We start from the raw sequence: 54,838 nt of genomic DNA on the forward strand, positions 1-54,838 counted from the left end.
ACCACCGACGCCACACCGGCCTCGGCGGCCATCCACCAGCGAGCCGCGTCACCAACCTGTCCGAACAACACACCTAGACGCCGGCGCGCGGCCGGGCGAGCCGGGCGCGCAGGCGGTGGTGGACGCGGGCGCGCCACAGGGTCGCCCCGGCGCTCGCCACCCCGAGCGCGGCGATGACGCCGAGCGCCGCCAGGAACGCCGGGGAGTCGGGGGCCCGGGCCAGGCTGCCCGCCACGACGTACACGGCGGTGTTGGGCAGCACGCCGACGGCGGTGGCGGTGACGAACGTCAGCACGTGCATGCGCGAGATCGCCGAGGTGTAGTTGGCCACCGCGAACGGGACACCCGGCACCAGGCGCATCAGCAGCACGCTGCGGAAGCCGTGCTCGCTCAACTGCCGGTCCATCGCCTTCAGCGCCTTCAGCCGCAGCAGGGTGCGCAGCGCGTCCCGGCCCAGCAGCCGGCCCAGCAGGAACGCGGCGGCCGCCCCGAGGGTGGTCCCGGCGACGGCGAGCGCCAGGCCGCCGGTTATCCCGAACAGCGCCCCGGCGGCGGCGTTCAGCAGCGGCTTGGGCACGAACGCCAGCGTGCAGGCGGCGAAGCCCACCACGAAAAGCAGCATCGCCGCGGCCCCGGACACCGGCCACAGGCCGACCTCGAGCATCCGCCGCGGCCCCCAGGCCAGCACCGTCAGGGCCGCCGCGGCGAGCAGGGCGGCGAGCAGGGCGCAGCGCGCCCACGGGGACAGCAGGGCGCGCACCACTCGTGCGGCCCGGCCGTGCGGCCGGGCGGGCAGCGGTTGTTCGAGCACCCGCGCAGCGTAACCGCTGCCACCGGTGTCCCGCCCGTCGTGTTCACGACGAACTGGGCGTCGGCGCAGGCCAGTAGCATGTGCTCCCTGATGGACGTGACGGACGCCGCTTCCCGCGGCCACGGTGAGCGCGGGCCCCGCACGGACGCGGGCCCGCGCGGACGGCGGGTCCCCGCGACCGGCGGCGCCCGATGACCGGCCGCCCCCCGGGCGACGGCGGCGGGGAGCCGGTGCCCGCCGTGCGGGCGGTGGGCTTCGGCCTGGCCAGGCTGATGCCCGACGTGGACCGGCGGCGCGCCTGGCTGCTCACCGTGGACGACGCCCCGCAGTCCTACGTGGACCTCGACGACCCGGAGCACCTGGAGTTCGAGTACACCCGCAGGATCGGGCACGTGGTGGACACCGCGGCGCCGCCCGGCGCCCCGCTGGACGTGCTCCATCTGGGTGGCGGCGGGCTCACCCTGCCCCGCTATGTGGCGGCCACCCGGCCCGGGTCGCGGCAGTGCGTGGTGGAGGCGGACACGGCGCTGGCGGAGCTCGTCGCCGAACGGTTGCCGCTGCCGCCGGACGCCGGGGTGGAGGTGCGCACGGGGGACGCCCGCCGGGCCCTGGCGGACTTCCCCGACGCCGCGTTCGACCTGCTGGTCGTGGACGTCTTCGGCGGCTCCCGCGTCCCCGCGCACCTGACCTCACGGCAGTTCGCCGCCGAGGCCGCGCGCACCCTGCGCCCGCACGGCCGGTACGTGGCCAACCTCGCCGACGGGCCGCCGCTGGCCTTCGCGCGCGGCCAGACGGTGACCCTGCTCGCGGTGTGGCCCCGGGTGTGCCTGATCGCCGAGGCGCAGGTGCTGCGCGGGCGCAGGTACGGCAATGTGGTGCTGGCCGCGGGGCGCTCCGAGCCGCCCGTCGCCGCCCTGGCCCGCCGCCTGGCCGCCGACCCGTTCCCGGCCCGCCTGGAGCACGGCGACCGCGTCGGGGTGTTCGCCGCCGGGGCGCGCCCGGTGGACGACGCGGACGCCACCGCGTCACCGCCGCCGCCGGAGGGCGCCTTCCGCCTCGGCTGAGGCGGCGCGGGCCCGGATCGGGCGATCATGGGGGCATGCAGCCGCACCGCGCCCTCGCCGTCGCCCACCGCGGCGACCCCTACCGCCACCGCGAGAACACCCTGCCCTCCCTGCGCTCGGCCCAGCGCGCCGGGGCCGACGTGGTCGAGATCGACGTGCGGGTCACCGCGGACGGCGTCCCGGTGCTGCTGCACGACGCCACCCTGCACCGGCTGTGGGGCGTGGACCGGCCGGTCGCCGCCGCCACCTGCGCGGAGGTGCGCCGCTTGGGCCTGCCCACGCTGAGCGAGGCCCTGGACGCGCTGGAGGCCCGCGTCATGATCGACCTGTCCGACCCGGTGACCGCCCGCGCCGCGGTGGCCGAGGCCCGCCTGCGCGGCGCCGGGCGGCGCGTGTACTACTGCGGCGCCCTGTCCGCCCTGGCCGCGGTGCGCGCCGAGGACGCGGACGCCGAGATCGCGCTCACCTGGAAGCGGACGGCCCCGCCGCCGCCGGCGCTGCTGCGGGACCTGCGCCCGGCCTGGATCAACATGCCGTTCGGCCTGGTGGACCGGGCCCTGGTGGAGCGGGTGCACGAGGAGGGCCGCCGGGTCGGGGTGTGGACCGTGGACGCCCCGCCCACCATGGCCCTGATGCTGCGCCTGGGCGTGGACGCGGTGACCACCAACCGGATAGGCGCCCTGCTGCGGCTGCTGGCCCGGCGCTCCCCGGGACGGTTCCGGCGGGGGCGGTCGGGCGGCGACGGGATGGGGTGAGGGGATGGAGTGAGGGGGCGCGTGGGTTGCAGGACGTGCGGTGAGGGTGCGCGCGGGTGAGGCACGCGCGAGTCGAGGGACGGGCGGGCTACTCACGGGTAATACTCATTGGTAACATCCGGCGCATGACCGCTCCCACCTCCTCGCTCGGCGAGCAGCTCGCCGCCACGGTGCCGATGGTGCGCACCCTCGACCTGGAGTTCGTCTCCACCGGTCCTGAGCGCGCCGTGCTGCGCCTGCCGGACCGGCCGGCCTTCCACAACCACGTCGGCGGGCCGCACGCGGGCGCGATGTTCACCCTCGCCGAGTCGGCGAGCGGCGCCGTGGTGCTCGGCGCCTTCGGGGACCAGCTCTCCCGCGCCGTCCCGCTCGCCGTGCGCGCCGAGATCGCCTACCGCAAGCTCGCCATGGGCCCGGTGACGGCCACGGCCACCCTGGGCCGGCCCGCCGCCGAGGTGATCGCGGAGCTGGACGCGGGCAGGCGCCCGGAGTTCCCCGTCGCCGTCGTCATCACCCGCGAGGACGGGGAGGTCACCGGCGAGATGACGGTGGTCTGGACGCTGCGCCCCCACGGCTGAGCGCCGCCGGCGGGGCGGCGGTTAGGCTCGCCCCGTGAGCCAACTCTCGTCACGGCACAAGGAACTCACCGTCGGGCAGCTCTCCGCGCGCAGCGGGGTCGCCGTTTCGGCGCTGCACTTCTACGAGTCCAAGGGTCTGATCGGCAGCCGCCGCACCAGCGGCAACCAGCGCCGCTACACCAGGGACACCCTGCGCCGGGTCGCCTTCATCCGCGCCTCGCAGCGCGTCGGCATCCCCCTGGACACGATCCGCGAGGCCCTGGACGAGCTGCCCGAGGGCCGCACCCCCACCTCCCAGGACTGGGCGGACCTGTCCGAGCGGTGGCGGGGGGAGCTGGAGAGCCGCATCGAGCAGTTGCTGCGCCTGCGCGACACCCTCACCGGGTGCATCGGCTGCGGCTGCCTGTCCCTGGAGCGCTGCGCGCTGTCCAACCCCGACGACGTCTTCGGCAAGCACGCCGCGGGCTCGCTGCTGGTGCCCAGGCCGCGCGCCGACGGCGAGCAGGCCCCGGCGGGGGAGGACACGGCGGCGGGGGACACGGCCGCGGAGGGCCGGGTGGCGCAGGAGCCCTCCGCCGCCGAGCCGCCCGCCGCCCCGGAGGACGGTGCGGAGCAGGCGGGGATGTGCCGGGTCCCGAGCACACCGGGGATCTGCTAGCCGGCCGGACGCGCCCCCGGCCCGCACCCGCGGCGGGGCCGGGGCGCCGCCCGCCATGTGGTGGGGCCTGGGGCCCTGTCCCCGCCGGTCCGCCCGGCCAATAATCCCGGTCACGATGTGGACGGCGTTCACCGGGCCGCCGAAGAGCCTGCGGGTGCACGGCAGGGGCGAACCCGTCTTCCGCGACGACCCGCGCTGGACCGAGCTCGTCGGCCGCTTCGGCGCCGCGGCCGGACTGCCCGCCCTGCGGGCCGTTGTCCTCGTCACCGCCGAGCGCATCGGCGACTCCCGCGGCTTCGCGGTGCCGCTCATGGAGTACCAGGGGGACCGCACCCTGCACCCGCGGCACTTCGGGCGCAGGACGGACGAGGAGTTCGCCGCCTACCGCGAGCAGAAGGACCACGTCGGCACCAGCCTCGACGGGCTGCCCGCGCTGCCGCTTCCGCTGCCCCCGCTGCCCCGGCCCGCCGGGTGAGACGATCCGGTCCGAAACCCGCCAGCGCCACCGCCGCGCGACCGAGCAGGATGGAGGTGTGCCCGACACCTTCACCGCCCGCTACCAGGTCATCAGCAGCCGCGACCCGCGCTTCGACGGCGCTTTCTACACGGCCGTGAAGACCACCGGAATCTACTGCCGCCCCAGTTGCCCCGCCCGCACCCCCAAGCCGGAGAACGTGGTCTTCTACACCACGGCCGCCGCCGCGCAGAAGTCCGGGTTCCGGGCCTGCCGCCGCTGCCGCCCCGAGGCCAGCCCCGGCTCCCCGGAGTGGAACACCCGCGCCGACCTGGTGGGGCGGGCGCTGCGGCTGATCGCCGAGGGCGTGGTGGACGAGGCCGGGGTCGGCGGGCTGGCGCGGCGGCTGGCCGTCGGCGAGCGGCACCTGCACCGGCTGATGGCCGCCGAGGTCGGCGTCGGGCCGCTGACCCTGGCCCGCACCCGGCGCGCCCAGACCGCGCGGCTGCTGCTGGAGGCGACGGGTCTGCCCGTCACCGATGTGGCGTTCGCCTCCGGGTACGCCAGCGTCCGGCAGTTCAACGACAGCATGCGCGAGGCGTTCGGCCGCACCCCCACCGAGCTGCGGCGCGGCGCCCGCGGCGGCGTCGCGGGCGCGGCCGGCGACATCGAGCTGCGGCTCGCCCACCGCCGCCCCTGGACGGCGGGGCCCGCCCTCGCCGCGCTGCGGAGCGGGGCGCTGCCCGGTCTTGAGGAGTTCGACGGCGCCGCCTACCGGCGGTCGCTGCGGCTGCCCCGCGGCAGCGGCGTCGCCGCCCTGACCCCGCACCCCGACCAGGGCCACGTCACGGTGCGGCTGCGCCTGACCGACCTGCGCGACCTCACCCCCGCCGTGCAGCGCTGCCGCCGCCTGTTCGACCTGGACGCCGACCCCTGCGCCGTGGACGAGGCCCTCGCCGCCGACCCGCTGCTCGCCCCGCTCGTGCGGGCCCGCCCCGGCCTGCGCATGCCCGGCCACGTGGACGGCTTCGAGGCGGCCGTCCGCGTCCTGCTCGCCCAGGACGCCCCCGCCGCCGCGGCCCGGGACCGCGCCGCCCGGCTCGTCGCCGACCTCGGCACCCCCCTCGCCGAGCCCGAGGGCGCCGTCACCCACCTGTTCCCCACCGCCGGCGACATCGCCGCCGCGGCCCCCGACGCCCTGGCCGCGTCCGCCGGGCCGCACGCCGCCGCGCTGCACGCCCTCGCCGGGGCGGTCGCCGGCGGCACCCTGGCCCTGGACCCGGGCGCCGACCGCGCCGAGACCGCCCACTGGCTGCGCGAGCTGCCCGGCGTCGGCCCGTGCGCCGCCTCCCACATCGCCCTGCGCGCCCTCGGCGACCCCGACGCGCTGCCCGCGACCGACCCGGCCCTGCGCCGCGCCCTGCGCTCCCTTGGCGCCGCCGACGACCCCGCGTCGGTGACCGCCCGCGCCGAGCGGTGGCGGCCCTGGGGCGGCTACGCGGCCGCCCACCTGTGGGCGCGGGCGGAGCAGGCATGACGGCGCCGCGCCACGCGACGGTGCCCACCCCCGTCGGCCCGTTCACCGTGCTCGCCCGGGACGGCGTGGTGTGCGCCGCCGGGTTCACCGACGACGTCGGCCGCCTCGCCGCGATGCTCGGCCCCGGGCCCGCCCCGCGCCGCGCGGCCGACCTGGGCGCGGTCACCGACGCCGTGCTCCGCTACCTCGACGGCGAGCCGGCCGCCCTGGACGGCGTCCCCGTCGACCAGCCCGGCGGGCCGTTCACCAGCGAGGCGTGGCGGGCCATGCGCGCCGTCCCCGCGGGGACCACCGTCACCTACACCCGGCTGGCCGCGGACGCCGGACGCCCGGACGCGGTCCGCGCCGCTGCCGCCGCCTGCGCCGGCAACCGCATCGCCCTGTTCGTGCCCTGCCACCGGGTGCTGCGCCTCGACGGCGGCCTCGGCGGCTACCTGTGGGGCCTGCACGTCAAGCGCTGGCTGCTGGCCCACGAGGCCGGAGGACCCCAGCAGCCCACCCTGCCGCTGACCTGACGGCCCGGCCCCCCGCACCCACCCCTTTCCGTACCCGCCTCTTTTCCGTGTCCACCGTTCGCCGACCCGAGGAACCACGCACCCATGAGCAACGACACCTCCGCCAAGGCCCGCCTGCTGCGCTCCCTCCACCTGGGCCCGGCGCCCCTCGTCCTGCCCAACGCCTGGGACGCGGCCAGCGCCGTGCTGATCGAGGCGGCCGGCGCCCCGGTGGTCGCCACGACCAGCGGCGGCGTCGCCTGGTCGCTGGGCCGCAGGGACGGGCAGCGGCTCACCCGGGAGGAGACGGCGGCGGTGACCGCCCGCATCGCGGCCGCCGTGGACGTGCCCGTCACCGCCGACATCGAGGGCGGCTACGGCCCCGAGCCCGGCGACGTGGCCGACACCGTGAAGGCCGTGGCCGCCGCCGGGGCCGCGGGCGTCAACCTGGAGGACTCCAGGCCCGACGGCACCCTGTTCACCCCGGACGAGCAGGCCGCCCGCATCGCGGCCGCCCGCGCCGCCGCCGGGTCAGCCGGGGTGCCGGAGCTGGTCGTCAACGCCCGCACCGACGTGTACCTGTTCGGGATCGGGGAGAGCGAGGGCCGGTTCGACGACGTGCTCACGCGGGCCCGCCGCTACGCCGAGGCCGGCGCGGACTGCCTGTTCGTGCCGGGCCTGCTGGACCTGGCGGCGCTGCGGGCACTGGCCGACACCGCGCCGGTCCCGGTCAACGCCATGGCCGTGCCCGGCGGCCCCACCGTCGCGGAGCTGGCCGCCGCCGGGGTGCGCAGGATCAGCCTGGGGACGGCCGTCGCGCAGGCCGCGTACACGGCGGCGCGCCGCGCCGCCGCGGAGGTCCTCACCTCCGGCACCTACCGGGCGTACGCGGACGCGGAGGGCTTCGGCGAGCTGAACGGGCTGTTTCGCGGTTGAGAGAACCGCGGGTGGGGCCCGCGGGTGGGGTCGGCGGTCGAGACCCGAGGGTGAGAGCTGCGGTTGGCAGCTCCGAGGCTGAGATCCCGGTCGGAGCCCGGGAGTGAGACCTGAGATTGAGATCTCGGTTCGGACCTGTGGTTGGAACCTGCGGTTGGGCCCCGAGGGTGAGATCCCGGTCCGGATCTGCGGTTGGAATCCGAGGGTGAGGCCTGGGCCAGGACCCGAGGGGGAGACCCGAGGCTGAGACCCCGACCGGATCCCCGGTCGGGGTCGCGGCGGGCCCGTTTCGCGGTCGAGTGGGTCAGTGGGCCGGGTGCCCGGGGGCGATTGCGGACACAGGGTGGCCGCAATCGACTCTAGGCTGCGGACAGGATGAAGGAGGGGGAGGGGCCTTCGGCCCCTTTCCCCGCTTCCCCCGGCTTCTTCCGCTCTTCCCGCCGCAGGCCACACGCGCGGTCGCGGTGGCCGTGCCCGTCGTGCCGGTCGCGTGCCCGTCGTGCCGGTCGCGCGCCCGTCACGCCCGTCGTGCCGCGCGCCCGTGGTCGCCGCGCCTGCCCCGCGCGGCCGTCGCCGGCGGGGCGGGGGAGCGGCGGACAGCCGAGGGGAGCGGACAGCTCAGGAGAGGGGATCCATGGCGAGCAAGAGCGCGAGCGGTGCCGAGGTGCTGGGGGAGAGGGCGCTCGGGCGGGCGCTGCTCGCCCGGCAGATGCTCGTCGAGCGGCAGCGCCTCAGTGCGCGGGCCGCCCTAGAGCACCTCGTCGGGATGCAGGCGCAGGCGCCCTCGCCCCCGTACACGGGGCTGTGGACGCGCCTTGTGGACTTCCGCGCCGAGGAGCTATCCACGCTGATCGCCGAGCGGCGGGCGGTGCGGATCGTGCTCATGCGCGGGACCATCCACCTGGTCACCGCGGCCGACGCCCTGGCGATCAGGCCCTGGGTGCAGCCGATGCTCGACCGGGCCCTGCGCGGCGGCTTCGGACGGGCCCTCGCGGACCTGGACCACGCCGAGCTGGCCGCCCTGGCCCGGGAGTTGGTGGAGAAGGAGCCGCTGACCTACCGCCGCCTCGGGGAGCTGCTGCGGGAGCGCTGGCCCGACCGGGACCCCGCCGACCTGGGCAACGCCGCCCGCTGCCTGCTGCCGCTGGTGCAGGTGCCGCCGCGCGGCCTGTGGGGCCGCAGCGGCCCCGCCGCGCACACCACCGCCGAGTCCTGGCTGGGCCGCCCGCTTCAGGAGCAAGCCCGGCCGGAGGAGCTGGTGCTGCGCTACCTGGCCGCGTTCGGCCCGGCCACCGCGCGGGACGCGCAGGCCTGGTGCGGCCTGACCCGGCTGCGCGAGGTGCTGGACCGGCTGCGGCCCCGCCTGCTGACCTTCCGCGGCGAGGACGGCCGCGAGCTGTTCGACCTGCCGGACGCGCCCCGGCCCGACCCCGACACCCCCGTGCCGCCGCGCTTCCTGCCCCCGTTCGACAACCTGCTGCTCTCCCACGCCGACCGCGGCCGCGTCATCTCCGACCGGGGCCGGGCGCGCCTGTTCACCAAGAACGCCGTCTTCCCCGGCACCGTGCTGGTGGACGGGATGGCCGCGGGCACCTGGGGGGTGGTGCGCGAGCGCGGCACCGCGGTGCTGGCGGTGCGGATGTGGGAGCCGGCCGCTCCCACCGCCCTCGAGGGGCTGGCCTCCGAGGGCGACCTGCTGCTGCGGTTCCTCGCCGAGGACGCGGACACCCGGGAGGTCCGGTTCGCCGATCCGGGCGGAACGGGGCGTTGACCGCCGCCCGGCGCGCGTAAAGAATCGGGTCGCCCACCGCCGACCCCCGTGAGGAGACCTGGCCCATGGCACTGGACGCCGACGTCATCGTGGTGGGGGCCGGGCTCGCGGGCCTGGCCGCCACCGCGGAGCTCGCCGACGCGGGGCGGCGCGTGGTGCTGGTGGACCAGGAGCCGGAGGCGTCGTTCGGCGGGCAGGCGTTCTGGTCCTTCGGCGGCCTGTTCCTGGTGGACTCCCCGGAGCAGCGCCGGGTGCGGGTGAAGGACTCCCGCGACCTGGCCTGGCAGGACTGGCTCGGCACCGCGGGCTTCGACCGGCCCGAGGACCACTGGCCGCGCCGCTGGGCCGAGGCGTACGTGGACTTCGCCGCGGGCGAGAAGCGCGCCTGGCTGCACGGGATGGGCGTGCGCTTCTTCCCCGCGGTCGGCTGGGCCGAGCGCGGCGGCCACCTGGCCACCGGGCACGGCAACTCCGTGCCCCGCTTCCACATCACCTGGGGCACCGGTCCCGGGCTGCTGGAGCCGTTCGCGCGCCGGGTGCGCGCGGCGGCCGAACGCGGCCTGGTCACCCTGCGGTTCCGGCACCGGGTCACCGAGCTGACCCGCACCGAGGGGGCGGTGGACGGCGTGGCCGGCGAGATGCTGGCGCCCAGCCGCGCCCGGCGCGGCGAGCGCAGCGGACGCGAGGCGACCGGCGCGTTCGAGCTGCGCGCGCAGGCCGTGCTCGTCACCTCGGGCGGCATCGGCGGCAACCACGACCTGGTGCGCGCCCACTGGCCGGAGCGGCTGGGCCGCCCGCCGAAGCGCATGCTGTCCGGGGTGCCCGAGCACGTGGACGGCCTGATGCTCGGCGTCGCCGAGCGAGCCGGGGCCCATCTGATCAACAGGGACCGGATGTGGCACTACACCGAGGGCATCGAGAACTGGGACCCGATCTGGCACCTGCACGGCATCCGCATCCTGCCGGGCCCCTCGTCGCTGTGGCTGGACGCCACGGGGCGCCGGCTGCCCGTGCCGCTGTTCCCGGGCTTCGACACGCTCGGCACCCTGGAGCACATCATGCGCACCGGCCACGAGCACACGTGGTTCGTGCTCACCCAGAGGATCATCGAGAAGGAGTTCGCGCTGTCGGGCTCCGAGCAGAACCCCGACCTGACCGGCCGCAGCGTCCGCGACGTGCTGCGCCGCGCCCTGCCCGGGGCGCCCGGGCCGGTGGAGGCGTTCAAGCGGCACGGCGCCGACTTCGTGGTCGCCGACGGCCTGCCCGCCCTGGTGCGCGGCATGAACGAGCGCACCGGGGAGCCCCTGATCGACGAGGACCGGCTGCGCGAGGAGATCGTGGCCAGGGACCGGGAGATCGGCAACCCGTTCACCAAGGACCTCCAGATCACCGCGGTCCGCGGCGCCCGCGGCTACCTCGCGGACCGGCTGATCCGGGTGGCTCCCCCGCACCGCCTGCTCGACCCGAAGGCCGGGCCGCTGATCGCGGTGCGGCTGAACATCCTCACCCGCAAGACCCTCGGCGGCCTGGAGACCGACCTGTCGGGCCGGGTGCTGCGGCCGGGCGGCGAGGCGCTGCCCGGGCTGTACGCGGCGGGCGAGGCCAGCGGGTTCGGCGGCGGCGGCATGCACGGCTACCGGTCGCTGGAGGGCACGTTCCTGGGCGGCTGCCTGTTCTCCGGCCGCACGGCGGGCCGGGCGGCCGCCGCCGCCACGGGCTGACGGCGGCGCGCCGGGTCTCGGGGCGCCCCTCAGACGTCCAGCAGGGACGAGCCGACGGCCTCCACCCCGGCCAGGGCCCGGTCGATCTCCCGGAGCACCTCGGGGGACAGCGCGACGCGGGCCGCCGCCACGTTGTCGTCGATGTGCGCCGGGGTGCGGCTGCCCGGGATCGGCACCGCCGCCGGGTGCTGGTGCAGCAGCCAGGCCAGGGCCAGCCGGGACGGGGTCAGGCCCAGCTCCTCGGCGATCCGGCGCACCGGGGCGAAGCGGTCCCGGTTGGCCTCCAGGTTGCCGTCGGCGAACCGCGGCGCGTTGCGCCGGAAGTCGCCTTCCGCGACCGCCGTCACCGCGCCCGTCAGGAACCCGTTGCCCAGCGGCCCCCACGGCACGAACCCGACGCCGAGCTCGTCCGCCGCCGCGACGAGCTCGGCGTCGGGCCGCGTCCACATCGACCACTCCACCTGCACCGCGGCCACCGGGTGCACCGCGTGCGCCTCGCGCAACTGCGCCGCCGTCACGTTCGACAGGCCCAGCTCGCGCACCAGGCCCGCCTCGATCAGCTCGGCGACGGCGCCGACCGTGTCGGCGAGCGGCACCTCGGGGTCGGGGAAGTGCGGGTAGTACAGGTCGATGACGTCGGTGCCCAGGCGGCGCAGGCTGGCCTCGGCGTAGCCGCGCACATACCTCGGGTCCGCGTTGACCGCGAGCTCCCCGAAGGCGTACCCGACCGGGAAGGTGTGCCGGGGCGCGCCCTCGGGCACCAGGAAGCCGAACTTCGTGGCGATCACCGCCTGCTCCCGCCGCCCCCGCACGGCCTGCCCGACCAGGCGCTCGTTGTGCCCGTCCACGCCGTAGCCGTCGCTGGTGTCGACGAACACGGCACCCGCGTCCAGGGCGTGCCGCAGCGCGGCCAGGCCGCGGGCGTCGTCCACCTCCCCGTACACGCCGGGGGAGAGCACCATGGCGCCGAAGCCGACCGCGGGCACGGTCAGGCCGCCGAGGGAGCGGGTGGGAAGAGCGGTGTCGGTCATGGCGCCCACGCTGCCGGTCAAACGCTCCCCTGTCCAAGATCCAGTGTGATAACCAGAGGTTATGGACGCCCATGTGAGGGAGCTGCGCTACTTCGTCGCCGTCGCCGACGAGCTGAACGTCACCCGGGCGGCGCGGCGCCTGTACGTCTCCCAGCCCGCGGTGTCCAAGCAGATCAGGTCGCTGGAGCGGCGGCTCGGCCGCGAGCTGTTCACCCGGCGGGCGGAGGGCATGGGGCTGACCGCGGCCGGGGAGGCGCTGCTGCCCGCCGCCCGCGCGGTGATCGCCCAGTGGGACGCGGGCGTCGCCCGGGCCAGGGCCGCGGGCGACACCGGCACCCTGGTCGTCGCCCAGCAGACCGCCGTCGGCCGCGACCTGCAACGCCGCCCCCTGGCCCGCTTCCGCGAACACGCCCCCGGCTGGACGGTGTCGCTGCGCCTGGCCCCGTGGGGGGACTCCACCTGCGGGCTCGGCGACGGCACCGCGGACGTCGCGTTCGCCTGGCTGCCCGTGCCGCACCCCGGCATCCGCACCCGGGTGCTGGTGCGCGAGCGCCGCTGGGTGGCGCTGCCGAACGGGCACCACCTGGCGGGGCGGGAGGTGGTCGCCTTCACCGAACTGCTGCACGAGCCGTTCGTCGCCCTGCCCGAGGAGGCCGGCGCGGTGCGCGAGTTCTGGCTCGGCACGGCGGAGCGGGACGGGGTGCCGCCGGTGATCGGGGCGACGGCGCACGCCGCGGACGAGGCGTTCGAGGCGGTCGCGGCCGGGCTCGGGGCGGTCCTGATCGCCGAGGGCAACGCCGGGCTCTACGCCAGGCCAGGGGTGGTGTGCCGGCCCGTGGCGGGGCTCGCCCCCGCCGAACTGGCGCTGGCCTGGCGGGCGGACGACCGGCGGCCCGTGGTCGCCGCGTTCGTCGCCGCGTACGGGTGGGCAGGTACCGGGCAGCCGCAGTGATCACACCGTCCATGTGGAGGCCCGCCGTGCCGATCCGCCGGTCCGAGGAAGTCGCCGAGGCGCTGGAGCGCGGGGCGCCCGTGGTGGCCCTGGAGTCGACGATCATCGCCCACGGCCTGCCCCGGCCCCGCAACCTCGAGGTCGCCGTGGAGCTGGAGCGCCTGCTGCGCGAGCGCGGCGTGGTGCCCGCCACCGTCGCCGTGCTCGACGGCACCGCGTGCGTCGGCCTCGACGACGAACAGCTCGCCCGCGTCGCCGAGCGGGCGGGGATGCGCAAGCTCGGCGCCCGCGACCTGCCCCTGGCCGCGGCGGCGGGCGCGGACGGCGCCACCACCGTCTCCGGCACCGCGTTCCTCGCCCACCGCGCCGGGATCGAGGTCTTCGCCACCGGCGGCCTCGGCGGGGTGCACCGCGCCTGGACCGAGGTGCAGGACGAGTCCGCCGACCTGCGCACCCTCGCCGAGACCCCGATCACCGTGGTCTGCGCCGGGGTGAAGTCCATCCTGGACGTGCCCGCCACCCTCCAGCGCCTGGAGACGCTGAACGTCGCCGTCGCCGGCTACCGCACCACCACCTTCCCCGGCTTCTACCTGCACAGCTCGGGCGAGCCCGTGGAGTGGACGCTGCACGAGCCGGAGGAGGTCGCCGCCGTGATGCGGGCCCGCGACGAGCTCGGCGGGCCGCGCGGCGCCCTGGTGGTGGCCAACCCGGTGCCGGTCGCCGAGCAGCTCGACCCGCGGCTGCACGACCACGTGCTCGGGCAGGCGCTGGCCGCCGCCGAGCGGGAGCGGGTGACCGGGCAGGCCATCACCCCGTTCCTGCTCGACCACCTGGTGCGGGCGACCGGCGGCGCCTCCCTGGAGGCCAACCTGGCCGCGGTGCGGGGCAACGTCCGCCTCGCCGCCGCGATCGCCGCGGCCCGCGCCGCGCGGCCGAGGTGAGCGGGCCGGGGCTGCTCGTGGTCGGCGACGTCGTCACCGACATCGTCGCCGTCCAGGAGCGGCCGCTCGCCCACGCCACCGACACCCCGGCCCGCATCGGGATCCGCCCCGGCGGCTCGGGCGCCAACACCGCCGCCTGGGCCGCCCACCTGGGCGCGTCCGTGCGGCTGCTGGCCCGGGTGGGCGCCGAGTACGCCGACTGGCACCGCAGGGAGCTGGCCCGCCACGGGGTGCGGCCCGAGCTGCGGGTGGACCCCGTCCGGCCCACCGCGCGGGTGATCGTGCTGGTGGACCCGGAGGGGGAGCGCACCATGGTCACCGACCGGGCGGCGGGCGGGCGGCTCGGCCCGGAGGACTGGGACGACGCCCTGCTGGACGGGGTCGGGCTGCTGCACCTGTCCGGGTACACGCTGTTCACCGAGTGCGGGCGGCGACTGGCCGGGGCCGCGCTGGCCGCGGCGGAGCGGGCCGCGGTGCCCGTCACCGTGGACCCGGCGTCCGCCGGCTTCCTCACCGCCTTCGGCCCGCGCCGCTTCCTCCGGGAGACCCGCGGCTGCGCCGCGGTGCTGCCCAACGAGGACGAGGCCGCGCTGCTCGCCCCGGCGGCACCCGACCCGGAGGCGGCGGCGCTCGCGCTCAGCCGCGACTACGGCCTGGCGGTGGTGAAGCGGGGCCGCGACGGCGCGGTCGCGGCCCGGGACGGGCGGATCGTGGCCCGGGGGGCGTGCGACGGCGTCCGCCCGCTGGACCTGACCGGCGCGGGCGACGCCTTCGCGGGCGGGTTCCTCGCCGCCCGGCTCGCCGGAGCGGACGTCCCCGCCGCGCTGGACGCCGCCTGCCGGGCCGGGGCGAGGGCCGTCACCCTGCCCGGCGGGCGACCAGAGCGCGCAGCGTCCGGCCGCACCACCGCGCGTACGCCCACTGCGCCGGCGGGATCAGCGGACCCGCCGCCCTCGTGCACCGGTTCGCCGGAAGGCTGAACGCCGTCACGGTCAGCGTCACCGCGCCGGACCCGTCCAGCTCCACCAGGAACGCCTCCTCGCCGCGCTCGGGGTGCCCCGGCAGCGTGCCGTACGCCCAACCGGCGCGCCGCTCCTCCTCCAGGGTCCACACCACCTCGCACGGCGCCGACACCCGCAGCGGTCCCACCCCGAGCTGCGGCGTCACCCGCACCCCGGGCGCGGCCCGCGGGGCGTCGGTGACCATCCGCACCCCGGCCGCCCGGTGCATCCGCCACTCCAGCACCGCCCGCCCCGCCGCCTCGAACACCGCCCGGCCGTGCCCCACCGGCACCCGCACCCGCAGATGCCGGTACCCGCCCGGCAGCGGCCCCTCGCGGGTCGCCCCCACCTCGGCGTAGCTGAACGTCGTCGCCACTCCTGCCTCCCCTCGCCCGCGGCTCCGCCTTCGCAGGACCCTGCCCGCACGCTACCGCCCCCGGCGCGGCACACTTGCGGCATGGCCGAACGGGGGAGCGACGAGCGGGACCGGCACTTCTACCGCTTCACCAGCGTCTGGCGCCTGGCCGCCCCGCCCGGGCGCGTCCTCGCGGTGCTGCGCGACCCCGAGGGCTACCCGGCGTGGTGGCCGCAGATACGGCGGGTGCGCCGGCTGGACGAGCGCTCGGGCGAGGCGGTGGTCAGGTCGCTGCTGCCGTACGAGCTGGTGCTGCGGGTCGCCGAGGGCCGCGACGACCCGGCGGCCGGGCTGCTCGAGGTCGCCCTGGACGGCGACCTGGAGGGCTGGTGCCGCTGGCGGGCCCGCCCGCACGGCCGCGGCACCGTCGCCCGGTACGAGCAGGAGGTGGTGCTGCGCAAGCCGCTGCCGCGCCGCCTGCCGGGGCTGCTGCGCCCGGTGCTGCGGGGCAACCACGCCTGGATGATGCGCTGCGGCCGCCGGGGCCTCGCCCGGCACCTGGCCGCCGGGGCGCGGTGACCGGCGGAGGAGCCCCCGGCAGGGGGGTGACCCGCGCGACCATGACAGCCAGTCAGAAAATCGGTTGCGTCCGCGCCGGAGCGGCCGGGACGCTCCCCCCATGACCGCTGCCACCGGCATCACCGTCCGGGCCGCCACCCTGGACGACGCCCCTGCCATCCGCGACCTGATCAACACCGTGGACACCATCGAGCTCGGCGCCCCGGAGACCGGCACCGAGGAGGTCGTCCGCGAGCTGACCCGCCCCGGCACCGCCATGGCCACCGACACCTGGCTGGCGTACGCCCCCGGCGGGGCCCTGGTCGCCTACGCCGTGGTCAACGACCCGTACGGCACCGAGCGCGTCAACGCCGACCACTACGTGCTGCCGGACCACCAGGCCGCGGGGGAGCACCTGGTGGACCTGATGACCTGGCGCGCCACGGAGATCGCCGCGGCCAACGGCGCGCCCGAGGCGGTCGTCCACCTGTACCTGACCACGAACCCGGTGCTGGACACCGGCCTGCTGCGGGCCCGCGGCTGGACCACCGTGCGCCGCTACCAGGTGCTCACCCGCCGCGTCGCCCCCGCCACCGACCCCGCTCCGGCGCCGCCGCCCGGCGTCCGGATGCGCGACTGCGCTGACGACGCCGCCCGGCGGGCCGTGCACGCGCTGATGGAGGAGGCGTTCACCCGGCACCACGACTACCACCCGCGCACCTTCGAGCAGTGGAGCCACGCCTTCGGCCCCGCGGGCCCCGAGTGGTCGCTGACCTGGCTGGCGCACGCCGACGGGATCGGCGCCGCGGGCGCGCTCGTGGCCAGGAACGACCGCGAGACGATGGGCTGGGTGACGCAGCTCGGCGTGGCCGCCGCGGCCCGGGGGCGCGGCATCGGGTCGTTCCTGCTGCGGAGCGCGTTCGCCGAGTTCGCCCGACTGGGCCGGGACACCGTGGGCCTCGGCGTGGACACGGAGAACGTCACCGGCGCCCTGCGGCTCTACGAGGGCCTCGGCATGCGCGTCCACTTCGCCGCCGACACCTGGGAGCTGCGGGCCGCCACCCGGTGACGGCCCGCGGCGGCGCTCACGCCCGCGGCCGGACCGGCTCCGCGCCGCGGTGCGCGTCGGCCAGCAGCAGATAGCCGTCCGCGTTGGCGCGGATCGACGCCCGCTCCTCCTCGGTGAGCGGGCGCCGCACCTTGGCGGGCACCCCGGCCACCAGCGAGCCCGGCGGCACCTCGGTGCCGGGCAGCACCACCGCGCCCGCCGCCACCAGCGACCCGGCGCCCACCCGGGCCCCGTTGAGCACCCGCGCGCCCATGCCGACCAGGACGTCGTCCTCGATCACACAGCCGTGCAGCACCGCGTTGTGACCCACCGTCACCCGCTCGCCGACCACCGCGGGGAAGCCCGGGTCGGCGTGGACGGTGCAGTTGTCCTGGACGTTGCTGCCCGCGCCCACGATGATCGTCTCCGCGTCGCCGCGCAGCACCGCCTGGTACCAGACGTTGGCGCGCGGCCCCAGCGTCACCGCGCCCACCACCACGGCGGTCGGGGCGACGAACGCCTCCGGGTCGATCCGCGGCTCGCGGCCCGCCACCGCGGCGATCAGGGGTTCGGTCATCTGCGTGCTCTCCTTCGCCTCGGGGCGCCCGCGCCGCGCGTCCGCCCGCCGTGCCTCGCCGTCGGGTCTCGCCGTCGTGCCCGCTGTCGGGCCCGCCCGGGGTGATCCGCTGTCCGCAGGCACCGTAGCGCCGGCCCGGGGCGGCGCCGCGGGGCAGGGGTCGGTACGGTGTCGGGCGTGCCTGGAAACGAGAACCTGTTCTCCTCGCTGCGCGCCGGGCGGCGGCGCGCGGCCTCCCGACTGGTGCACCGCGGCTGGCAGTGGCTGCGGGAGGCGGGCTCGGTCACGGCCGACCGGCCGGGGCCGCTGCGCTTCGCCCGGATCGGGGAGGGCACCCGGCTCGCCTTCCCGCTCGGCACCGTCTTCGGCGAGCAGTGCATCGAACTCGGGGCCCACTGCGTCATAGGGGAGCAGGTCACGCTCTCCGCAGGCATGCTGCCCGGCCTCGACCTCGGCCCCGACCCGATCGTGCGGATCGGGGACGGCTGCGTGATCGGGCGGGGCAGCCACGTCGTCGCCCACCACCGCGTCGTCATCGGCCGCGACGTCTTCTGCGGTCCCTACGTCTACATCACCGACGAGAACCACTCCTACGACGACACCGAGCAGCCCGTGGGCCGGCAGTGGCCGCGCACGGCGGCGGTCGAGATAGGCCCGGGAAGCTGGCTCGGCTCCGGGTGCGTGATCCTGCCGGGCGCCACCCTCGGGCGGAACGTGGTGGTCGCGGCGGGCGCGGTGGTGCGCGGCACCGTCCCCGACTTCAGCGTGGTGGCGGGCGCGCCCGCCAAGGTGGTGCGGCGCTACGTCCCCGACTCCGGCTGGGACCCGCCGCTGCGCACCCCCGCCCCCGTCCCGCTGCCCGAGGGCGTCACCTCCGAGCAACTGCTGGCGCTGGCCGAGCGGGCGGAGCGGGCGGAGGAGGCGGAGCGGACCGAGCAGGCGGCCTCCCGTCGCCCCGCCCGCCGTCCCGAGGGCGGGACCGCGCCGGCGGGTGGCCCGGGCGCGGTGTGACGGCCGGCCTCAGACCAGGTCGGACGGGTCGGTGTTGGCCCCGCACAGCAGGACGGCCACCCGCTCGGCGGGCCCGGGGCGGTAGGCCCCGGTGAGCAGCGCCGCCGCGGCCGCCGCCGTGCCGTGCTCCACCGCCACCCGGTGGCGGTCCCACACGGCGCGGCGCGCCGCCACGATGGCGTCGTCCTCCACCAGCACCGACACCACGCCGGTGCGCCGCGCCACCGCGAAGGCGATCTCCCCGACCCGGGTGGCGCCGAGCGAGTCCGCGGCCACCCCGGAGTTGTCCACGTCCACCGGGCGGCCCGCCGCCAGCGCCGCGTGCAGGGTGGGCGCGTTGTACGGCTCGACGGCCACCACCCGCGCCCTGCCCTCGAGGGCCGCGGCGAGCCCCGCCACCAGGCCGCCCCCGCCGCAGGCCACCAGCACCGTGTCCACCTCGCCGCCGGTCTGCTCCAGCAGCTCCAGGCCCACCGTGCCCTGGCCCGCGCACACCTCGGGCTGGTCGTAGGCGTGGCCGAACAGCGCCCCGGTGTCGGCGGCGCGCTTGACCGCCGCTTCGTGGGCGTCCGCGTACCGCTCGCCGACCTGGATCACCTCGGCGCCGAACGCCCGCATCCGCGCCACCTTCACCCGGGGCGCGTTGGCCGGGGTGAACACCTCCGCGCGCACCCCGAGGCGGGCGGCCGCCCAGGCGTACGCCTGCCCCGCGTTGCCGCCGGACGCGGTGATCAGGCCGGCGGCGGGCAGGGCGCCCGCGGCGGACGCGGCCAGCACCCGGTTGACCGCCCCCCGGGCCTTGAAGGAGCCGGTGTGCTGGAGCAGCTCCAGCTTCAGCCAGGTGCGGCCCGCGGGGGCGAACGCGTCGGGTTCGACCTCGGCCACGGGGGTGCGGCGCACCTGCCCGGCGATGCGGTCGGCGGCCTCGCGCACGTCGGCTGCTGTGATCACGGCGTCCCCTCGTCTTCCGTCCGTCGTCCGCGCCCCGGGGAGCGGCGACAGCAGCATAGTTGTGGACGCTCCTGACGGGCGAGAGCCGGGCGAGTCCGGCGGGCGGCCTCGCGGCTACGAGCGGTCCGGCGCGGGCCGGGCGGGGGAGAGCGTGCCGGCCGGGACGAGGCGGGCGGTGATCACCAGCGTGGCGTCCTCGACCTGGTAGTCCAGCGGCAGGGACAGGCGCCGCATCAGCCCCGCCATGCCGGCGTTGTCCGACTGCGTGATGGCGTAGACGCTGGTGCAGCCCGCCTCCGCCGCCATGGCGACCAGCCGGCGCAGCAGCTCGAGGCCGATGCCGTGCCGCTGCCAGGCGTCCTCCACCAGCAGCGACACCTCCGTCTCCTCGCCGTCCCACAGCAGGTGCGCCAGCGCCACCAGCTCCCCGGAGGAGGTCTCGGCGGCCAGGGTCTGGCCGAAGCGGGGGCTGAGCAGGTGGGCGAGGTACCGGTCGGCGTCCTGGACGGGGCCGTGGTAGCGCCGCCGCAGGGTCCGGGCCGAGCAGCGGGCGTGCATGGCCGTCGCGGCGGCCAGGTCCTCGGGGCCGGCCCGGCGGATGGTCAGGTCCGCCCCGGCGGGCAGGCTCAGCAGGTCGCGCCCGTCCGGCAGGCGCGGGCCGAGCCTGGTGTCGAGGTCCACCAGCGCGCGGGCGCGGGCGAACTCCGAGGGGGTGAACGGCAGGTAGGGCCGGGACACGGTGATCGTGCCGCCGGAGGAGTCGCGCAGGTGCATCGTGGTCCCGTCCAGGAGGTCCTCCGGTGTCCCGTCCCCGGCGGGCCGGGAGCGGATGGAGCAGCGCCCGAGGAGCTGACGCAGGGCCAGCGGCAGCTCGGCGGTGTCCAGGGCGGTGCGGGTGGCCAGGGTCAGCACACGGGTGGGGGTGTCCACCAGGTCGTGCGCCACCGCCCGGTCCAGCCACACGTCCCGGCCGCCCGCCTCGGTGACGGCGGCGGTGAGGTGCTGCGGGGCGACCGCGGCGGGCACGCGCAGCAGGAACTCGTCCACGGTGCCGTCGGACAGGGGGTGGGTCTGGAGGGTGAGGATGTCCGCCCCGAGGGCCGCCATGGCCCGGGTGAGCGCGGCGAGGCTGCCCGGGGCGTCGTCCACCGTGGTGCGCATGCGCCACAACATGGCCTCGCCGCCTGGCGCGGCCACGGGCGTCGGCGGCGAGGGAGCGGGTTCCGGGGCCGGTGGGGGCGGCGCGTGGCTGTGCGCCCACCACGCGTGGAAGCCCGCCGTGGCCACCAGCGCGAGCGAGGCCGCGAGCAGCAGCTCCACGCCCTGGGGCCCGTGCACCACCAGGTTCGCGATCACGTCGGCGACCGCGACGGCGGCGAACAGGGCGGCCAGCTCGACCAGCTCCTTGCGCCGGCGGTGCGGGTGACGAGGCGTCTTCTTGGCTCGGAAGTCCGTCATGGCACCACCGTCGCCCATCGGTGTTGCCTGATCACGAACGACGTATGACCAGCGCGTAAAGGATGATTCATCCTGATTGGTCCTCTTTTCCGGATAAGAGGCGAGACAGGGAGCGGCAAAAAGTTGCGGTGCCCCTTATGGTCATACACCAGTGCGAGACCCCTCGGTGGCCCCTGGGCCCGCCGCGGCCCGGAACGACTGGAAAACACCTGCGCAGCGGTTTCCGGCCAGGGGGAGGGGTTGCGCGCGAGCGCCCGGAGTGCCCGCGGCCCGTCCTCCGCTCCCGCCCCGTCGCCGGGCCGGGCGGTGACGGCCCGGCAACGGGGAGGCGGCTCAGTCCTCCAGGGACGGGGCCCGCAGGACGCAGCCGGTGGTGGGGTCCAGCCAGATCTCGTGGACCTTGCCGTCCTTGAGGACCTCCACCTCCCACACCAGGCGGGTGACGGTGTCCTTCCCGCCCTTCTTCCCCTTGCGGGCCTTGCCGGCCCGCTCCTTCTTCCCGTCCTTGCCCGCCTTGCCGGCCCGCTCCTTCTTCCCGGCCCGGTCCTTCTTGCCGTCCTCGGACTTCAGCCGCTTCTTCTCCAGTTCGGCGGCCACGACCTTCCCGCCGAGCTTGTGCTGGGCGATCTTCGACGCCTCGTGGATCGTCACCACGCCGTCGTGGTCGTGCGGGTGCCCGGAGCCGTGCGGGTGCCCGGAACCGTGCGCCCACGCGACCGGGGACGCGCCCAGCAGCACCGCCGCCGCCACGCCCGCCACGACGGCGCCGCGGCACCCCTTGCCCTCCATGCTCAGCTTCATGGTTGGTCCTCCTCGGGTCCTCGGTGAGTCGGCGCCGGTCCCCCGGCGCCGACCGCATCCGTTCCCCGGGAACGGCCCGCGCCGGCGGGCCGCCGCCACTCATCGCCCGATCGAGGGCGGGGCGGTTGCGCCTACTGCCCGACGCGGCCCGGCTGGAGCACCGTGGTGTGCAGCACCCGGCCGTCCTGCTCCCGCAGACGGACCGTCATCTCCGCGGAGGCGCCGTCGATCTCCACCTCGCCGAAGAACTGGTAGCCGTCCACCGGCGCGGTGTTCGCGTGCGCCGCGTCCGGCGCCTTCACGAACACCCGCTCGGGGCCGAACGTCTGGTCGAGCGCGCTGGCCGGGAACGCCCCGGCGTTGAGCGGCCCGGAGACGAACTCCCAGAACGGCTCGAAGTCGGTGAACGCCGCCCGCGACGGCTGGTAGTGCTGCGCCGACGTGTGGTGCACGTCCGCCGTCAGCCACACCGTGCCGGTGATCCGGCGGTGCTTGACGAACCGCAGCAGCTCGGCGATCTGGAGCTCGCGCCCCAGCGGCGCCCCGGGGTCGCCCTGCGCCACCGCCTCGATGTTCCCGGTGGAGCCGTCCGGCACCACCAGGCCGAGCGGCATGTCCGCGGCGATGACCTTCCACACCGCCCGCGAGCGGGCCAGCTCCCGCTTCAGCCAGCGCAACTGCTCCACGCCCAGGATGCCCTGCGGGTCCACCGTCTGACGGCCCGGCGTGTTGGCGTTGCGGTGGGTGCGCATGTCCAGGACGAAGACGTCGAGCAGCGGCCCGTACCGCACGACCCGGTACATGCGGCCCGAGCCGTCGGGCCGCGGCGCGGCGGCGGGGAAGTACTCGGTGAACGCGCGCCGGGCCCGGGCGACCAGCGTGTCGACGTTCTTCTCGGTGTAGCGCGCGTCGTCGAGAATCTCCCCGGGATACCAGTTGTTGACGACCTCGTGGTCGTCCCACTGCACGATCGAGGGCACCCGCGCGTTGAACGCGCGCAGGTTCGCGTCCAGCAGGTTGTACCGGAAGTTCCCCCGGAACTCCGCCAGCGTCTCGGCGACCTTCGCCTTCTCCTCGGTGGTGACGTTGCGCCAGGTGCGGCCGCCGGGCAGGGCCGCGGTGGCCGCGATCGGGTTGTCGGCGTAGACGTTGTCGCCGCTGCACAGGAAGAAGTCCGGGTCCAGGTCCAGCATCGCCCGGTAGATGCCGTAGCCGCCGATGTCCGGGTTGATGCCCCAGCCCTGCCCGGCGATGTCCCCGGACCACAGGAAGCGCACCCTGTCGCGGCGCCGGGCCGGCGCGGTGCGGAAGCTGCCCTCGACGGCGGGGCCGGTCAGGCCCGGGTCGTCGGGGTCGGCGAGCCGCACCCGGTAGTGGACCAGTTCGCCGGGCGGCAGGCCGTGCAGGGCCGTGCTGCCGGTCAGGTCGGTGTCCGGGGTGAGCACGGGGCCGGTCCAGCGGCGCACGCGGCGGAAGGTCTCCGTGGGGCTGATCTCGACGATCATCCGGGCGGGCCGGTCCGCCCGCACCCACACCAGGCCGGACGTCGCGGTCACCCCGCCGGTCTGGACGCCGAACTCGGCCCGCGGCCGGCCCCGGCGCACCTGCGCGGGCGCGCCCGCCGGGGCGGCGGCGTGGGCGGCGCCGGGCAGCGCGGGCACCAGCAGCGCCCCCGAGGCGGCGAGCCCGCCCAGGAGCAGCGCTCGGCGGTCGGGGGCGGGGCCGGTGGGAGTGCCGGGGGTGGATGGCATGGGTCTTCCTCCTGAGGCGGCGGAGCTGTTGCGCGAGCCGTGTCTAACGCAGCGACGTGCCAGGCACACGAACACCCAGTGAACAGCCACACCACGGGGGAGAGGAGGGAGGGCGGCGGGGCCGCGCGGGGAGTGCCGCCGGGCCCGCGAACGGGTGCCGGGGCGCTCCTGGCGGGGGCTCCCTCCACGGGCCGCCCACTCCCGCGCGCCGGACCGGCGAGACCCGCGCCACGGCAGGGGCATTCCCGCGCCACGCGCACCGGCACCGCACGTCGCACCGCGCGCTCGGCACCGTCCGTCCGCCGGGCGCGTGCACCGGCCCCGCGCGCATTGGCCCCGTGCACCGGCACCGCACACACCGGCCCCGCGCGCACCGGCACCGCACACGCCGGCCCCCACGTACATGGATGCCATCCCCGCGCAACGCGCACCCGCACCGCGCATACACGCATCCCATGACCGCACCACTCGCACCGGGCTGCGCATACCGGGACCACGCACGACCGCACCCCGCGATATCGCTCCCCGCTTTCACCGCCCCGCGCGGTTTTTCCGTCCGGCCCTTCCGCGATATCCCGCCCGATGGCCCGCAGCCCGTATTCGCCCCTTGAAACGCGGAAACCGCGGAAACGCGGAAACAGGGGAGTCCACGGAAGCCAGGGAAACCGCACCCGAGCGGAACCCTCTCCCCACCCCGTTCCCGCGCCGCCGCCGGCTCAGGGCGGCCCGCCCCCGGGTCCCGCCCGCGCCCCGCCTACGATGGACCCGTGGACGACGAACTCGTCGCCCTCTACGCGGAGGGCGACCGCGCCGGGCGGGTGGTCGGCCGTGCGCCCAGGAGCCGGGTGCGGGCCGAGAACCTGCCGCACGCCGCGACCGCGACCCTGCTGCGCGACGCCGCGGGGCGGGTGTACGTCCACCGCCGCACCGACACCAAGGACATCTACCCGGGCATGCACGACGTGTGGGCCGGCGGAGTGGTCCGCGCCGGGGAGGACCCCGTGCGGACGGCGGCCCGGGAGCTGGCGGAGGAGCTGGGGGTCCACGGCTGCGAGCCGGTCCCCCTGTTCACCCACTGGTACCGCGACGATCACACCAACTACCTCGCCCATCACTTCGAGGCCCGCTGGGACCCCGCCCGCCACGGCCCCGTCCGGCACCAGCCGGAGGAGGTCGCCGCCGGGTGGTGGATGGAGTGGCCCGAGCTGCTGGCCCGGCTCGCCGACCCGTCCTGGCCGTTCGTTCCCGACGGGCGGGCCGGCGTCGAGCTGTACCTGCGCCACTCCGGGCGCCGCTGACCCGCGCGCGGCGCCCCGGGCCGCCCGTCAGGCGGCCTTCGCCTTCTTGCCGTCGGGGGTGACGGCGAACCACGTGCCGCCGACACCCTGGCCCTTGATGTCGCCGGGCGCCTCGTCGCCGCTGAAGGTGTACAGCAGCCAGCAGTCCACGGACGCCTGCCGGGTGCCGTCCGGGCGGGCGAACGGCGTGACCAGCTTCGGGTCGACGCCCTCCACGTCGTTCTTCTCCACGGCGGCCACCGGCGTCCACTTCTCCAGGCACTCGCCGAGGCAGTTGGACTTCATCGGCCAGCGCGAGTCCTTGGTGAACAGGTAGACCGTGTGGCCCTCGCCGTCCTGGAGGATCCGGCCGAGCTCCGGGTCGTTGCGCACCGAAAGGCCCGGCAGGTCGGCGGGCTGCTCCGCCTCGGCCCCGCCGCCCGCGCCCGTGCCCGCGCCGGCGCCCGCGGCGGAGGCCTTCTTGCCGTCGGGGGCCACCGCGAACCAGGTGCCGCCGACGCCCTCGCCCTTGGTCTGGCCCGGCTGCACGTCCTTGTTGTAGCGGTACAGCGGCCAGCCGCCCAGGGTGAGCTGCTTGGTGCCGTCGGCGCGGGCCACCTCGCCGAGCAGCGACTCGTCGAGCCCCGCGGCCGCCGACACGTCGCCCGCGGGCACCGGCGGCCAGGTCACCGCGCAGTCCCCGTCGCAGTTGGACTGCGGCGGCTGGTGGGAGTCGTTGTCGAAGCGGTAGAGGGTGAATCCCCTGCTGTCCGTCACCAGGTCGCCGATCCTGGTGTCCTTGCGCACCGCCAGCTCCCCGGCCGCCTGCTGCGCGGACTGCGCGCCCGCGCCCGCCGCCTGCCGGCCGCCGCCGTAGTCCCCGCTCCCGTAGGTGGCGTCGGCCGCGGCGCCCGCCGGGGCCGCGGGGTCGGCCGCGTTGTCGCCACCCGAACCGCCGCACGCCGCCGTCAGCATGATCACGGCCGCCGTTCCGGCGAGCGACGCGTAACGCAGCTTCTTCATCTTTCACACCTGCCTGTTCGCAGTCGGTCGGCGCCGGGCGCGCCGTTTGCCGCCCCTAAGTACGGGGGCCCGCTGGCGGGTGTTCAAAGGAATGCTCCCGGGATTCGCGGCGGATTTCCCGGGCCGGTACCGCTGTCCGTTCGGTACCGCTGTCCGTTCGGTCCCGGTGCGCCGGGCACCGGGACCGGCAGGCCGACGGAGGCGCCGCTCGGCCGCCGCGCCTCAGTCCACGCCGAGCAGCCGCTCCACCGGGTCGATCGCGAAGTACAGCAGGAACAGCGCCGTCACCCCCCACAGCAGCGGGTGCACCTTCCTGGCCCGGCCGAGCACGGTCTGGAGCAGCACGTAGGAGACGAAGCCCGCGCCGATGCCGTTGGTGATGCTGTAGGTGAACGGCATCACGGAGACGGTCAGGAACACCGGGACGGCGATGTCGAGCTCGTCCCACGGGATGAACCTGACCTGTGTCATCAGCAGGAAGCCGACGACGATCAGGGCGGGCGCCGCGGCCTGCGCGGGCACCACGACCGCCAGCGGCGTGAACAGCAGCGCCAGCGCGAAGAGCGAGCCGGTGACCACGCTCGCGAGCCCGGTGCGGGCGCCCTCGCCGACGCCCGCCGCCGACTCGATGTAGGTGGTGTTGGACGACGCCGACGCCGCGCCGCCCGCGACCGCCGCCGTGGCGTCCACGAACAGCACCCGGCCCAGGCCCGGCACCCGGCCCCGCTCGTCCAGCAGCCCGGCCTCGCCGGAGACCCCGACCACCGTGCCCATGGTGTCGAAGAAGTCGCTGAGGACCAGGGTGAACACCAGCAGCGTGGCCGTGATGACGCCCGCCTCCGCGAACCCGCCGAAGAGGCTGAACTCGCCCACGAGACCGAAGTCGGGCGCGGCCACCACGTCGTCCGGGATCCTCGGCACGGTGGTGCCCCAGGACGCGGCGGGGACGTCGGCGATCTCGTTGACGACGACGGCGAACACCGCCGTCGTCACGATGCCCAGCAGCAGCGCCCCCCTGACCTTGCGGACCAGCAGGCACACCGTCAGCAGCAGGCCGAGGCAGAACACCACGGCGGGCCAGCCCATCAGGTGGTTGTCCACGCCCATGTCCACGGGCACCGTGGTGTGCTCGCGGTCCGGGTTGCGGGTGACGAACCCGGCGTCCACGAAGCCGATGAACGCGATGAACAGGCCGATGCCGACGCTGATCGCCTGCTTGAGGGCCTGCGGGATGGCGTGCATGATTGCCTGCCGCAGCCCCGTGACCACCAGCAGGCAGATCAGCAGGCCCTCGATGACGACCAGGCCCATGGCGTCCGCCCAGCTCATCCGCGGGGCGATCTGGAAGGCGACGACCGCGTTCAGGCCCAGCCCGGCGGCGAGGGCCAGCGGCAGGTTCCCCGCCACACCCATGATCACCGTCATCACCGCGGCGACCAGCGCGGTGGAGGTGGCCAGCTCCTCCGGCGACAGCTTGTGCCCCGAGGCGTCGGCGGCGCTGCCCAGGATGATCGGGTTGAGCACCAGGATGTAGGCCATGGTGAAGAACGTGGCGAAGCCGCCGCGCACCTCGCGGCCCACGGTGGAGCCGCGCTCGGAGATCCGGAAGAAGCGGTCCAGGGCACTGCCGCGCCCTGCGCCCGGGCCCGGCTCCGCCTGGGGCGGGTGGGTGACGTCTTTGGCCATGGCACGCTCCTGAGGTGGTTCCACGCGGGTACCGGGGGAGTGTGCCTGCTCGCGGGCCGGTTTTGGGTTTACGGAATGTAAACGAACTCCCCGTCAGCCCTCGTGCCGGGCCCGCACCGCCTCCGCCAGCGCCCGCACCGCTCCGTCGATCTCGCCCGGGGCCAGGTGCGCGTACCCCAGGACCAGCTCCGCCGCGTCCGGCGCCGGGCGGGCGGCCACCGTGTAGTCGGACAGCGGGCGCAGCCGCACCCCGGCCGCGCCCGCGAGCGACGCCAGGTCCGCCTCGCGCAGCCCGGGGAACCGGGCGATCAGGTGCAGCCCCGCCGCCACGCCCCGCACCCGGGCGTCGGGGAAGTGCCGGGCCAGCGCGCCCACCAGGGCGTCCCTGCGGTCCCGGTACCGCCGCTGGGCGCGCCGCAGGTGCCGGTCGTAGTGGCCGCCCGCGACGAAGTCGGCGAGCACCGCCTGGTCCAGCGACGGGTGGCCCAGGTCGGTGGTGCGCTTGACCTCGGCGACCTCGTCCAGCAGCGCGGGCGGGCACACCAGCCAGCCCAGGCGCAGGCCCGGGGCGAGCGTCTTGCTCACCGACCCGGTGTACGCCACCCGGGCCGGGTCCAGGCCCTGGAGCGCGCCCACCGGCTCCCGGTCGTAGCGGAAGTCGCCGTCGTAGTCGTCCTCCACCACCAGGCCGTCCGCCGACCGAGCCCAGGCGAGCAGCGCGGCGCGGCGGGCCGCCGAGTACGACACCCCGGACGGGAACTGGTGCGCGGGCGTCACCACGGCCAGGCGCGCGCCCGACGCGGCCAGCGCCGCCGGGTCGAGCCCCGCGCCGTCCACCGGGACCGGCACCGGCCGCAGCCCGGCCGCCTCGAACAGCGGCCACGACTCCAGGCTGCCCGGGTCCTCCGTGGCCACCCGGCGCAGCCCGCGCGCGAACGCCACCCGGGACAGCAGCGTCAGCGCCTGCGCCACCCCGGAGCAGACGATCAGCCGGTCGGCGTCCACCGCCACCCCGCGCCGCCTGGCCAGCAGCGCGGCCAGGGCCTCGCGCAGCGCGGGCAGGCCGCGCGGGTCGGGGTAGTCCAGGCCGCTGCTGGGCAGTTGGGCCAGCACCCTGCGCTGCGCGGCGCCCCACGAGGCGCGGGGGAACAGCGACAGGTCGGGGCGACCGGGGCGGAAGTCGGCCACGTCCGGCGGGGGCCCCGCCGGGGCGGCGGGCGGCGCGGGCCGGCGCGCGGCGTCCCGCAGCCGGGCCACCCAGGTGCCCGCGCCGGTCCTGGTGACCAGGTACCCCTCCGCGGTGAGCTGCGCGTACGCGTCGGTGACCAGGCCGCGGGAGACCCCGAGGTCGGCGGCGAGCTCCCGGCTCGGCGGCAGCCGCGTCCCCGGCGCGAGCACCCCGGAGCGCACGGCGTCGCGCAGCGCGTCCCGCAGCAGCCACCCCCGGCGCCGCCGCCCCGCCCCCGCGGCGGGCAGCAGCAGCTCCCAGGCGAGGGTCCACCCCGGATCCCGCGCCGCGCCGCCCGCCGCGCCCTCCGGTCGGCCGCCGCCCCCCGCGCCCCCGGGTTCGGGCGGCGCCGCGCCCCGCCCGCGGTCGTCCCGGTCCCCGCGCCCGCGTCCGTCCCCGCGCCCGTCCCCGCGCCCGTTCCGCCCCGCCACGCCGCCTCCCGCTCCCCGCCCCTCGCCGCCACGAGGGGCCCGCCTCACACACGTCATCGCCCGGATTGGTCCGTGAAACCGCCCCCGGATTGGACCTTAATACGGACCACCCGCCCCCATAGCGTCCCCTGCGTGGAAAACTCGCACCGGCTCGGCGCCCTGCTCGCCGCCCTGGCCACCCTCGTCGTGGGGGCCTCGTTCACCGCCAACAGCGTCCTCGCGCACTACCCGTACCTGGGCGGCCAGGCCGTGCGGTACGGCGTCGCCGCGCTGCTGCTGTCGCCGCTGCTGATCGGCTCCGGCGCCCTGCGCGCCCTGACACCGCGACTGTGGCTGCGCCTGGCCGTGCTCGCCGCCACCGGCATGGTCGGCTTCAACGTGGCGGTCATCGCCGCCGAGCGCACCGCCGAGCCCGCCGTGCCCGGGGTGTTCGTCGGCTGCGCCCCCCTGGTCGTCGCCGTCCTCGCGCCCCTGCTGCGGGGCCGGCGCCCCACCGCCCGCCTGGCCCTGGCGGCGGGCGTGGTCGCGGCCGGCGCCGCCGTGGTGCAGGGCTTCGGCCGCACCGACACCGCGGGCGTCGCCTTCTCCGTGCTCGCCCTGGCCGGCGAGGTGGCGTTCGCGCTGGTGGCGGTGCCGCTGCTGACCGTCCTCGGCGCCGCCCAACTGTCCGCGCTGGCCTGCGCGGTGGCCGCCGCGGAGGCCACCGTCCTCGGGATCGCGCTGGACGGGTCGGGGTGGCTGCGCCTCCCGGACACCGCGGAGGCCGCCGCGCTCGGCTGGCAGGCGGTGGTGGTGACCGTGATCGGCTTCGTGTGCTGGTACGCGGGGATGCGGCGGATCGGCCCGGAGCGCGCCACCCTGTTCTCCGGGCTGATCCCGGTCTCGGCGGCGCTGACCGCGCCCCTGGTCGGCGCGGGCGGCCTGGGCCCGGTGCAGGTGGCGGGCAGCGCGCTGGTGGGGGCCGCGGTCGCGTTCGGCGCCACCGGCGGCACGGCCCGCCCGCGGCGGGAGGCGGAGCCCGCGGCACCTCTCGACACCACCGCGCGCGAGGTGATCGACTGCTTGGATGCCGGATCCGCTGAACGAGTCCCACCTGGCCGCTCCCGCCCTTGACCGCGTGGCCCGGGCCGCCCGCCCCTACCTGGAGGCGCTGCCCGGGCTGCCCGTGCGGGACCCGGCCGCCGAGCACCTGCTGCGGGAGCTGGACGGGCCGCTGCCCGAGAACGGCCACGGCACCCTGGACAGCGTCGAGCGGCTGCTGCGCGTCAGCACCGCCGCGGCCACGCACTCCTCCGGGCCGCGCTTCTTCCACTTCGTCGTCGGCGGCGCCACCCCGGCCGCGCAGGCCGCGGACTGGGTGGCCTCGCTGCTGGACCAGTGCGCCGGCCTGTGGGCGTCGTCCCCGCTGGCCGCCGAGGCCGAGACGGTGGCGCTGCGCTGGCTGAAGGAGCTGTTCGGGCTGCCCGCGGAGTACGGCGGGGTGCTCACCCCCAGCGCCACCTTCGCCAACCTCACCGGCCTGGCCTGCGCCCGCCAGTGGTGGGGCGAGCGGCACGGCGCCGACGTGGCCGCCGACGGCCTGGCCGGGCTGCCCCGGATGCCCGTGTTCTCCGGCGGCTACGTCCACCCCAGCAGCCGCAAGGCCCTCCAGATCCTCGGCTGCGGCCGGGACGCGGTGCGGGTGGTGGCGAGGGACGACGCGGGACGGGTGGACCCGGCCGCCCTGGACGCGGCGCTGGCCGCGGCCGAGGGGCCCGCCGTCGTCATCGCCAACGCCGGCGAGGTGAACACCGGCGACTTCGACCCCGTCGGCGAACTCGCCGACATCGCCGAGCGGCACGGTGCCTGGCTGCACGTCGACGGCGCCTTCGGCCTGTTCGCCGCGCTGTCCCCGCGCACCGCCCACCTCACCGCCGGCGTGGAGCGGGCCCACTCGGTGGCCGCGGACGCCCACAAGTGGCTGAACGTCCCCTACGAGAGCGGGTTCGCCCTCGTCCGCGACCCGCGGCTGCTCGCCCGCGCCTTCGGCGCCTGGAACGCGCCGTACCTGGCCAGCGGCGACGGCGGGGCCCGCGTCGACTACAACAACCTGGGCCCCGAGTCGTCCCGGCGGGCCAGGGCGCTGCCGATCTGGGCGGCGCTGCGCGCCTACGGGCGGCAGGGCCTGCGCGCCATGGTCGAACGCCACCTCGACCTCGCCGCGCACCTCGCCGAACGCGTCGAAAGCGCCCCCGACCTGCAACTGCTCGCGCCCGTGCGGAGCTGCGTGGTCTGCTTCCGGCACCGCCCGCCCGGCCTGCCCGAGGCCGCGCTGGACGCGCACAACCGGCGGCTCGGCGAGGAGCTGATCGCCGACGGCCGGGTGTACGCGGGCACCACCGTGTACCGGGGGGTGACCGCGCTGCGCCCGGCCATCGTCAACTGGCGCACCCGGGAGGAGGACGTGGCGGCGCTGGTGGAGGTGGTCGGGGAGCTCGGCGCCCGCCTGGCGGGCGAGGCCGCAGGCTGACCGCCGCCGGGCCGGTCACGCCACCCGGTCCGCCGGCCGGTCCCCGCCGCCCTCCGCCCCGGCCATGCGGTCGAACGCGTCGCGGAACACACCGGGGCGGCCCAACTGCGCCGCGACGCTGTCCCGCAGCCGGGTCAGCCGCCCGATGCGCGCGTCGAGCTCCGCCAGGCGCTGCCGCAGCACCACCTCGCCGACGCACGGGCCGCCCCGCGGCTCGGGCCGGTCCAGGCCGCCGAGCAGGGTGCGCACGTCCTCGATGGTCAGCCCGATCTCCAGCAGGTCCCGCACGGCGCGCAGCCGCCGCAGGTCCCGCGGCCCGTACTCGCGGTGCCCCGAGGGGGCGCGCCCCACCGCGATCAGACCCCGCTGCTCGTAGTACCGCAGCGCCCGCGGTGTGAGCCCGACCGCCGCGGCGGCGTCCCCGATCCGCATCGCTTCCTCCCCGGCCCGCCGGTGTCACAGCTCGACGAGGACGGCCCCGACGTGCCGGCCCTCCAGCAACTCGCACAGCGCCCGCGGTGCCTGGTCCACACCCGTGAAGCGCGTGTGCGGGAACACCAGTGTGCCCTCGCGCAGCCCGCGGCCCAACACCTCCTCCCACTCCGGCACGGCGCCCAGGTGGTCGGCGCCCGCGATGCCGCGCAGCGTGATGCTCCGGCTGATCAGCGAGAAGGTGTCCACCGGCGTGCTTCGGGCACCGCCGAGCTGGGCGGCGAGCGCGCCGACCAGCGCCACCCTGGCCCCGCGGTTCGCCACGGCCAGCGCCGCGGTCAACTGCTCGCCGCCGACGTTGTCGAACACCGCGTCCACCCCGTCCGGCGCCGCCTTCCGCAGGTGCTCCTCGAACGAGCCGCCGTCCCGCAGCACCACGGCGTCGTAGCCCAGCTCGTCCACCAGGCGCCGCGCCTTGTCGGGGGAGCCGGTGCTGCCGATCACCCGCGCGGCGCCGCGCAGCCTGGCGATCTGCCCGGCGAACGAGCCGACGCCGCCCGCGGCCCCGCTGACGAACACCGTGTCACCGGGCCGCACCTGCGCCGCCCGCACCACGCCGAGCCAGGCCGCGAAGCCCTGCGACAGATGCGCCGCCGGGTCGGGCAGCGCCTCGGGGTCCAGCCGCCGCACGGCGGCCGCGTCCACGGCCGCGTACTCCCGCCAGCCCGTGTAGGTCAGCACCAGGTCCCCCGGCGCAGGACCGCCGCCGGGCGCGGCCACCACCTCGCCGACCGCGGGACCCCACAGCGGCCCGCCCGGGACGATCGGCGGCACCGGCACGTCCCCGATGTCCTCCTGCATCAGCGTGCGCATCACTGCGGCCACGCCCATCAGCCGGTTGCGCACCAGCACCTGCCCGGGCCCGGGCTCGGGCACCGGGACGCGGACCACGGAGAAGTGCTCCGCGCGGAGCGCGCCCTCGGGGCGGGCGGCCAGGCGGACCTCGCGGTGCAGGGAGGGGACGGCGGCGGTGGTCACGACGGCTCCTTCGGTCTCGGCCCGGCCCGGGCGGCCGGACGGCGACGCGAGGACCGTAAAACCTGACGCATGCGTCAAGTGCAAGACCGCCTTCCGCCTCCGGACCCGCCGGGGCTCAGCGCGTGAACACCTCGAACGCCACCGCCGGGCGCCCGCCGAACCGCTCCGCGGCCGCCGCGAGCTCGCCCTCCACCAGTTGCCGCGCGTACTCCAGTGGCGGCCGGCCGGACAGGGCCGCGATGTACGCGCGGTGCTCGGCCAGCGAGGCGACGCCCCGGCGCACCGCCTCCGGTCCGACCGCCACGGCGTGCGTCGGCCGCTCCGACCCGGCCACGGCCACCCACCGCACCCCGTCCCACGGCTCCAGGCCGCCGTCGGCGAGCTCGGGGAAGATCCACCGGTTGCCCGCGTCGCCCGCCGCGTCCAGCACCGCGCGGCCCACCGCCCGGTGGTCGGGGGTGTTCCACACCGAGCCGAACCAGGTGTCGCGGTGGTTCAGGGTGACCACCAGCTCGGGGCGGTGGCGGCGGATCGCGGCCGCGATGTCCCGGCGCAGCGCGGGACCGTACTCCACCACCCCGTCCCGGTGCCCGAGGAACTCCACCGAGCCCACCCCGACCACGGCCGCGCTCGCCCGCTCCTCGGCCTCCCGCACCGGCGCCGCCCGGGCGGGATCCATCCCCTCGATCCCCGCCTCGCCCCGCGTCACCAGCACATACCCGACCTCGCGCCCCGCCGCGGTCCACTCCGCGACGGCCGCGGCCGCGCCGTACTCCAGATCGTCCGGGTGCGCCGCCACCGCGAGCGCGCGCCGCCAGTCCCCGGGCAGTGCGGGCAGTTGCTCCATGGGGCGAGCCTATGCGGTGCGGGCCCGCCGCACCCGGTCACAGACCCCCGGCCACCCGCAGCACCGCGCCGGTCGTGTACGACGCGTCGTCCGACAGCAGCCACGCCACCGCCCCGGCGACCTCCTCCGGCCGCCCGGCGCGGCGCATCGGCACGGCCGGGGCCTTCCTCGCGGGCCGGTCCGGGTCGCCCATGGCCGCGTGGATGTCGGTCAGCACCAGGCCGGGCTGCACCGAGTTGACCCGGATGCCCTCCTCGGCCAGCTCCTTCGACAGGCCCACCGTCATCGCGTCCACCGCCGCCTTGCTCGCGGCGTAGTGCACGTACTCGCCGGGGCTGCCGAGTGTGGCCGCGCCCGAGGAGATGTTCACGATGGCGCCGCCCCGGCCGCCCCGCGCGGTGCTCATGTCCCTGGCGGCCCGGCGCGCGCACAGCAGGGCGCCGGTGACGTTGACGTCCACCACGCGCCGCACCACCTCCGGGTCGGTGGCGGTGAACCGGCCCAGCGGCCCGGTCACCGCCGCGTTGTTCACCAGGCCGGTGACCGGCCCCAGCTCGGCCGCCGCGGTGTCGAACAGCAGGTCCACGTCGGCGAGGGAGCTGACGTCCGCCCGCACCGCCACGCACCGCGCCCCGGCCTCCCGCACCCGCCGGGCCGTCTCCAGCGCCGCGTCCTCGTCGCCCACCCAGCAGAACGCGATGTCGTGCCCCTCGGCGGCCAGCCGCAGCGCGACCGCCGCGCCGATGCCCCGCCCGCCTCCGGTGACGACCGTGATGTGATCACTCATGCCGGGACGGTACCGGACCCCCGCGCCGGCGCCGCACCGCCCATACGGCCGCCCCCGCCGCGAGCACCGCGCAGCCCCACGCCACCGACGCCGCGGGCAGGCTCGCCGCGAGCACCAGGCACCCGGCGAACCCCACCACCGGCACCGCGCGCGGCGGCCGGCCCTCGTCGCCGCGCAGCGTCAGCGCCGAGGCGTTCGCCACCGCGTAGTAGACCAGCACCGCGAACGACGAGAACCCGATCGCCCCGCGCAGGTCCACGGACGCCGCGAGCACCGCCACGGCCGCGCCCACCGCAAGCTCGGCGCGGTGCGGCACGCCGAAGCGCGGGTGCACCGCCGCCAGACGCCGCGGCAGATGACCGTCGCGGGCCATCGCGAACGTGGTCCGCGACACCCCGAGCACCAGCGCCAGCAGCGACCCGAGCGCCCCGGCCACCGCCCCCGCCCGCACCACCGCCTCCGGCCAGCCCTCGCCCGCCGCCAGCGCCAGCGGATCGGCCGCCGCCGCCAGGCGCCGCGGGCCGAGCGCCGCCAGCACCGCGAGCGCCACCGCCGAGTACACGGCGAGCACGATGCCCAGCGCCAGCGGGATCGCCCGGGGGATCACCCGGGCCGGGTCCCGCACCTCCTCGCCGAGCGTGGCGATCCTGGCGTACCCGGCGAACGCGAAGAACAGCAGCCCGGCCGCCTCCAGCACCCCGCGCACCCCCGTCCCCGGGAACGGCGTGAAGTTCCCCGCCCGGGCCTGCCCGCCCAGCAGCGCCCCCGCCACCGCGCACCCGAGCGCCAGCAGCACCGCGGCCACCAGCACCCGGGTGAGCAGCGCCGACTTGTGCACGCCCCGGTAGTTCGCCGCGGTCAGCGCCGCCACCGCGGACAGCGCCACCGCCGTGCGCGCCCCGCGCCCCGCGCCGGGCGCCGCGTACTGCGCCACGGTCAGCGCCATGGCCGCGCAGCTCGCCGTCTTCCCGACCACGAACCCCCAGCCCGCCAGATACCCCCAGAAGTCGCCCAGTCTGCGCCGCCCGTAGACGTAGGTGCCGCCCGACTGCGGGTACCGCGCGGCGAGCCGCGCCGAGGACGTGGCGTTGCAGTAGGCGACCACCGCCGCCACCGCGAGCGCGATCAGCAGCCCGGAACCGGCCGCCCGCGCGGCGGGCGCGAACGCCGCGAACACCCCCGCCCCCAGCATCGCCCCGAGCCCGACGACCACGGCGTCGACGGTGCCCAGGGACCGGGCGGGTGCGGGTGCGGCAGGCGGTTCCGGAGCGCTCACGGGGGGACTCTAGCCCTCCCGGGTGGCGCCCCGGAGCCCGATGGACCCCCTGCATTGGTCTTGACCAAGGAATGCCGCCGCCTTACTGTCGCCGGGTAGCGAGTACTGAAAGAACCTTTAATAAACAACTCAGTGAAAGCGGCCCGGCACGGGCGCCGAGGGGGAGAGCGGAGGCCGGCGCGCCCGCGCGGCCGACCCCGGCGCGGACCACGCCGGCGCCGCGGCGCCGCCCGGCGGGCGGCACGAGAGTCGGGCCACACTCAGGGGGACAGGTGACCAAGCGATCCGCGGCGGTGCAGGAGCCCAAGTACTGGCAGCTCAAGACCGTCCTGAACGACGCCCTCGAATCCGACTTCGCCGTCGGTGAGGTCCTGCCCAACGAGCGGGAGCTCGCCGCGCGCTTCGGCGTCGCCAGGGCCACCCTCCGCCAGGCCCTCGACCAACTGGAGCTCGAAGGCAGGCTCCAGCGCCGCCGCGGCGTGGGCACCACCGTGGCCGGGCCCCGCGCCTGCGTGCCCGTGGCCCGCCCGCGGCACTCCTGGCCCGGCGCCGCGCCCGACGCCTGGCGCACCGTGGACTGCGGGCAGGAGCCCGCCCCGGCCGCCGTCGCCGCCGCCCTGGAGATCCCCGCCGGCGAGCGGGTGCACGTCCTGCACCGGCTGCGCACCCTCGGCGGCCAGACCATCGGCACCGAGCAGCTCCACATCCCCACCCGCTCCGTGCCCGCCGCGTCCGGGATCCCCGCCCCCGGCGGCTCGGCCCGCGCCGTGCTGCGGGAGCTGCACGGCCTCCCGCTGGACGGCCAGACCCGCTCGGTCGAGCTCGGCGCCGCCGGCGCGGAGGACGCCAGGCGCCTCGACCGGCTGCCCGGCTCCCCGGTGCTGGTGCTGACCACCCGCTACCTCAGCGGGGGCCGCGCCGCCGCCGTCGCCGTCGCCACCTACCGCGCCGACACCTGCCGGCTGACCTTCGACGACTCCGGAGCGGTCGGCGTCGCCCCGTACGAGACGGCCCGCCAGGCGTCGTGACCCGCCGCGCCGGACCGGGTCACGGCCGCGGGCCCGTCCCCGTCACCCGGGTGACGGCGAACAGCTCGTCCTCCACCCGGTCCAGCGCCAGCCGCAGCGCGCCCGTCGCGATCGCCGCCTCCCCCAGCGAGGACAGCACCACCCGCGGCGGGCGCAGGCAGTAGCGGGCCAGCCGTTCCCGCAGCGGCTCCAGCACCCCGTCGAGCCCCGCCGCCCAGCCGCCGACCACCACCACCTCCGGGTCGATGGCCAGCACCAGCGCCGTCACGTCGTGCACCAGCCGCCCCAGGAACCGGTCCATCGCCTGCCGCGCCACCGGGTCGCCCGCCCGCGCCAGCCGGAACACCTCGCCGACCGCGATCTCGTCCAGCGGGTCCAGCGGCCTGCCCGTCGTCGACAGCAGCCGCTCCGGCGCGGCCTCGTGCCCCAGCAGGTGCAGCGCCCCGATCTCCCCGGCCGCGCCGCCGAAACCCCGGTGGATCCGCCCACCGATCAGCGACCCCGCGCCCGGGCTCAGCCCCGCCAGCACGAACACCAGATCGTCCGAGCCCGCCCCCGCGCCCTGCCACCGCTCGGCCACCGCCGCCAGGTTCGCGTCGTTCTCCACCAGCACCGGGCAGGGCAGGAAGCCCCGCAGCCGCTCCCGCAGCGGCAGCCCCGTCCAGCCGGGCAGCGCCGTGCACAGCCGCACCGTGCCGTCCCCCGCCACCACACCCGGCGTGCCCACCCCGGCCGCCCGCAGCGACCCGGGCGCCAGACCCGCCGCGGCGAGCAGCTCGCCGACCGCGGCGCGGGCCTGGGCCAAGCGCTCCTCGGCCGCGAGCGCGTCGGCCACCTGCCGCCCGTGCGCGCCCAGGACCCGGCCGGACAGATCCGCCACCACCGCGTGCACCCGGCGCGCCCCGATCTCCAGGCCCAGCACATGCCCGCCCTCCGCGCGGAAACGGAAACGCCGCGCCGGGCGGCCCTGCCGGCGCGTGTCCTCCGGCGCGGGCGGCACCTCCACCACGAGCCCGGCGTCCACCAGGCCCTCCACCGCGCCCTCCACCGTCGGGCGGGACAGGCCGGTGCCGCCGACCAGCTCGGTGAGCGTGGCGCCGCTCGACTCGCGCAGCGCCTGGAGCACGACGGCGGAGTTGATGCGGCGGAGCAGGGACGGATCCCCACCGGTGAGCTGACCCAACCTGCCTCCTTCCGGCACCCCGCCGGGGTGGAGCCTATCCCCGCGGCCGGGCCCGTGTCCGGAGCGGGCGCCGCCGGTCCGGTGATCGGGCAGGGCGGGCCCCGCCCCGGGGGGAACCCGTGGCCGGGGCCGGCGTGGGCCGGGGGCGCGGGGCGGCCCCGCGGCGCCCGCTACCCCGCCGCGCCCTCGTCCCCGGGCGCGTCCGCCTCCGCGGTGGCTTCCTCCGCCGCCACCCGGAGGCGGGCGAACTCCTCCGCCATGGCCTGGGCCGGCCAGTGGGCGTTCAGGCCGCTGGGGTTCGGCAGGGCCCAGACGCGGGTGGCGCCGATGGTCCTGGGCTGCGGGCCGATCTGCGCGCGGGGCTCGCCGAAGGCCACCCGGTACGCGGTTATCCCGGCCACGGCCAGCCACGCGGGGCGCAGCCGCTCCACCTTGTCGGTGAGGACGCGCCCGCCCTCGGCGAACTCCTCCGGGGTGAGCTGGTCCGCGCGGGCCGTGGCCCTGGCGCACACGTTGGTGATGCCCAGGCCCAGGTCGAGCAGCTCCCACTGCTCCGCGGGGCGGAGCTGCTTGGGGGTGAAGCCGGAGCGGTGCAGGGTGGGCCAGAAGCGGTTGCCGGGGCGGGCGAAGTGGTGGCCGGTGGCCGCCGACCACAGACCGGGGTTGATGCCGCAGAACAGCACCCGCAGGCCCGGCGCCACCACGTCGGGGATGGTCCGGTCCGCGGCGGCGAGCAGCTCTTCTGGGGTCATCGGGTCCTGTCCTCGTCGTCCCTGGCGGGGGATTCCCGGGCGGCGGCTCCCCTGGCGGGGACCGTCCCGGTGGCGGCCGCGGTGGAAGGGCGGCGCGGGCGGCCGGGGCGCGGTGTTCCGGGCCGCCCGCGCGCCCGCGCTACAGGATCGCGCCGGGCGTGTACGCGGCCTCGCGCGGGTAGCGCGCCACGACCTGCTCCACGCGCTCCACCACGGACGCCACCTGCGCCGCCGCGGCGCCGGTGAACGACAGCCGGTCGGCCATCAGCGCGCCGAGCTGCGCCCGGTCCAGCGGGATCCGCTCGTCGTCGGCGAGCCGGTCGAGCAGCTCGTTGCGCTCGGCGCCCTTCTCGCGCATCGCCAGCGCGGACGCCACCGCGTGCTCCTTGATCACCTCGTGCGCCGCCTCCCGGCCCACCCCGGCCCGCACCGCGCCCATCAGCACCTTGGTGGTGGCCAGGAACGGCAGGTACCGGTCCAGCTCGCGGGAGATCACGGCGGGGAACGCGCCGAACTCGTCCAGCACCGTCAGGAACGTCTCCAGCAGCCCGTCCAGGGCGAAGAACGCGTCCGGCAGCGCGACCCGGCGCACCACGGAGCAGGACACGTCGCCCTCGTTCCACTGGTCGCCGGCCAGCTCCCCGGTCATCGACGCGTAGCCGCGCAGCACCACGGCCAGGCCGTTGACCCGCTCGCAGGATCGGGTGTTCATCTTGTGCGGCATGGCGGACGAGCCGACCTGCCCCGGCTTGAAGCCCTCGGTGACCAGCTCGTGCCCGGCCATCAGCCGGATCGTCCGCGCGATGCCGGAGGGCCCGGCGGCCAACTGCACCAGCGCGGTCACCACGTCGAAGTCCAGCGAGCGCGGGTAGACCTGCCCCACGGAGGTGAGGGTGCGGGCGAAGCCCAGGTGCCCGGCGACCCGCCGCTCCAGCTCGGCGAGCCGGTCCGCGTCGCCGCCGAGCAGGTCGAGCATGTCCTGGGCGGTGCCGACCGGGCCCTTGATCCCGCGCAGCGGGTAGCGGCCGAGCAGGTCCTCCAGCCGCTCGAAGGCGGCCAGCAGCTCGTCCGCGCCGGTGGCGAACCGCTTGCCCAGGGTGGTGGCCTGCGCCGCCACGTTGTGCGAGCGCCCCGCCATCACCAGCTCCGCGTGCTCGGCGGCGAGCCGGGCCAGCCGCGCCAGCACGGCCGCCACCCGGCCCCGCACATGCTCCAGGGACAGCCGGATCTGGAGCTGCTCCACGTTCTCCGTCAGGTCCCGGGAGGTCATGCCCTTGTGCACGTGCTCGTGGCCGGCGAGGGCGTTGAACTCCTCGATGCGCGCCTTCACGTCGTGCCGGGTGACCTTCTCGCGCTCCGCGATGGAGGCCAGGTCCACCTGCTCCAGCACCCGCTCGTAGTCGGCGACCGCCCGCGCCGGGACCTCCACCCCGAGGTCGGCCTGCGCCCGCAGCACCGCCAGCCACAGGCGGCGTTCGAGGACGACCTTGTGCTCGGGCGACCACAGCGCGGCGAGCTCGGGAGAGGCGTAACGCCCGGCGAGGACGTTCGGAATGCGGGGCTTGTCAGTCACGTGCGCCAAGTGTAACGACGCGGCGGGCCCGGCCCACGGCGGGGCACGCGGCACCGGTCGCCCCCGGGCAGGCCCGCGCTGCCCCACGGGGCCGGCTCCGCCCACCCCGCAGAACGGTGCCTCCGCGGCGGGGGCCCGCTCACGGGGTGGTGCGTGGGCCCCAGATCTCCAGCTCGGCCCGCTTCGGCAGGCGGCCGTCGCCGGAGGAGCGGCCGGTGAGGCGGCGGCCGACCCAGGGGCCGAGGTGGATGCGGGCCCAGCGCAGGTCGGCGCGGCAGCGCTCGGTCCAGGGGACGGGGGCGGCGGGCGGCAGCGGCTCGGTCCAGTCGAAGGTCGCGGGCAGGCCGAGCGCCTGCCAGGCGCCCTCGGCGACGCGGCGGTGGCCCTCGGTGCTGAAGTGCAGCCGGTCGTCCGCCCACATCCGCGGGTCGTCGAGGGTGCGCACCGAGAACAGGTCGAGCACGGCCGCGTCGTGGCGGCGCGCGGTCTCCTCGATGGTGGCGAGCAGCCTCTCCACCCGCGGCATGAGCCGGGTGCCGCCGCGCATCCGCCCGCGCGGGTCCACGGGGCGGACCAGCAGCAGCTTGCGGGCGGTCGGGGCCAGCCGCTCCGCGGCCTCCTCGTAGCGGGCGCACACCAGGCCCACGTCGCACTTCGGGCGCAGCACGTCGTTGGCGCCGCCGACGAGGGAGACCAGGTCGGCCTTCATGGCGGCGGCCGGGGCGACCTGCTCGTCGAGGATCTGCCCGATCAGCTTGCCGCGCACCGCCAGGTTGGCGTAGCGGAACCCGGGGCTCCGCTCGGCCAGCCGGGCGGCGAGCAGATCGGCCCAGCCCCGGTAGGAGCCGTCCGGCAGCGCGTCGGACATGCCCTCGGTGAAGGAGTCGCCGAGCGCGACGTAGGAGGTGAAGGGGGTGTCGGTGGTGTGCGTGTCGTCCATGGCGGTTGTGATCCTACGATGCCGCCCGGCCCCGGTTACTGGCGGGTCACATCGGTGGCCAACGGCTTGACCCAGCGCGACCACTGCGGCTGCGGCGCGTAGCCCGCCGCCCGCCAGGCGTGGTGCGCCCGCTCGTTGGCGTCCAGCACCATCGCGTCCCCGCGCCGCCCGCCCTGCGCCGTGAACCGCCGCTCCGCCGCGTCCAGCAGGGCCCGCGCGATGCCGCGCCGCCGGTGCCCCGGGTGCACCGCGAGCCGGTACAGGTGGCAGCGCCAGCCGTCCCAGCCCGCGATCACCGTGCCCACCAGGGCGCCGTCGGACTCGGCCAGCAGCAGGGCCTCCGGGTCGCGCTCGATCAGGCGGGCCACCCCGGCGCGGTCGTCGCTGACGCTGGTGCCCTCGGCGGCGGTGCGCCAGAACGCGAGGACGGCGTCCACGTCGGACGGCTCGGCGGCGCGGATCACCGGGGCGGGGGAGTGCTGGTCGCTCATGCGGTCAGCCAAGCAGCGGCCCGCACCGGCGGGCGAGCCGTTTTCACCATGCGGACACCACGGGGACGCCGCGCGGGGACGGCTCCGCGGGGACGCCGCGCGGCGGCGCGGGCCCCGGCCGGTCAGCGGCCCGGGGCGTGCTCCGCGGTGAACGCCGCCGCGTCCCACACCCCGCCGAGCCGCGGCGCCAGCCACCGGGGGGCGGCGGCCCGGAAGTCCTCCGGCGCCCGGGCGGGCGCGCCCTGCGGCACGGCCCCGAGCAGCGGGACGCCCGCGCACACCGGCAGGTCCGCCAGGTTGCAGCGGCAGGCCAGGTCGGGCTCGGCCGGCCAGGCGCCGATGACCGTGCCCGGGCAGTCCAGGCCCCGGCTGCGCAGCGCCTCCGTGGTCAGCGCCGCGGTGTTGAGGGTGCCGAGCCCGGCGGTGACCACCACGAGCACCGGGGCGGCCAGGGCGGCGGCCACGTCGGCGAGGGTGCCGCCGTCGTCGTCCAGCGCCACCAGCAGCCCGCCCGCGCCCTCCACCAGCACCAGGTCGTGCTCCACGGCGAGCTTCTCCGCGGTCTCGGCGATCTCGGCGGGCCGCACCGGGGGCAGGCCGGCCCGCCGCGCCGCGGTGTTCGGGGCCAGCGGCTCGGGGAAGCGGGCCACCTCCACGCCGGTGACGGGCCCGGCCAGCCGCGCCACCTCCGCCGCGTCCCCGGCCTCGCCCGGCGCCACCCCGGTCTGCGAGCCCTTGACCACGGCCACGCTCCGCCCGGCCGCCAGCGCCGTCGCGGCCAACGCGGCGGTCACCACCGTCTTGCCGATCTCGGTGCCCGTGCCCGTCACCACCAGCACGCCCATGCCTGTCACCCCTCCTCGGCCGCGGCCACCACAGCCGCGGTTATCCGCGCCAGATCCTCGTCGCCGGTCACATACGGCGGCATCGTGTACACCAGGTCGCGGAACGGCCGCAGCCACACGCCGTGCCGGGCCGCGGCCCGGGTGGCGGCGTCCATGTCCACCTCGTGGTCCAGCCGCACCGCGCCGATCGCGCCCAGCACCCGTACGTCCCGCACCCCCGGGACCTTCCGGGCGGGCTCCAGGCCGGCCGTGAGGCCCGCCTCGATCCTGGCCACGTCCGCCCGCCAGTCCCCGCTCAGCAGCAGCTCGACCGACGCGTTCGCGACCGCGCAGGCCAGCGGGTTGCCCATGAACGTCGGCCCGTGCGCGAGCACCGGCACACCGCCGCGGGAGATCCCGTCCGCCACCCGGGAGGTGCACAGCGCGGCGGCCAGGGTGAGATAGCCGCCGGTCAGCGCCTTGCCCACGCACATCACGTCCGGGCTGACCCCGGCGTGCTCCGCGGCGAACAGCGCGCCGGTGCGGCCGAAGCCGGTGGCGATCTCGTCGAACACCAGCAGCACGCCGTGCTCGTCGCACAGCTCCCGCAGGGCCCGCAGATAGCCGGGGGAGTGGAAGCGCATCCCGCCCGCGTTCTGCACCACCGGCTCCACGATCACCGCGGCCAGCTCGTGCGCGTGCCGCTCCAGCAGCCCGGCGAGGTGCGCCACGTACGCCGGGTCGGGGTCGGCGTCGAAGCCCTCGGGCGGCGCGTCGGCGAACACCTGCCGGGGCAGCACCCCGGACCACAGGCTGTGCATCCCGCCGTCCGGGTCGCACACCGACATCGGCTGCCAGGTGTCGCCGTGGTAGCCGCCGCGCCAGGTCAGCAGTCTGGTCCGGCCGGGCTGCCCCAGGGAGCGCCAGTACTGGAGGCACATCTTGACCGCCACCTCCACCGACACCGAGCCGGAGTCGGCGAGGAAGACGTGCCGCAGCGGCTCGGGCGTGATCTCCACCAGGGTGGCCGCGAGCCGCACCGCGGGCTCGTGGGTGAGTCCGCCGAACATCACATGGCTCATCCGGTCCAGTTGCTCGCGCGCGGCCCGGTCCAGCTCGGGGCGCCCGTAGCCGTGGATCGCCGACCACCACGACGCCATGCCGTCCACCAGCTCGGTACGGCCCTCGAACGGCTCGGCCAGGCGCAGCCGCACCCCGGAGGCCGACTCCACCAGCAGCGGGGTGCGCCGGCCCGGCATCGGCCCGTACGGATGCCACACGTGCGCCCGGTCGAGTGCGAGCACCTCCCGCGGCGTCAACCGCCCGGGCAGCGCGTGCTCACGCATTGGGGGGCAGGTCCGTGCCCGCGCCCCGCCTGCGCACCGCGACCAGGTCGGGGCGCGGCGCGTCCACCGCGGGGACCGCCACCCGGGGGGCCGCCGCCTCTGCGGTCTCCTCCGGGGCCGCGCACGCCCCGCCGGAGCCGCACCCGCCGCCGGCGCCGCCGTCCCCGCAGGGCCCGCCGGCCGCCCGGTGCTCCGGCAGGGTCACCTGGTCGGTGCTCTCCACCTCGAACCCGGCGTCCGCGATCATCTCCAGGTCGGCCCGGCCCGCCTGGCCCTCGCTGGTGAGGTAGTCGCCCAGGAAGATGGAGTTGGCCAGGTGCAGCGCGAGGGGCTGCATCGACCGCAGGTGCACCTCGCGCCCGGCGGAGAGCCGCACCTCCACGTCCGGGCAGACGAACCGGACCATCGCCAGGATCCGCAGGCAGCGCTGCGGACCGAGGTTCCACTCCTTCGCCAGCGGGGTGCCCTCGAACGGGATGAGGAAGTTCACCGGAACCGAGTCCGGGTCCAGCTCCCGCAGCGCGAACACCACGTCCACCAGGTCCTCGTCCGACTCGCCCATGCCCGCGATCAGCCCGGAGCAGGCGGACAGGCCGGCGGCGTGCGCCTTGCGCACCGTGTCCACGCGGTCGGCGTAGGTGTGCGTGGTCGTGATGTCCCCGTACGTGCCCTCGGAGGTGTTCAGGTTGTGGTTGTAGGCGTCGGCGCCCGCCTCGCGCAGCCGCTCCGCCTGCCCGTCCGACAGCAGCCCCAGGCAGGCGCAGACCTCCACGCCCGCGTTCTCCTCCTTGATCGCCTCGATCGTCCGCGAGACCCGGTCCAGGTCCCGGTCCGTCGGGCCGCGCCCGGACGCCACCAGGCACACCCGCTTGGCCCCACCCGCGACCCCCGCCCGGGCCGCGGCCGCCGCCTCCTCCGGCTTCAGCCAGGTGTACTTCAGGATCCCCGCCTTCGAGCCCAGGCGCTGGGAGCAGTAGGAGCAGTCCTCGGGGCACAGCCCCGACTTGAGGTTCACCAGGTAGTTGAGCTTCACCCGGCGCCCGAACCAGTGCCTGCGCACCTTCGACGCCGCCGCGACCACGTCCAGCACCTCATCGTCGGAGGTGCGCAGCACGGCCAGTGCTTCCTCACGGGTCGGCGACTCGCGCCGCAGTCCCTTGTCCACGAGCGTGTTCAGCAGGTCCATGGCAGCCGATCCTACGGACAGCGGGCCCGTACGGCTGTGACGGACGGGACACCGCGCCCGCCGTCCGCGCCGCGCTCCAGCCGCGCTACGGTCACTGTCGCCCCGCTCTCGACCCCAGGGAATGCCCGATGTCCGCAGTGCCCGCCGCCGACCCCACCGAGGACCCCGCCGCCCGGCCCGCCGCCGACCCGTTCGCCTGGCTCGACCGGCACGCCGAGGAGCGCCGCCGCGCCGGGCTGGTGCGCACCCTGCGGCCCCGGCCCGCCGACGCCCCCGTGCTCGACCTGGCGGGCAACGACTACCTGGGGCTCACCCGCGACCCACGCGTCACCCGGGCGGCCGCCGACGCCGCGCTGCGCTGGGGCGCGGGCTCCACCGGCTCCCGCCTGGTCACCGGCACCACCCGACTGCACACGCGCCTGGAGGAGGAGCTGGCCGCGCTGTGCGGGGCCGAGGCGGCGCTGGTGTTCTCCTCGGGCTACGCCGCCAACCTCGCCGCCGTCACCGCGCTGGCCGGGCCCGGCACCCTGCTGGTGTCCGACGCGTGCAACCACGCCTCGCTGATCGACGGCTGCCGCCTGTCCCGCGCCACCACCGCGGTGGTGCCGCACCGTGACGTGGCGGCCGTGCGGGAGCGGCTCGCCGCCCACGACGGCGCGGCGATGGCCGTCACCGACGCGGTGTTCTCCGTGGACGGCGACGCCGCCCCGCTGGGCGAACTGGCCGCCGCCTGCCGCGAGGCGGGCGCGGCGCTGCTGGTGGACGACGCGCACGGGCTCGGTGTGCTCGGGGAGGGCGGCGCCGGGTCGGTGGCCGCCGCGGGCCTGGCCGGGGCGCCGGACGTGGTGTGCACCGCCACCCTGTCGAAGTCCCTGGGCAGCCAGGGCGGCGTGGTGCTCGGCCCGGCCCGGGTGATCGGGCACCTGGTCTCCAACGCCCGCACCTTCATCTTCGACACCGGCCTCGCCCCGGCCGCGGTCGGGGCGGCCCTGGCCGCCGTGCGGGTGCTGCGCGAGGAGCCGGACCGGGCCGCGCGGGCCCTGCGCGCCGCCCGGGAGCTGGCCGCCCGCCTGGCCGCGGCGGGCCTGGCGGCGAGCACCCCGGACGCGGCGGTGGTGTCGGTGCGGGCCCCGGGCCCCGAGCAGGCCGTGCGGTGGGCCGCCGACTGCCGCGGGCACGGCGTCGCCGTGGGCTGCTTCCGCCCCCCGTCGGTCACCGACGGCGTCTCCCGGCTGCGCCTGACCGCCCGCGCCGACCTGACCGAGGCGGAGCTGGAGCGGGCGGTGCGCACGGTGGTGGCGACGGCGCCGTGAGCCCGGCGGGCGCCGCCCCGGCCGGGCCGCGCCCGCCCGCGCGCAGCCCGCTCCCATATATACGAATACCTTTGCCGAACCCCTCCGCCGGCGCGGGCGGAGGTGGCAGGGTGAACGCCGGGCGGCCGGCCGCGCCGCCCGGCGGCGCCGCGCGCCGCCGCGGCATCGGGGGAAGGGACAGCCTCGCCATGGCGGACCTCCAGGAAGCCCGCTTCACGCTGCCGACCGCCCCGGACTCCGTGGCCGCGGCGCGACGGCGGGTGGCCGAGGTCCTCGAGGGGTGGGGGCTGCCCCCCGGGCATCCGACGGCGGAGACCGTGCGCCTGGTGGTGTCCGAGCTCGCCACCAACGTGGTGGTGCACACCTTCGGCAGCTCCCCGTTCTTCGGTGTCGCGATGCGGCTGGAGCGCGACGAGGTGCTCCGCGTCGGCGTCACCGACAGGTGCCCGCGCCGGCCGCGGCGGCTGCCCGCCGCCGTCGGCCAGGACAACGGGCGCGGGCTGCTGATCGTCCGGCACCTCGCCGCCGAGCTCGGCGGCAGGCTCTCGGTGACCGCGGCCCCGGGAGGCGGCAAGACCGTGTGGCTGAGCCTCCCGTGGGCCGTCAGTTCCGGCGGGTCCTGACCCGCCCCGATATTCGCTCGTTCGCGCGCCGCAGCCGCCAGGGGATCACCGCCCACAGCGTCGCGAACAGCACGGCGACGCACGCCGCCGCCACGACGCCCTCCGTCCTGCCGAGCACGAAGTCCAGGATGAGCAGCACCGATCCGGTCAACGCCATCGCCAGCACGCACAGCCCGTACGAGGCGAACCGCGCGGAGACGTCCACGATCTTCCGCTTCGCCCGCTGCCGGAACAGCATCCGGTGCAGCGCCGCCGGCGCCGTGAACAGCGCCGCCGACACCACGGCCAGCAGCAGCGTCACCACGTACGTGTCGCGCTGGAAGCCGTCCAGATCCGGGAAGCGCGGAGTGAACGCCAGCCCCAGCAGGAACGCGAACAGGATCTGCACCCCCGTCTGGGTGACCCGGAGCTCCTGGAGCAGCTCCGCGAAGTTGCGGTCGTCCCGCTCCTGGGGGGTTTCGCGCCTGCCGTCCACGTGTCTCGCGTTGGTGTCCATTGGGGTCTTCTAGCCCGTTGGGCGCGGATTACGCGGTGGTCCGGCCGGTGCCGGGGACGGGAGGAGGGGCGCCGTGCGGCCCGGCCGGGTCGCCGCACAGCGCCCCGGAGCCTCAGCGGACGCGACCGTAGTAGACCTTCTTGGTCCAGATCTTCTCCAGCTTCACCCGCTTGCCGGGCTTCGGCGAGTGCCAGATCTTCCCCTTGCCGGCGTAGATGCCGACGTGGTAGACGCTGCCACCGGAGTGGAAGAAGACCAGGTCGCCCTGCTTGCGGGACTTGGCCGAGATGTGCTTGGTCTTGTTGTACTGGGCCGCCGCGGTGCGCGGCAGCTTCTTGCCGACCTTCTTGAACGAGTAGAGGACCAGACCCGAGCAGTCGAACCGCTTCGGACCCGCCGCCCCCCACTGGTACGGGGCTCCCTTCTTGGACGCCGCCACCTTCAGCGCCTTGGCGGAGGCGCTCGCGGCCTCGGCCTGCGGCGCGAGGGACGGTGCCAGGACCGTCCCCGCCAGTGCGGCGGCGGTGAGGGCGGAGGTGGCTCCGGCCCGGGAAACGAGCGCAGGTATGCGTGAACTCGCGGTCATGCGAGAACCCTTCGTCGTCCGCCTGCGAAAGATGACCTGTCGGGTTCGGGCTGGCGAAGTTGCCCGGCCACTGTCGTGGCTTCACCCCAAGGAGCGCCGTCGTCCGTGGCGCTCCGCCTTGCTCGGGTCTCCCGCTCCTGCCGGTGCGTTGCGTCGACCTGTCATCCGGTGCGGCGGCAGGACTCGGCGTCCGCCCGGACCGCCCCGCCTCGGTGACGGGGGCTTGTCGTCGAGAAGGGATCCTGCGTCATGTGGCGCCCGGATTCGTAGCGCAAACGCCCTTCTGTGAACTTCTTCACTTCTGGGTCATTCGACGGAACCGGGCGCTCCTCACCCCTGCGGGCTACCGCCGGAAACCCCTGTTGACCAGCGGAATTGGGGGTTTCCGACGGTGTGTGGAAGCGCAAGTCGCAAGCGGGTTCGCGCATCGAGCGCCGCTTCGCGCGCTCAGCCGTACGAGGGAGCCCGAACGGGTGACCGATCGGCCGTCAGAGTGACCCGGCGGCAGGCCGGGTGGCACCGGGTCAGGCCGTGCCGCCGTCACCGCCCGGCGCGGCGGGCGCGGGGACGGTGACCCGGCCGGTGCGCCGCTCCCCGTCCAGGACCAGCAGCGCGCGCCGCAGCGTCTCGGCGTGCATCTCCGCCTCCCCGCGCAGGTGCATCGTGGCCAGGGCGTCCCGCAGCGCCGTCGCCCTGGAAACGAGCGCCTGGGCGGCCCGCAGTGCGCCGTACGTGTGGGTGGCGCGCGCCGGGTTGATCCGGCCGAGCAGGTCCACCACGTCCAGGTAGGCGTCCACCACCTCGCCCTCGGCGCGGGTGAGGGCGGGCAGCGGGGGCAGTTCCGGCACCACCCCGATCACCGCCCCGGGGCGAGCGGGACGGCCTTGCGGGAGCGGGTGACCCGGTCCACGAGCCCGTAGTCCACCGCCTGCTCCGCCGTCAGGAACAGGTCGTGCTCGATGTCCTCGTGCACCCGGGCCCGCTCCCGCCCGGTGTGCCGGGCCAGCAGCTCCTCCAGCAGCTCCCGGGTGCGCTGCACCTCGCGGGCCTGGATCTCCAGATCGGTCGCCTGCCCCCGCGCCGCGTCGGACAGCGACGGCTGGTGGATCATCACCCGCGACCCGGGCAGGGCCAGCCGCTTGCCCGGGGCGCCCGCGGCGAGCAGCACCGCGGCGGCGGAGGCCGCCTGGCCCAGGCAGACCGTCTCGACGTCGCAGGACACGAACGTCATCGCGTCGTACACGGCCGTCATCGCCGTGAAGGACCCGCCGGGGGAGTTGATGTACAGCGAGACGTCCCGGTCCGGGGCGGCGTGCTCCAGGTGCATCAACTGGGCGATCACGTCGTTGGCCGCCGTGTCGTCGATCGGCGTGCCGAGGAAGACGATCCGCTCCTGGAGCAGCCTGGAGTACGGGTCGAGCACCCGTGTCCCCGACGAGGTCCGCTCGTGGAACTCGGGCAGGACGTGACGGGCGGTCGGGGGGATCATCGGTCGGTTCCTCCGGTTCGTGTGGTGGGTTCGCGCTGTGTGCGTGCGGGGGCCGCGCGTCGGCCGCGCGCCCCGTCTCCCGCCCGGGGCGCACGAGGTGCCGAACGCCGTTCGGCATGCCGAAGGCGGCTCGTCGGCCTCCGGGGCGGCAGGCCGCCTCCCGCCCCGATGCGCACTCCATCCACTCTGTACAGAACTTTGAGTCCGTACGTTCTGTACAGAATGTAGGCTGTGGAGCATGTCCTACGAGATCCCGGTGACGCAAGCCCGAGCCGAGTTCGCGGATCTGATCAACCGCGTCGTGTACGGCGGCGAGCGGGTGGTCCTCACCCGCCACGGCAAGCCGATCGTCGCCCTGGTCACCCCCGCTGACCTGGAAAAACTCGACTCCGCCGCGGACGAGCCGGTGATCAGCACCGTCTCCGCCGTGGACCCCGGCGGTTCCGCGCAGGGCGAACGCCGCCGCTTCGGCATCGCCGCGCAGCACAGCGGCCCGGACACCGCCGAGCGGCGTCCGGGCCACAGGTGAGGGTGCGCGGGCGGATCAGCCCGCGCTCAGCGTCCAGACCGCGTGCGCGATCGCGTCGCTGTTGCGGTCCATCGCGGTGTCGCTGATGTTCGACGTGGTGTCGCAGGAGCGGTGGTAGCAGCGGTCGAAGGCCACGCCCGCCGCGCCGCCCCACTTCTGCGCCTGCGCGCTGGTCTTGACGCTGCTCGCGCCGGTGAACAGGCCGCCCACGGGTATGCCCGCGTTCTTGAACGAGGCGTGATCGGACCGTCCGTCGCCCTCGGTCTCGATCTCCGTGGGCACGCCCCTGGCGGCGAACCAGTCCTTGAACACCTTCTCTATCGCCGCGTTGTCGTCGTAGACGAAGTAGCCCGGGTTCGGCGAGCCGACCATGTCGAAGTTCAGGTACGCGTCGATGCGGGCGCGGTTGGCGCTGGAGAGGTTGTTCACGTAGTACCGCGAGCCGACCATTCCCAGCTCCTCCGCGCCCCACCAGGCGAACCGCAGGTGCTTGGCGGGCTGGTGGCCCGCGCGGGCCACGGCGAGCGCGGTCTCGAGCACGGCCGCGGAGCCGGAGGCGTTGTCGTTGATGCCGGGCCCGGCGCTGACCGAGTCCAGGTGGGCCCCGGCCATCACCACGTTCTCGGTGTCCCCGCCGGGCCAGTCGGCGATCAGGTTGTAGCCGGTGCCGCTGCTCGTGCTGAACTGCTGGACGGTCGTGGTGAACCCGGCCGCGTCCAGCCTGGCCCTGACGTAGTCCAGGGACGCCCGGTAGCCGGGGCGGGCGTGGGCGCGGTTGCCGCCGTTGGCGGTGGCGATCGACTGGAACTGGGTCAGGTGCGCCTTGACGTTGGACAGCGGGATGTCCGGCGCGGCGAGCGCGGTCGCGGGCGGTGCCGCGGCGGCGGGGGCCGGGGCGAGGGAGGTCAGCAGGGCGGCGGCCAGCGCGGTCGCCGCCGCGGCGGCGGTCAGGGCGCGGTGGCGCGGGGTGCGGGGGAGGCGTGCGGCGGGGGGTGTGGGCACGGTGGTCTCCGTTTTCCGCGTAAGGGCCGGGTGGGCGGCACACGACGACGCCCCGCCGGGGTGGCCGCGGGGCGGTGGCGCAGTTTGACGCGGACATGATGATGGGTGTGGGGGCGGGCCGCGTCAAGGCCGGGGGGCGCGGGCGCCCGCGGAGGGCCGGAAACCGGACGGCGCCGCACGGGGGTGCGGCGCCGGGGCGGGGATCGGGAGGGGTGCTGCCGCGTGCGCCCCGCCGAGGGGGCGCACGCGGCGGTGGGCCGCGGGGGTCAGCCCACGTACTGGGTCTCCCGCACGGCGGGCGGGACGGCCGCGGTCCGCGCGGGCGGACCGGTGCGGCGGGAGAGGGCGACGGCGGCGAGCCCGAGCGCGGTCCACAGCGTCAGCGCCAGGGCGGCGGTGCCGATGCCGTGGCCGTCGAACCAGGCCACACCGCGCAGCATCGTCCCGCTCGCGCCGGGCGGCAGCCACTGGCCGATCGCGCCGACCGGCTCCGGCAGCAGGTGCGGGGCGGAGCCGACCCCCGCCCACGGGTTGCCGCACAGCACCACCACCGCCGGGCCCACGCCCAGACCGCGGGGGCCGAGCAGGGCGGCGCACCCGGCGACGACGGCGCCGACGCAGAAGACGGCGAGCGCGTACACCCCGGCGTTCGCCCACCGGTCGCCCTCGACGACGCCCAGCCAACTGCCGGCGATCGCCGCGGCGGCGGGGCCGGTCAGCGCCGCGGCACCGGCCAGCGCGGCCACCGTCGCGCGGCGGCCGAGCCCCAGCGCCAGGGGCAGCGCCCCGGCCGCGACCCCGGCGAGCGACAGGGGCAGCACTCCGGCGGAGAGCCCCGAGCCGCGCGGGTCCGCCTCGGGGGCGGGCACCACGTCCTCCACGACCGGGGCGTGGCCGGGCGGCGCCTGCGCGGCGGCGGTCCCGGTGAGCAGCTCGGCCACCGCGGGGCTCGCGGCGCTCGCGGTGAGCAGCTTCACGCCCCGCGGGGTGGCGACGAGCGCGCCGTAGACCTCGCGCTCCTCGATCGCCTCGCGGGCGGCGGCCTCGTCGCCGTACCGGTGGATGTCGAAGGCGTCGCCCCGCGCGGCCAGCGGCCTCTCCAGCGCCGCCGCGGCCGGCGCGGGCCCGGCGACCCCGACGGGCAGGTCGCGCGGCGCCAGCCGCGCCGCCGGCCAGGCGAACGCCCACAGGGCGAACACGACCACGGCGGGCACCAGCGCGACGACGAGCAGCACGTGGCGCGAGGTGGGGGAGCGGTGTGACGCGGGGGGAGTGGCGGACATGGTGTCGCCTCCCTCGGGGTGGGTGAGTGCGGTCGGTGATCTCGCGGCGTGATCTCGCGGCGATGCGGTGAGTGACGCCGCGAGCGCCGGTGTGAGCACTGTCATGTGCGCCGACGTGAGCACTGACGTCAGCGCTCACGCCGGCGCTGTCATCACTGAGAGCGAATGTTCATTCTTTTTGCACTTCCACTGTGCGACCGCCCCCGCGCATTGTCAAGAACGAATGTTCTTTTTATCCTCGGACCCCATGGCCCGCGTATCCCAGCAGCACCTCGACGCCCGCCGCCGCCAGATCCTCGACGGCGCCCGCCGCTCCTTCACCCGCAACGGCTTCCACGCCACCTCCATGCAGGACGTGCTCCGCGAGGTGGACCTGTCGGCGGGAGCGGTCTACCGCTACTTCCGCAGCAAGAACGACCTGATCGAGGCCATCGCGGTGGAGGCGATGGACAGCATCAGGGCCGCGTTCGAGTCCGTCATGTCCACCGAGCCCCTCCCGCCGCTGGACCGGGTCCTCGGGCAGGTGCTGCGCCAGGTGTTCGGGGAGGACGAGGAGGACCCCGCCGCGTTCCCCCGGCTGGTCCTCCAGGTGTGGAGCGAGACCCTGCGCAACCCGGAGCTGGCCCGGTCGCTGTCCCGCAGCTACGTGGAGCTGCGGGACGCCTGGTCCGGCCTGGTGGTGGCGTACCAGCGGGACGGCCGGCTGCGCGGCGACATCCCCGAGGACGACGTGGCGCGGCTGCTGATCGGCACCGTCCAGGGCTACCTCACCCAGCAGGCGCTCTTCGGCGACGTGGACATCGAGTCGTTCGAGAGCGGGCTGCGCGGCCTGATGGCGACGGAGGGCCGCCCGGCCGGATGAGGGCGGTTAACGCGGTGGAAAAACAGGCACACTAGCGTGCGACGTCCGGGCGGCGGCGGCCCGGGGCCGCGGGCCGCCGCACAGGACGCCCGGGCCAGGCCAGGGACGACCGGGAGGTGCTTGGCGTGCAGTTGACGCCGCACGAGCAGGAGCGCCTGCTCATCCACGTCGCAGCGGACGTCGCTGCGAAGCGCCGGGCCAGAGGGCTCCGGCTCAACCATCCGGAGGCCGTCGCCCTGCTGACCGTCCATCTGCTCGAGGGGGCGCGCGACGGCCGCACCGTCGCCGAGCTGATGGAGTCCGGGCGCCGGGTCCTCACCCGCGACGACGTCATGGAGGGCGTGCCCGAGATGATCCCCGAGGTGCAGGTGGAGGCCACGTTCCCGGACGGCACCAAGCTCGTCACCGTCCACGAGCCGATCGGCTGACGCCCGTGGTCCCCGGAGAGATCCTGTTCGGCGAGGGCCCCGTGCGCGTCAACGAGGGCCGCCCCGTCACCCGCCTGACCGTGCTCAACACCGCCGACCGGCCCGTCCAGGTCGGCTCCCACTACCACTTCGCCGAGGCCAACCCCGGCCTGGAGTTCGACCGCGAGGCGGCCCGCGGGCTGCGGCTCGACATCGCGGCGGGCACCGCCGTCCGCTTCGAGCCCGGCATCCCGGCCGAGGTGGCGCTGGTGCCCATCGCCGGGCAGCGGGTCGTGCACGGCCTGCGCGGCGAGACGAAGGGCCCCCTGTCGTGACCGAGCTGAGCCGCGAGGCGTACGCCGACCTGTACGGACCCACCACCGGCGACCGGATCCGCCTCGCCGACACCGATCTGCTGATCGAGATCGAGCGCGACCTGTCCGGCGGCCCCGGCCGCTCCGGGGACGAGGCCGTGTTCGGCGGCGGCAAGGTGATCCGCGAGTCCATGGGCCAGTCCCGGGCCTCCCGCGCCGACGGCACGCCCGACACCGTCGTCACCGGCGCCGTGGTGCTCGACCACTGGGGGGTGGTCAAGGCGGACGTGGGCATCAGGGACGGGCGGATCACCGCGCTCGGCAAGGCCGGCAACCCCGAGACCATGGACGGCGTCCACCCCGACCTCGTCATCGGCCCCGAGACGGAGGTCATCGCCGGGAACGGGCGGATCCTCACCGCGGGCGCCGTCGACGCGCACGTCCACTTCATCTGCCCGCAACTGGTGGACGAGGCCCTGGCCAGTGGCGTCACCACCCTCGTCGGCGGCGGCACGGGACCGGCCGAGGGCACCAAGGCCACCACCGTCACCCCCGGCTCCTGGCACCTGGCCCGCATGCTCCGCGCCATGGACGGCATGCCCGTCAACGTCGGCCTGCTCGGCAAGGGCAACACCGTCTCCGCCGAGGCCATGCACGCCCAACTGCGCGGCGGGGCCGTCGGCTTCAAGATCCACGAGGACTGGGGCGCCACCCCCGCCGTCATCGACGCCTGCCTGACGGTGTGCGACGCCACCGGGGTGCAGCTCGCCATCCACACCGACACCCTGAACGAGGCCGGGTTCGTCGAGGACACCCTGGCGGCCGTCGCCGGACGCGGCATCCACACCTACCACACCGAGGGC

General features: G+C 76.5%; 56 protein-coding genes, 1 pseudogene and 1 riboswitch (1 of these 58 cut by a window edge). Of the genes and pseudogenes, 27 read left to right on the forward strand and 30 right to left on the reverse strand.

Features of this window, described 5'->3' with window-relative positions; genetic code table 11:
* Nucleotides 1–73: 73 nt before the first annotated feature.
* A complete protein-coding gene (locus tag ACYVO2_RS21060) occupies nt 74–811 on the reverse strand; it encodes a TVP38/TMEM64 family protein (protein WP_461009466.1) in 738 nt (245 codons plus the stop codon).
* A 191-nt stretch (nt 812–1,002) separates the two neighbouring features.
* Between ACYVO2_RS21060 and ACYVO2_RS21065 the strand changes: the two genes are divergently transcribed.
* From ACYVO2_RS21065 to ACYVO2_RS21110, 10 genes are all read left to right on the forward strand, one after another.
* On the forward strand, nt 1,003–1,875 hold the full coding sequence (locus ACYVO2_RS21065) for a spermidine synthase (protein ID WP_461009467.1): 873 nt from the start codon (nt 1,003–1,005) through the stop codon (nt 1,873–1,875).
* Between the two features lie 35 nt (nt 1,876–1,910).
* A complete protein-coding gene (locus ACYVO2_RS21070; RefSeq protein WP_461009468.1) occupies nt 1,911–2,630 on the forward strand; it encodes a glycerophosphodiester phosphodiesterase in 720 nt (239 codons plus the stop codon).
* Between the two features lie 125 nt (nt 2,631–2,755).
* Nucleotides 2,756–3,208, forward strand: a complete 453-nt coding sequence (locus ACYVO2_RS21075) for a DUF4442 domain-containing protein (RefSeq protein WP_461009469.1) — start codon at nt 2,756–2,758, stop codon at nt 3,206–3,208.
* A 34-nt stretch (nt 3,209–3,242) separates the two neighbouring features.
* Nucleotides 3,243–3,866, forward strand: coding sequence for a redox-sensitive transcriptional activator SoxR (soxR, locus tag ACYVO2_RS21080; RefSeq protein ID WP_461009470.1), 624 nt, complete (start codon nt 3,243–3,245; stop codon nt 3,864–3,866).
* A 115-nt stretch (nt 3,867–3,981) separates the two neighbouring features.
* Entirely contained in the window at nt 3,982–4,341 is a 360-nt protein-coding gene (locus tag ACYVO2_RS21085) for a hypothetical protein (protein WP_461009471.1), read from the forward strand.
* Between the two features lie 58 nt (nt 4,342–4,399).
* A complete protein-coding gene (locus ACYVO2_RS21090; protein WP_461009472.1) occupies nt 4,400–5,857 on the forward strand; it encodes a DNA-3-methyladenine glycosylase 2 family protein in 1,458 nt (485 codons plus the stop codon).
* Entirely contained in the window at nt 5,854–6,372 is a 519-nt protein-coding gene (locus ACYVO2_RS21095; RefSeq protein ID WP_461009473.1) for a methylated-DNA--[protein]-cysteine S-methyltransferase, read from the forward strand. The genes ACYVO2_RS21090 and ACYVO2_RS21095 overlap by 4 nt, the downstream gene beginning before the upstream one ends.
* Nucleotides 6,373–6,456: 84 nt before the next feature.
* The gene (locus tag ACYVO2_RS21100) at nt 6,457–7,287 is read left to right on the forward strand and encodes an isocitrate lyase/PEP mutase family protein (RefSeq protein ID WP_461009474.1); all 831 of its coding nucleotides are present in this window, start codon (nt 6,457–6,459) and stop codon (nt 7,285–7,287) included.
* A 634-nt stretch (nt 7,288–7,921) separates the two neighbouring features.
* Nucleotides 7,922–9,058: a winged helix DNA-binding domain-containing protein gene (locus tag ACYVO2_RS21105; protein ID WP_461009475.1), complete on the forward strand. Its 1,137-nt coding sequence runs from the start codon at nt 7,922–7,924 to the stop codon at nt 9,056–9,058.
* A 65-nt stretch (nt 9,059–9,123) separates the two neighbouring features.
* A complete protein-coding gene (locus tag ACYVO2_RS21110) occupies nt 9,124–10,779 on the forward strand; it encodes an FAD-binding dehydrogenase (RefSeq protein WP_461009476.1) in 1,656 nt (551 codons plus the stop codon).
* Nucleotides 10,780–10,808: 29 nt separating this feature from the next.
* Here ACYVO2_RS21110 and ACYVO2_RS21115 read toward each other — a convergent pair whose 3' ends face one another.
* On the reverse strand, nt 10,809–11,810 hold the full coding sequence (locus ACYVO2_RS21115) for an aldo/keto reductase (RefSeq protein ID WP_461009477.1): 1,002 nt from the start codon (nt 11,808–11,810) through the stop codon (nt 10,809–10,811).
* A 61-nt stretch (nt 11,811–11,871) separates the two neighbouring features.
* Here ACYVO2_RS21115 and ACYVO2_RS21120 point away from each other — a divergent pair, with 61 nt between their 5' ends.
* The 3 genes and pseudogenes from ACYVO2_RS21120 to ACYVO2_RS21130 all read left to right on the forward strand — a co-directional run.
* The gene (locus ACYVO2_RS21120; RefSeq protein ID WP_461009478.1) at nt 11,872–12,762 is read left to right on the forward strand and encodes a LysR family transcriptional regulator; all 891 of its coding nucleotides are present in this window, start codon (nt 11,872–11,874) and stop codon (nt 12,760–12,762) included.
* Nucleotides 12,763–12,773: 11 nt separating this feature from the next.
* Nucleotides 12,774–13,703, forward strand: coding sequence for a pseudouridine-5'-phosphate glycosidase (locus ACYVO2_RS21125; RefSeq protein WP_461009479.1), 930 nt, complete (start codon nt 12,774–12,776; stop codon nt 13,701–13,703).
* Nucleotides 13,704–13,720: 17 nt separating this feature from the next.
* Nucleotides 13,721–14,521, forward strand: a pseudogene (locus tag ACYVO2_RS21130) (carbohydrate kinase family protein); the annotation flags it as partial.
* Between the two features lie 40 nt (nt 14,522–14,561).
* Here the strand turns inward: ACYVO2_RS21130 and ACYVO2_RS21135 are convergent.
* Nucleotides 14,562–15,080 (reverse strand): DUF1990 family protein, encoded by a 519-nt coding sequence (locus ACYVO2_RS21135; RefSeq protein WP_461009480.1) that lies wholly within the window; start codon nt 15,078–15,080, stop codon nt 14,562–14,564.
* Nucleotides 15,081–15,161: 81 nt separating this feature from the next.
* On the opposite strand from ACYVO2_RS21135, the gene ACYVO2_RS21140 reads away from it, so the two are divergent.
* Nucleotides 15,162–15,638, forward strand: coding sequence for an SRPBCC family protein (locus tag ACYVO2_RS21140; protein ID WP_461009481.1), 477 nt, complete (start codon nt 15,162–15,164; stop codon nt 15,636–15,638).
* Between the two features lie 100 nt (nt 15,639–15,738).
* On the forward strand, nt 15,739–16,686 hold the full coding sequence (locus ACYVO2_RS21145) for a GNAT family N-acetyltransferase (protein WP_461009482.1): 948 nt from the start codon (nt 15,739–15,741) through the stop codon (nt 16,684–16,686).
* 16 nt (nt 16,687–16,702) lie between these two features.
* On the opposite strand, the gene ACYVO2_RS21150 is transcribed toward ACYVO2_RS21145, so the two are convergent.
* Nucleotides 16,703–17,242 (reverse strand): gamma carbonic anhydrase family protein, encoded by a 540-nt coding sequence (locus tag ACYVO2_RS21150; RefSeq protein ID WP_461009483.1) that lies wholly within the window; start codon nt 17,240–17,242, stop codon nt 16,703–16,705.
* Nucleotides 17,243–17,419: 177 nt separating this feature from the next.
* Here ACYVO2_RS21150 and ACYVO2_RS21155 point away from each other — a divergent pair, with 177 nt between their 5' ends.
* Nucleotides 17,420–18,253: an acyltransferase gene (locus ACYVO2_RS21155; RefSeq protein ID WP_461009484.1), complete on the forward strand. Its 834-nt coding sequence runs from the start codon at nt 17,420–17,422 to the stop codon at nt 18,251–18,253.
* 9 nt (nt 18,254–18,262) lie between these two features.
* Here ACYVO2_RS21155 and ACYVO2_RS21160 read toward each other — a convergent pair whose 3' ends face one another.
* From ACYVO2_RS21160 to ACYVO2_RS21175, 4 genes are all read right to left on the reverse strand, one after another.
* Nucleotides 18,263–19,261, reverse strand: a complete 999-nt coding sequence (locus ACYVO2_RS21160; RefSeq protein ID WP_461009485.1) for a threonine/serine dehydratase — start codon at nt 19,259–19,261, stop codon at nt 18,263–18,265.
* Between the two features lie 57 nt (nt 19,262–19,318).
* On the reverse strand, nt 19,319–20,662 hold the full coding sequence (locus tag ACYVO2_RS21165) for a GNAT family N-acetyltransferase (protein WP_461009486.1): 1,344 nt from the start codon (nt 20,660–20,662) through the stop codon (nt 19,319–19,321).
* Nucleotides 20,663–20,995: 333 nt separating this feature from the next.
* A complete protein-coding gene (locus ACYVO2_RS21170; RefSeq protein WP_461009487.1) occupies nt 20,996–21,463 on the reverse strand; it encodes a PepSY domain-containing protein in 468 nt (155 codons plus the stop codon).
* 131 nt (nt 21,464–21,594) lie between these two features.
* Nucleotides 21,595–23,214 (reverse strand): alkaline phosphatase D family protein, encoded by a 1,620-nt coding sequence (locus ACYVO2_RS21175; RefSeq protein WP_461009488.1) that lies wholly within the window; start codon nt 23,212–23,214, stop codon nt 21,595–21,597.
* 767 nt (nt 23,215–23,981) lie between these two features.
* Here ACYVO2_RS21175 and ACYVO2_RS21180 point away from each other — a divergent pair.
* Nucleotides 23,982–24,512, forward strand: coding sequence for an NUDIX hydrolase (locus tag ACYVO2_RS21180; RefSeq protein ID WP_461009489.1), 531 nt, complete (start codon nt 23,982–23,984; stop codon nt 24,510–24,512).
* A gap of 27 nt (nt 24,513–24,539) precedes the next feature.
* Here ACYVO2_RS21180 and ACYVO2_RS21185 read toward each other — a convergent pair whose 3' ends face one another.
* From ACYVO2_RS21185 to pdxR, 3 genes are all read right to left on the reverse strand, one after another.
* Nucleotides 24,540–25,514, reverse strand: coding sequence for an SCO0930 family lipoprotein (locus tag ACYVO2_RS21185; RefSeq protein ID WP_461009490.1), 975 nt, complete (start codon nt 25,512–25,514; stop codon nt 24,540–24,542).
* Nucleotides 25,515–25,736: 222 nt separating this feature from the next.
* Nucleotides 25,737–27,200, reverse strand: a complete 1,464-nt coding sequence (locus ACYVO2_RS21190; RefSeq protein WP_461009491.1) for an NCS2 family permease — start codon at nt 27,198–27,200, stop codon at nt 25,737–25,739.
* 93 nt (nt 27,201–27,293) lie between these two features.
* Nucleotides 27,294–28,859, reverse strand: a complete 1,566-nt coding sequence (pdxR, locus tag ACYVO2_RS21195) for a MocR-like pyridoxine biosynthesis transcription factor PdxR (protein ID WP_461009492.1) — start codon at nt 28,857–28,859, stop codon at nt 27,294–27,296.
* A gap of 132 nt (nt 28,860–28,991) precedes the next feature.
* Here pdxR and ACYVO2_RS21200 point away from each other — a divergent pair, with 132 nt between their 5' ends.
* Both ACYVO2_RS21200 and ACYVO2_RS21205 read left to right on the forward strand, forming a co-directional pair.
* Nucleotides 28,992–29,972, forward strand: a complete 981-nt coding sequence (locus ACYVO2_RS21200; RefSeq protein ID WP_461009493.1) for a DMT family transporter — start codon at nt 28,992–28,994, stop codon at nt 29,970–29,972.
* Complete coding sequence (locus ACYVO2_RS21205) at nt 29,926–31,368, forward strand: pyridoxal phosphate-dependent decarboxylase family protein (protein ID WP_461009494.1); 1,443 nt, start codon at nt 29,926–29,928, stop codon at nt 31,366–31,368. Before ACYVO2_RS21200 ends, ACYVO2_RS21205 begins: the two co-directional genes overlap by 47 nt.
* Nucleotides 31,369–31,383: 15 nt before the next feature.
* Here ACYVO2_RS21205 and ACYVO2_RS21210 read toward each other — a convergent pair whose 3' ends face one another.
* The 5 genes from ACYVO2_RS21210 to ACYVO2_RS21230 form a co-directional block, all read right to left on the reverse strand.
* Nucleotides 31,384–31,800, reverse strand: a complete 417-nt coding sequence (locus ACYVO2_RS21210; RefSeq protein WP_461009495.1) for a MerR family transcriptional regulator — start codon at nt 31,798–31,800, stop codon at nt 31,384–31,386.
* A gap of 24 nt (nt 31,801–31,824) precedes the next feature.
* A complete protein-coding gene (locus ACYVO2_RS21215; protein WP_461009496.1) occupies nt 31,825–32,838 on the reverse strand; it encodes an MDR family NADP-dependent oxidoreductase in 1,014 nt (337 codons plus the stop codon).
* 115 nt (nt 32,839–32,953) lie between these two features.
* Nucleotides 32,954–33,685: a PIG-L deacetylase family protein gene (locus ACYVO2_RS21220; RefSeq protein ID WP_461009497.1), complete on the reverse strand. Its 732-nt coding sequence runs from the start codon at nt 33,683–33,685 to the stop codon at nt 32,954–32,956.
* A gap of 37 nt (nt 33,686–33,722) precedes the next feature.
* Nucleotides 33,723–34,472, reverse strand: coding sequence for an SDR family oxidoreductase (locus ACYVO2_RS21225; protein WP_461009498.1), 750 nt, complete (start codon nt 34,470–34,472; stop codon nt 33,723–33,725).
* Entirely contained in the window at nt 34,465–35,748 is a 1,284-nt protein-coding gene (locus ACYVO2_RS21230) for an APC family permease (protein ID WP_461009499.1), read from the reverse strand. The genes ACYVO2_RS21225 and ACYVO2_RS21230 overlap by 8 nt, the downstream gene beginning before the upstream one ends.
* A gap of 272 nt (nt 35,749–36,020) precedes the next feature.
* Here ACYVO2_RS21230 and ACYVO2_RS21235 point away from each other — a divergent pair, with 272 nt between their 5' ends.
* Nucleotides 36,021–36,776 (forward strand): GntR family transcriptional regulator, encoded by a 756-nt coding sequence (locus tag ACYVO2_RS21235; protein ID WP_461009500.1) that lies wholly within the window; start codon nt 36,021–36,023, stop codon nt 36,774–36,776.
* Between the two features lie 19 nt (nt 36,777–36,795).
* Here ACYVO2_RS21235 and ACYVO2_RS21240 read toward each other — a convergent pair whose 3' ends face one another.
* The 8 genes from ACYVO2_RS21240 to bioB all read right to left on the reverse strand — a co-directional run bounded on the left by ACYVO2_RS21240 (nt 36,796) and on the right by bioB (nt 45,071).
* Nucleotides 36,796–37,959, reverse strand: a complete 1,164-nt coding sequence (locus ACYVO2_RS21240; protein ID WP_461009501.1) for an ROK family protein — start codon at nt 37,957–37,959, stop codon at nt 36,796–36,798.
* A 170-nt stretch (nt 37,960–38,129) separates the two neighbouring features.
* Nucleotides 38,130–38,711, reverse strand: coding sequence for a G/U mismatch-specific DNA glycosylase (mug, locus tag ACYVO2_RS21245; RefSeq protein ID WP_461009502.1), 582 nt, complete (start codon nt 38,709–38,711; stop codon nt 38,130–38,132).
* Nucleotides 38,712–38,850: 139 nt separating this feature from the next.
* Nucleotides 38,851–40,284, reverse strand: a complete 1,434-nt coding sequence (purB, locus tag ACYVO2_RS21250) for an adenylosuccinate lyase (RefSeq protein ID WP_461009503.1) — start codon at nt 40,282–40,284, stop codon at nt 38,851–38,853.
* A gap of 139 nt (nt 40,285–40,423) precedes the next feature.
* The gene (locus tag ACYVO2_RS21255; RefSeq protein WP_461009504.1) at nt 40,424–41,224 is read right to left on the reverse strand and encodes an SGNH/GDSL hydrolase family protein; all 801 of its coding nucleotides are present in this window, start codon (nt 41,222–41,224) and stop codon (nt 40,424–40,426) included.
* Nucleotides 41,225–41,259: 35 nt separating this feature from the next.
* On the reverse strand, nt 41,260–41,715 hold the full coding sequence (locus tag ACYVO2_RS21260; protein ID WP_461009505.1) for a GNAT family N-acetyltransferase: 456 nt from the start codon (nt 41,713–41,715) through the stop codon (nt 41,260–41,262).
* A 122-nt stretch (nt 41,716–41,837) separates the two neighbouring features.
* On the reverse strand, nt 41,838–42,560 hold the full coding sequence (gene bioD / locus ACYVO2_RS21265; protein ID WP_461009506.1) for a dethiobiotin synthase: 723 nt from the start codon (nt 42,558–42,560) through the stop codon (nt 41,838–41,840).
* A 5-nt stretch (nt 42,561–42,565) separates the two neighbouring features.
* The gene (locus tag ACYVO2_RS21270) at nt 42,566–43,885 is read right to left on the reverse strand and encodes an adenosylmethionine--8-amino-7-oxononanoate transaminase (protein ID WP_461009507.1); all 1,320 of its coding nucleotides are present in this window, start codon (nt 43,883–43,885) and stop codon (nt 42,566–42,568) included.
* The gene (bioB, locus tag ACYVO2_RS21275; RefSeq protein WP_461009508.1) at nt 43,878–45,071 is read right to left on the reverse strand and encodes a biotin synthase BioB; all 1,194 of its coding nucleotides are present in this window, start codon (nt 45,069–45,071) and stop codon (nt 43,878–43,880) included. The genes ACYVO2_RS21270 and bioB overlap by 8 nt, the downstream gene beginning before the upstream one ends.
* Before the next feature lie 128 nt (nt 45,072–45,199).
* On the opposite strand from bioB, the gene ACYVO2_RS21280 reads away from it, so the two are divergent.
* Together ACYVO2_RS21280 and ACYVO2_RS21285 are read left to right on the forward strand one after the other, a co-directional pair.
* On the forward strand, nt 45,200–46,384 hold the full coding sequence (locus tag ACYVO2_RS21280) for an 8-amino-7-oxononanoate synthase (RefSeq protein WP_461009509.1): 1,185 nt from the start codon (nt 45,200–45,202) through the stop codon (nt 46,382–46,384).
* A gap of 188 nt (nt 46,385–46,572) precedes the next feature.
* Nucleotides 46,573–47,007 carry an ATP-binding protein gene (locus ACYVO2_RS21285; RefSeq protein WP_461009571.1) on the forward strand — a complete coding sequence of 145 codons (435 nt, stop codon included), beginning with the start codon at nt 46,573–46,575 and terminating at the stop codon, nt 47,005–47,007.
* On the opposite strand, the gene ACYVO2_RS21290 is transcribed toward ACYVO2_RS21285, so the two are convergent.
* The 4 genes from ACYVO2_RS21290 to ACYVO2_RS21305 form a co-directional block, all read right to left on the reverse strand.
* On the reverse strand, nt 46,988–47,503 hold the full coding sequence (locus ACYVO2_RS21290; RefSeq protein ID WP_461009510.1) for a DUF6328 family protein: 516 nt from the start codon (nt 47,501–47,503) through the stop codon (nt 46,988–46,990). The two genes, ACYVO2_RS21285 and ACYVO2_RS21290, sit on opposite strands and share 20 nt — an antisense overlap.
* Before the next feature lie 112 nt (nt 47,504–47,615).
* Nucleotides 47,616–48,089: a C40 family peptidase gene (locus ACYVO2_RS21295; protein ID WP_461009511.1), complete on the reverse strand. Its 474-nt coding sequence runs from the start codon at nt 48,087–48,089 to the stop codon at nt 47,616–47,618.
* Nucleotides 48,090–48,092: 3 nt separating this feature from the next.
* Nucleotides 48,093–48,255: riboswitch (cyclic di-AMP (ydaO/yuaA leader) on the reverse strand.
* Between the two features lie 358 nt (nt 48,256–48,613).
* Nucleotides 48,614–48,940, reverse strand: a complete 327-nt coding sequence (locus ACYVO2_RS21300; RefSeq protein WP_461009512.1) for a hypothetical protein — start codon at nt 48,938–48,940, stop codon at nt 48,614–48,616.
* A gap of 5 nt (nt 48,941–48,945) precedes the next feature.
* Entirely contained in the window at nt 48,946–49,578 is a 633-nt protein-coding gene (locus ACYVO2_RS21305; RefSeq protein ID WP_461009513.1) for an ATP-dependent Clp protease proteolytic subunit, read from the reverse strand.
* A gap of 238 nt (nt 49,579–49,816) precedes the next feature.
* Here ACYVO2_RS21305 and ACYVO2_RS21310 point away from each other — a divergent pair, with 238 nt between their 5' ends.
* Complete coding sequence (locus ACYVO2_RS21310; RefSeq protein WP_461009514.1) at nt 49,817–50,107, forward strand: type II toxin-antitoxin system Phd/YefM family antitoxin; 291 nt, start codon at nt 49,817–49,819, stop codon at nt 50,105–50,107.
* 15 nt (nt 50,108–50,122) lie between these two features.
* On the opposite strand, the gene ACYVO2_RS21315 is transcribed toward ACYVO2_RS21310, so the two are convergent.
* Together ACYVO2_RS21315 and ACYVO2_RS21320 are read right to left on the reverse strand one after the other, a co-directional pair.
* Complete coding sequence (locus ACYVO2_RS21315; protein WP_461009515.1) at nt 50,123–51,109, reverse strand: M28 family metallopeptidase; 987 nt, start codon at nt 51,107–51,109, stop codon at nt 50,123–50,125.
* Between the two features lie 266 nt (nt 51,110–51,375).
* Nucleotides 51,376–52,392, reverse strand: coding sequence for an ABC transporter permease (locus ACYVO2_RS21320; protein ID WP_461009516.1), 1,017 nt, complete (start codon nt 52,390–52,392; stop codon nt 51,376–51,378).
* A gap of 247 nt (nt 52,393–52,639) precedes the next feature.
* Between ACYVO2_RS21320 and ACYVO2_RS21325 the strand changes: the two genes are divergently transcribed.
* From ACYVO2_RS21325 to ACYVO2_RS21340, 4 genes are all read left to right on the forward strand, one after another.
* Nucleotides 52,640–53,254 carry a TetR/AcrR family transcriptional regulator gene (locus tag ACYVO2_RS21325; protein WP_461009517.1) on the forward strand — a complete coding sequence of 205 codons (615 nt, stop codon included), beginning with the start codon at nt 52,640–52,642 and terminating at the stop codon, nt 53,252–53,254.
* A gap of 125 nt (nt 53,255–53,379) precedes the next feature.
* Nucleotides 53,380–53,682: an urease subunit gamma gene (locus ACYVO2_RS21330; RefSeq protein WP_461009518.1), complete on the forward strand. Its 303-nt coding sequence runs from the start codon at nt 53,380–53,382 to the stop codon at nt 53,680–53,682.
* A gap of 5 nt (nt 53,683–53,687) precedes the next feature.
* Complete coding sequence (locus ACYVO2_RS21335) at nt 53,688–53,996, forward strand: urease subunit beta (RefSeq protein WP_461009519.1); 309 nt, start codon at nt 53,688–53,690, stop codon at nt 53,994–53,996.
* A protein-coding gene (locus ACYVO2_RS21340; RefSeq protein WP_461009520.1) for an urease subunit alpha crosses the window boundary here: on the forward strand, nt 53,993–54,838 show its 5' portion. 876 nt of this gene lie beyond the right edge of the window; the window shows 846 of its 1,722 coding nt (coding positions 1–846); the start codon lies at nt 53,993–53,995; its stop codon lies off the right edge, out of view. Before ACYVO2_RS21335 ends, ACYVO2_RS21340 begins: the two co-directional genes overlap by 4 nt.

This window comes from Streptomyces capparidis, from assembly GCF_054782095.1.

Bases quoted from the DNA above. Each gene is read 5' to 3' on its own strand.
- ACYVO2_RS21075 (WP_461009469.1), top strand. From the start codon at position 2,756: ATGACCGCTCCCACCTCCTCGCTCGGCGAGCAGCTCGCCGCCACGGTG.
- ACYVO2_RS21140 (WP_461009481.1), top strand. From the start codon at position 15,162: ATGGCCGAACGGGGGAGCGACGAGCGGGACCGGCACTTCTACCGCTTC.
- ACYVO2_RS21210 (WP_461009495.1), bottom strand. From the start codon at position 31,800: ATGCGGATCGGGGACGCCGCCGCGGCGGTCGGGCTCACACCGCGGGCG.
- ACYVO2_RS21310 (WP_461009514.1), top strand. From the start codon at position 49,817: ATGTCCTACGAGATCCCGGTGACGCAAGCCCGAGCCGAGTTCGCGGAT.
- ACYVO2_RS21105 (WP_461009475.1), top strand. From the start codon at position 7,922: ATGGCGAGCAAGAGCGCGAGCGGTGCCGAGGTGCTGGGGGAGAGGGCG.
- ACYVO2_RS21085 (WP_461009471.1), top strand. From the start codon at position 3,982: ATGTGGACGGCGTTCACCGGGCCGCCGAAGAGCCTGCGGGTGCACGGC.
- ACYVO2_RS21295 (WP_461009511.1), bottom strand. From the start codon at position 48,089: ATGACCGCGAGTTCACGCATACCTGCGCTCGTTTCCCGGGCCGGAGCC.
- ACYVO2_RS21110 (WP_461009476.1), top strand. From the start codon at position 9,124: ATGGCACTGGACGCCGACGTCATCGTGGTGGGGGCCGGGCTCGCGGGC.
- ACYVO2_RS21205 (WP_461009494.1), top strand. From the start codon at position 29,926: ATGCCGGATCCGCTGAACGAGTCCCACCTGGCCGCTCCCGCCCTTGAC.
- ACYVO2_RS21320 (WP_461009516.1), bottom strand. From the start codon at position 52,392: ATGTCCGCCACTCCCCCCGCGTCACACCGCTCCCCCACCTCGCGCCAC.
- bioD (WP_461009506.1), bottom strand. From the start codon at position 42,560: ATGGGCGTGCTGGTGGTGACGGGCACGGGCACCGAGATCGGCAAGACG.
- ACYVO2_RS21150 (WP_461009483.1), bottom strand. From the start codon at position 17,242: ATGACCGAACCCCTGATCGCCGCGGTGGCGGGCCGCGAGCCGCGGATC.
- ACYVO2_RS21260 (WP_461009505.1), bottom strand. From the start codon at position 41,715: ATGAGCGACCAGCACTCCCCCGCCCCGGTGATCCGCGCCGCCGAGCCG.
- ACYVO2_RS21100 (WP_461009474.1), top strand. From the start codon at position 6,457: ATGAGCAACGACACCTCCGCCAAGGCCCGCCTGCTGCGCTCCCTCCAC.
- ACYVO2_RS21125 (WP_461009479.1), top strand. From the start codon at position 12,774: ATGTGGAGGCCCGCCGTGCCGATCCGCCGGTCCGAGGAAGTCGCCGAG.
- ACYVO2_RS21170 (WP_461009487.1), bottom strand. From the start codon at position 21,463: ATGAAGCTGAGCATGGAGGGCAAGGGGTGCCGCGGCGCCGTCGTGGCG.
- ACYVO2_RS21115 (WP_461009477.1), bottom strand. From the start codon at position 11,810: ATGACCGACACCGCTCTTCCCACCCGCTCCCTCGGCGGCCTGACCGTG.
- ACYVO2_RS21185 (WP_461009490.1), bottom strand. From the start codon at position 25,514: ATGAAGAAGCTGCGTTACGCGTCGCTCGCCGGAACGGCGGCCGTGATC.
- ACYVO2_RS21070 (WP_461009468.1), top strand. From the start codon at position 1,911: ATGCAGCCGCACCGCGCCCTCGCCGTCGCCCACCGCGGCGACCCCTAC.
- bioB (WP_461009508.1), bottom strand. From the start codon at position 45,071: ATGGACCTGCTGAACACGCTCGTGGACAAGGGACTGCGGCGCGAGTCG.
- ACYVO2_RS21095 (WP_461009473.1), top strand. From the start codon at position 5,854: ATGACGGCGCCGCGCCACGCGACGGTGCCCACCCCCGTCGGCCCGTTC.
- ACYVO2_RS21120 (WP_461009478.1), top strand. From the start codon at position 11,872: ATGGACGCCCATGTGAGGGAGCTGCGCTACTTCGTCGCCGTCGCCGAC.
- ACYVO2_RS21175 (WP_461009488.1), bottom strand. From the start codon at position 23,214: ATGCCATCCACCCCCGGCACTCCCACCGGCCCCGCCCCCGACCGCCGA.
- ACYVO2_RS21325 (WP_461009517.1), top strand. From the start codon at position 52,640: ATGGCCCGCGTATCCCAGCAGCACCTCGACGCCCGCCGCCGCCAGATC.
- ACYVO2_RS21165 (WP_461009486.1), bottom strand. From the start codon at position 20,662: ATGACGGACTTCCGAGCCAAGAAGACGCCTCGTCACCCGCACCGCCGG.
- ACYVO2_RS21145 (WP_461009482.1), top strand. From the start codon at position 15,739: ATGACCGCTGCCACCGGCATCACCGTCCGGGCCGCCACCCTGGACGAC.
- ACYVO2_RS21285 (WP_461009571.1), top strand. From the start codon at position 46,573: ATGGCGGACCTCCAGGAAGCCCGCTTCACGCTGCCGACCGCCCCGGAC.
- ACYVO2_RS21270 (WP_461009507.1), bottom strand. From the start codon at position 43,885: ATGCGTGAGCACGCGCTGCCCGGGCGGTTGACGCCGCGGGAGGTGCTC.
- ACYVO2_RS21160 (WP_461009485.1), bottom strand. From the start codon at position 19,261: ATGCTGCTGTCGCCGCTCCCCGGGGCGCGGACGACGGACGGAAGACGA.
- ACYVO2_RS21225 (WP_461009498.1), bottom strand. From the start codon at position 34,472: ATGAGTGATCACATCACGGTCGTCACCGGAGGCGGGCGGGGCATCGGC.
- ACYVO2_RS21280 (WP_461009509.1), top strand. From the start codon at position 45,200: ATGTCCGCAGTGCCCGCCGCCGACCCCACCGAGGACCCCGCCGCCCGG.
- ACYVO2_RS21255 (WP_461009504.1), bottom strand. From the start codon at position 41,224: ATGGACGACACGCACACCACCGACACCCCCTTCACCTCCTACGTCGCG.
- ACYVO2_RS21065 (WP_461009467.1), top strand. From the start codon at position 1,003: ATGACCGGCCGCCCCCCGGGCGACGGCGGCGGGGAGCCGGTGCCCGCC.
- ACYVO2_RS21305 (WP_461009513.1), bottom strand. From the start codon at position 49,578: ATGATCCCCCCGACCGCCCGTCACGTCCTGCCCGAGTTCCACGAGCGG.
- mug (WP_461009502.1), bottom strand. From the start codon at position 38,711: ATGACCCCAGAAGAGCTGCTCGCCGCCGCGGACCGGACCATCCCCGAC.
- ACYVO2_RS21290 (WP_461009510.1), bottom strand. From the start codon at position 47,503: ATGGACACCAACGCGAGACACGTGGACGGCAGGCGCGAAACCCCCCAG.
- ACYVO2_RS21220 (WP_461009497.1), bottom strand. From the start codon at position 33,685: ATGGAGCAACTGCCCGCACTGCCCGGGGACTGGCGGCGCGCGCTCGCG.
- ACYVO2_RS21190 (WP_461009491.1), bottom strand. From the start codon at position 27,200: ATGGCCAAAGACGTCACCCACCCGCCCCAGGCGGAGCCGGGCCCGGGC.